The 41,510-nt window shown below is 71.6% G+C and carries 38 protein-coding genes (1 of these 38 running past the window's edge); 10 read left to right on the top strand and 28 right to left on the bottom strand.

Annotated features, from left to right (window positions below):
* The first annotated feature begins 280 nt into the window (after positions 1-280).
* Together pulA and ACIRU3_RS34505 are read left to right on the top strand one after the other, a co-directional pair.
* Positions 281-5,689 carry a pullulanase-type alpha-1,6-glucosidase gene (gene pulA / locus ACIRU3_RS34510; RefSeq protein ID WP_404064947.1) on the top strand — a complete coding sequence of 1,803 codons (5,409 nt, stop codon included), beginning with the start codon at positions 281-283 and terminating at the stop codon, positions 5,687-5,689.
* 32 nt (positions 5,690-5,721) lie between these two features.
* Positions 5,722-6,084: a 5-carboxymethyl-2-hydroxymuconate Delta-isomerase gene (locus tag ACIRU3_RS34505; RefSeq protein ID WP_404064944.1), complete on the top strand. Its 363-nt coding sequence runs from the start codon at positions 5,722-5,724 to the stop codon at positions 6,082-6,084.
* Positions 6,085-6,087: 3 nt separating this feature from the next.
* Here the strand turns inward: ACIRU3_RS34505 and ACIRU3_RS34500 are convergent, their stop codons facing one another.
* From ACIRU3_RS34500 to ACIRU3_RS34480, 5 genes are all read right to left on the bottom strand, one after another.
* Positions 6,088-6,777 (bottom strand): TetR/AcrR family transcriptional regulator, encoded by a 690-nt coding sequence (locus ACIRU3_RS34500; RefSeq protein WP_404064941.1) that lies wholly within the window; start codon positions 6,775-6,777, stop codon positions 6,088-6,090.
* Between the two features lie 68 nt (positions 6,778-6,845).
* Positions 6,846-7,895, bottom strand: a complete 1,050-nt coding sequence (locus ACIRU3_RS34495) for a PDR/VanB family oxidoreductase (RefSeq protein WP_404064938.1) — start codon at positions 7,893-7,895, stop codon at positions 6,846-6,848.
* Positions 7,895-8,791 carry a metal-dependent hydrolase gene (locus ACIRU3_RS34490; RefSeq protein WP_404064935.1) on the bottom strand — a complete coding sequence of 299 codons (897 nt, stop codon included), beginning with the start codon at positions 8,789-8,791 and terminating at the stop codon, positions 7,895-7,897. Before ACIRU3_RS34490 ends, ACIRU3_RS34495 begins: the two co-directional genes overlap by 1 nt.
* A gap of 69 nt (positions 8,792-8,860) precedes the next feature.
* A complete protein-coding gene (locus ACIRU3_RS34485) occupies positions 8,861-10,783 on the bottom strand; it encodes a hypothetical protein (protein ID WP_404064932.1) in 1,923 nt (640 codons plus the stop codon).
* 49 nt (positions 10,784-10,832) lie between these two features.
* A complete protein-coding gene (locus ACIRU3_RS34480; protein ID WP_404064930.1) occupies positions 10,833-11,360 on the bottom strand; it encodes a tetratricopeptide repeat protein in 528 nt (175 codons plus the stop codon).
* Between the two features lie 118 nt (positions 11,361-11,478).
* Between ACIRU3_RS34480 and ACIRU3_RS34475 the strand changes: the two genes are divergently transcribed.
* Positions 11,479-11,883 carry a hypothetical protein gene (locus tag ACIRU3_RS34475; protein ID WP_404064927.1) on the top strand — a complete coding sequence of 135 codons (405 nt, stop codon included), beginning with the start codon at positions 11,479-11,481 and terminating at the stop codon, positions 11,881-11,883.
* Between the two features lie 65 nt (positions 11,884-11,948).
* On the opposite strand, the gene ACIRU3_RS34470 is transcribed toward ACIRU3_RS34475, so the two are convergent.
* The 8 genes from ACIRU3_RS34470 to ACIRU3_RS34435 form a co-directional block, all read right to left on the bottom strand.
* Positions 11,949-13,517: a DUF1996 domain-containing protein gene (locus tag ACIRU3_RS34470; RefSeq protein ID WP_404064925.1), complete on the bottom strand. Its 1,569-nt coding sequence runs from the start codon at positions 13,515-13,517 to the stop codon at positions 11,949-11,951.
* Between the two features lie 174 nt (positions 13,518-13,691).
* A complete protein-coding gene (locus tag ACIRU3_RS34465) occupies positions 13,692-14,345 on the bottom strand; it encodes a LuxR C-terminal-related transcriptional regulator (RefSeq protein ID WP_404064923.1) in 654 nt (217 codons plus the stop codon).
* A complete protein-coding gene (locus tag ACIRU3_RS34460; protein ID WP_404064920.1) occupies positions 14,330-15,607 on the bottom strand; it encodes a sensor histidine kinase in 1,278 nt (425 codons plus the stop codon). Before ACIRU3_RS34460 ends, ACIRU3_RS34465 begins: the two co-directional genes overlap by 16 nt.
* Positions 15,608-15,659: 52 nt before the next feature.
* On the bottom strand, positions 15,660-16,685 hold the full coding sequence (locus ACIRU3_RS34455; RefSeq protein ID WP_404064918.1) for an SDR family oxidoreductase: 1,026 nt from the start codon (positions 16,683-16,685) through the stop codon (positions 15,660-15,662).
* Between the two features lie 66 nt (positions 16,686-16,751).
* A complete protein-coding gene (locus tag ACIRU3_RS34450; RefSeq protein ID WP_404064916.1) occupies positions 16,752-17,327 on the bottom strand; it encodes a winged helix-turn-helix domain-containing protein in 576 nt (191 codons plus the stop codon).
* 406 nt (positions 17,328-17,733) lie between these two features.
* Positions 17,734-18,765, bottom strand: a complete 1,032-nt coding sequence (glnII, locus tag ACIRU3_RS34445) for a glutamine synthetase (RefSeq protein WP_404064913.1) — start codon at positions 18,763-18,765, stop codon at positions 17,734-17,736.
* A 359-nt stretch (positions 18,766-19,124) separates the two neighbouring features.
* Positions 19,125-19,856, bottom strand: coding sequence for a hypothetical protein (locus tag ACIRU3_RS34440; RefSeq protein ID WP_404064911.1), 732 nt, complete (start codon positions 19,854-19,856; stop codon positions 19,125-19,127).
* 120 nt (positions 19,857-19,976) lie between these two features.
* Positions 19,977-20,345, bottom strand: a complete 369-nt coding sequence (locus tag ACIRU3_RS34435; protein ID WP_404064908.1) for an arsenate reductase family protein — start codon at positions 20,343-20,345, stop codon at positions 19,977-19,979.
* 165 nt (positions 20,346-20,510) lie between these two features.
* Between ACIRU3_RS34435 and ACIRU3_RS34430 the strand changes: the two genes are divergently transcribed.
* A complete protein-coding gene (locus ACIRU3_RS34430; RefSeq protein ID WP_404064905.1) occupies positions 20,511-20,825 on the top strand; it encodes a hypothetical protein in 315 nt (104 codons plus the stop codon).
* Between the two features lie 43 nt (positions 20,826-20,868).
* On the opposite strand, the gene ACIRU3_RS34425 is transcribed toward ACIRU3_RS34430, so the two are convergent.
* Entirely contained in the window at positions 20,869-22,050 is a 1,182-nt protein-coding gene (locus tag ACIRU3_RS34425) for a winged helix DNA-binding domain-containing protein (protein WP_404064903.1), read from the bottom strand.
* 168 nt (positions 22,051-22,218) lie between these two features.
* Between ACIRU3_RS34425 and ACIRU3_RS34420 the strand changes: the two genes are divergently transcribed.
* Positions 22,219-23,586, top strand: coding sequence for a DUF2252 domain-containing protein (locus tag ACIRU3_RS34420; protein WP_404064900.1), 1,368 nt, complete (start codon positions 22,219-22,221; stop codon positions 23,584-23,586).
* A 65-nt stretch (positions 23,587-23,651) separates the two neighbouring features.
* Here the strand turns inward: ACIRU3_RS34420 and ACIRU3_RS34415 are convergent, their stop codons facing one another.
* Positions 23,652-25,325, bottom strand: coding sequence for an alpha/beta fold hydrolase (locus tag ACIRU3_RS34415; protein ID WP_404064897.1), 1,674 nt, complete (start codon positions 25,323-25,325; stop codon positions 23,652-23,654).
* Positions 25,326-25,457: 132 nt separating this feature from the next.
* Here ACIRU3_RS34415 and ACIRU3_RS34410 point away from each other — a divergent pair, with 132 nt between their 5' ends.
* Complete coding sequence (locus ACIRU3_RS34410; RefSeq protein WP_404064894.1) at positions 25,458-25,730, top strand: hypothetical protein; 273 nt, start codon at positions 25,458-25,460, stop codon at positions 25,728-25,730.
* 17 nt (positions 25,731-25,747) lie between these two features.
* On the opposite strand, the gene ACIRU3_RS34405 is transcribed toward ACIRU3_RS34410, so the two are convergent.
* From ACIRU3_RS34405 to ACIRU3_RS34390, 4 genes are all read right to left on the bottom strand, one after another.
* Complete coding sequence (locus tag ACIRU3_RS34405; RefSeq protein ID WP_404064891.1) at positions 25,748-26,368, bottom strand: hypothetical protein; 621 nt, start codon at positions 26,366-26,368, stop codon at positions 25,748-25,750.
* A gap of 2 nt (positions 26,369-26,370) precedes the next feature.
* Complete coding sequence (htpX, locus tag ACIRU3_RS34400; protein WP_404064888.1) at positions 26,371-27,291, bottom strand: zinc metalloprotease HtpX; 921 nt, start codon at positions 27,289-27,291, stop codon at positions 26,371-26,373.
* Between the two features lie 117 nt (positions 27,292-27,408).
* Positions 27,409-28,803, bottom strand: coding sequence for a hypothetical protein (locus ACIRU3_RS34395; protein ID WP_404064885.1), 1,395 nt, complete (start codon positions 28,801-28,803; stop codon positions 27,409-27,411).
* Positions 28,804-28,813: 10 nt separating this feature from the next.
* Positions 28,814-29,071 (bottom strand): hypothetical protein, encoded by a 258-nt coding sequence (locus tag ACIRU3_RS34390; protein ID WP_404064883.1) that lies wholly within the window; start codon positions 29,069-29,071, stop codon positions 28,814-28,816.
* 307 nt (positions 29,072-29,378) lie between these two features.
* On the opposite strand from ACIRU3_RS34390, the gene ACIRU3_RS34385 reads away from it, so the two are divergent.
* Positions 29,379-29,648, top strand: a complete 270-nt coding sequence (locus tag ACIRU3_RS34385) for a hypothetical protein (protein WP_404064880.1) — start codon at positions 29,379-29,381, stop codon at positions 29,646-29,648.
* Positions 29,649-29,724: 76 nt separating this feature from the next.
* Here ACIRU3_RS34385 and ACIRU3_RS34380 read toward each other — a convergent pair whose 3' ends face one another.
* Together ACIRU3_RS34380 and glnA are read right to left on the bottom strand one after the other, a co-directional pair.
* The gene (locus ACIRU3_RS34380) at positions 29,725-31,017 is read right to left on the bottom strand and encodes a glycoside hydrolase family 3 N-terminal domain-containing protein (protein WP_404064877.1); all 1,293 of its coding nucleotides are present in this window, start codon (positions 31,015-31,017) and stop codon (positions 29,725-29,727) included.
* A 279-nt stretch (positions 31,018-31,296) separates the two neighbouring features.
* A complete protein-coding gene (gene glnA / locus ACIRU3_RS34375) occupies positions 31,297-32,706 on the bottom strand; it encodes a type I glutamate--ammonia ligase (protein WP_404064875.1) in 1,410 nt (469 codons plus the stop codon).
* Positions 32,707-32,915: 209 nt separating this feature from the next.
* Here glnA and ACIRU3_RS34370 point away from each other — a divergent pair, with 209 nt between their 5' ends.
* A complete protein-coding gene (locus ACIRU3_RS34370) occupies positions 32,916-33,383 on the top strand; it encodes an RDD family protein (RefSeq protein ID WP_404064873.1) in 468 nt (155 codons plus the stop codon).
* Between the two features lie 97 nt (positions 33,384-33,480).
* Here ACIRU3_RS34370 and ACIRU3_RS34365 read toward each other — a convergent pair whose 3' ends face one another.
* The 4 genes from ACIRU3_RS34365 to lipB all read right to left on the bottom strand — a co-directional run bounded on the left by ACIRU3_RS34365 (position 33,481) and on the right by lipB (position 36,634).
* Entirely contained in the window at positions 33,481-34,179 is a 699-nt protein-coding gene (locus ACIRU3_RS34365; protein ID WP_404064871.1) for a DUF4191 domain-containing protein, read from the bottom strand.
* Between the two features lie 66 nt (positions 34,180-34,245).
* Entirely contained in the window at positions 34,246-34,443 is a 198-nt protein-coding gene (locus ACIRU3_RS34360; protein WP_404064869.1) for a hypothetical protein, read from the bottom strand.
* A gap of 227 nt (positions 34,444-34,670) precedes the next feature.
* Positions 34,671-35,660 (bottom strand): lipoyl synthase, encoded by a 990-nt coding sequence (lipA, locus tag ACIRU3_RS34355; RefSeq protein ID WP_404064866.1) that lies wholly within the window; start codon positions 35,658-35,660, stop codon positions 34,671-34,673.
* A 173-nt stretch (positions 35,661-35,833) separates the two neighbouring features.
* Positions 35,834-36,634: a lipoyl(octanoyl) transferase LipB gene (lipB, locus tag ACIRU3_RS34350; RefSeq protein ID WP_404064863.1), complete on the bottom strand. Its 801-nt coding sequence runs from the start codon at positions 36,632-36,634 to the stop codon at positions 35,834-35,836.
* A gap of 240 nt (positions 36,635-36,874) precedes the next feature.
* Here lipB and ACIRU3_RS34345 point away from each other — a divergent pair, with 240 nt between their 5' ends.
* A complete protein-coding gene (locus ACIRU3_RS34345; protein ID WP_404064861.1) occupies positions 36,875-38,341 on the top strand; it encodes a regulator in 1,467 nt (488 codons plus the stop codon).
* Between the two features lie 49 nt (positions 38,342-38,390).
* Here ACIRU3_RS34345 and ACIRU3_RS34340 read toward each other — a convergent pair whose 3' ends face one another.
* Positions 38,391-39,755: an NAD(P)/FAD-dependent oxidoreductase gene (locus ACIRU3_RS34340; RefSeq protein ID WP_404064858.1), complete on the bottom strand. Its 1,365-nt coding sequence runs from the start codon at positions 39,753-39,755 to the stop codon at positions 38,391-38,393.
* A 193-nt stretch (positions 39,756-39,948) separates the two neighbouring features.
* Complete coding sequence (locus ACIRU3_RS34335) at positions 39,949-40,842, bottom strand: TIGR01777 family oxidoreductase (RefSeq protein ID WP_404064855.1); 894 nt, start codon at positions 40,840-40,842, stop codon at positions 39,949-39,951.
* Between the two features lie 38 nt (positions 40,843-40,880).
* Here ACIRU3_RS34335 and ACIRU3_RS34330 point away from each other — a divergent pair, with 38 nt between their 5' ends.
* Positions 40,881-41,369 (top strand): GNAT family N-acetyltransferase, encoded by a 489-nt coding sequence (locus ACIRU3_RS34330; protein WP_404064853.1) that lies wholly within the window; start codon positions 40,881-40,883, stop codon positions 41,367-41,369.
* Between the two features lie 18 nt (positions 41,370-41,387).
* On the opposite strand, the gene ACIRU3_RS34325 is transcribed toward ACIRU3_RS34330, so the two are convergent.
* Positions 41,388-41,510, bottom strand: partial view of a MarP family serine protease gene (locus ACIRU3_RS34325; RefSeq protein WP_404064851.1) — the 3' portion only. 1,071 nt of this gene lie beyond the right edge of the window; 123 of the gene's 1,194 nt are visible here — the last part of the coding sequence; its start codon lies beyond the right edge, outside the window — the gene reads right to left on this strand; the stop codon is at positions 41,388-41,390.

The raw sequence follows: 41,510 nt of genomic DNA, 5'->3' as shown, positions 1-41,510 counted from the left end.
TGTGGGTTACCTCCCGCGGCCTGTTCCCCCCCCCCCGCGGCCCGACCCCGGGGGGGGCTATCTCCGGGGGCATGGGGGGGGGGGGGGCGGGGGGGGGGCCCCCCCCCCCCCCCCCCGGGGGGGCGCACCACCGCGGTTGAAATTTCTTACCGATGCTTTCAAGCCTCTTGCTGTAAACCTTTCGTCAGCGATACGGTCGCGCGGGCGCCCGGCATCGGAGCCGAGCCGCGGCGCGCGGGGTCGGACCCAACAGAGCCGTAATCGCAAGGAGTTCCCGCCTGTGATACCGAGATGGCCGGCGCCCTCGACGCGCCGTACCGCCCATGCCAGACGGGTCGCGGCCGTCACCGTCGCCGCGCTCGCCGCAGCCCTCGTGCAGCCGCTCGCCGCCCGGGCCGCCACCCCTCCCGCACCCCCGTCGGACGCCAGGCTCGCCGCCCAGCCCGCCCGGCACGACGCCACCCGCGACCAGTTCTACTTCGTCATGCCGGATCGTTTCGCCAACGGGGACAGGTCCAACGACAAGGGCGGCCTGACCGGATCCCGTCTCAGCACCGGCTACGACCCCACCGACAAGGGCTTCTACCAGGGCGGCGACCTCAAGGGCCTGACCAAGCGCCTCGACTACATCAAGGGCCTCGGCACCACCGCCATCTGGATGGCGCCGATCTTCAGGAACCGGCCGGTGCAGGGCACGGGCAGCAACGCCTCGGCCGGCTACCACGGTTACTGGATCACCGACTTCACCCAGGTCGACCCGCACTTCGGGACCAACCAGGACCTCCGAACCCTGATCTCCGCGGCGCACGCCAAGGGCATGAAGGTCTTCTTCGACGTCATCACCAACCACACCGCCGACGTCGTGGACTACGACGAGAAGTCGTACGACTACCTGTCCAAGGGCGCCTTTCCGTACCTGACCAAGGACGGGCGGCCCTTCGACGACGCCGACTACGCGAACGGCAGCCGGAAGTTCCCGGCCGTGGACGCCGGCTCCTTCCCGCGCACACCGAGGGCCACGAGCGCCGGCAAGGTCCCGGCCTGGCTCAACGACCCGGCGATGTACCACAACCGCGGCGACTCGACGTACGCCGGCGAGTCCACGACCTACGGCGACTTCTCCGGCCTTGACGACCTGTGGACCGAGCGCCCCGAGGTCGTCGAGGGCATGGAGAAGATCTACGAGCGGTGGGTGCGGGACTTCGGCATCGACGGGTTCCGGATCGACACCGTCAAGCACGTCGACATGGAGTTCTGGACCCAGTGGGCCACCGCACTCGACACGTACGCGGCCGCGCACGGGCGGAAGAACTTCTTCATGTTCGGCGAGGTCTACTCAGCCGACACCTCGATCACGTCCCCGTACGTCACCCAGGGCCGCCTGGACGCCACCCTCGACTTCCCCTTCCAGGACGCGGCCCGCGCCTACGCCTCCCAGGGCGGCAGCGCGCGGCGGCTGGCGAGCCTCTTCGGTGACGACTACAAGTACACGACCGACAAGGCCAACGCGTACGAGCAGGTCACCTTCCTCGGCAACCACGACATGGGCCGCATCGGGTACTTCCTGAAGCAGGACGACCCGAAGGCCACCGACGCCGAGATCCTGAAGAAGGACAGGCTCGCCAACGAGCTGATGTTCCTCAGCCGCGGCAACCCGGTCGTCTACTACGGCGACGAGCAGGGCTTCACCGGCTCCGGCGGCGACAAGGACGCGCGCCAGACGATGTTCGCCTCCAAGGTCGCCGACTACCTGGACGACGACGAGATCGGCACCGGCCGCACCCACGCGAGCGACGCGTACGACACCGGCGCACCGCTGTACAAGGAGATCGCCGCCCTCTCCAGGCTCCGCAAGGCCAACCCGGCGCTGACGGACGGCGTCCAGACGGAGCGGTACGCGGCCGACGGCGCGGGCATCTACGCCTTCACCCGTACGGACGCGAAGACGGGCGCCGAGTACGTCGTCGCCTTCAACAACGCCGGCAGCGAGAAGTCCGCGACCTTCGCCACCGGCTCGGCCGGCATGTCCTACCAGGGCGTCTTCGGCACGCACGCGACGGCGAAGTCCGATGCCGATCACAGGCTCACCGTCAGCGTCCCGGCCGGCTCCGCCGTCGTCCTCAAGGCGACCGGCGCCCTCGCGAAGCCCGCCACCGAGCCGGCCCTCACGCTCGAGGCCCCGGCCGCCGGCGCCACCGGGACCGTGGAGATCACCGCCGGCGTCGGGGGAGGCGATCAGCTCAACCGTGTGGTCTTCGCGGCCCAGGTCGGCAACGGCCCATGGCGGACGCTCGGCTCCGCCGACCACGCCCCCTACAAGGTCACCCAGGTCATCGGCAAGGACGTACCCGCCGGCACCGCCCTGCGCTACAAGGCGGTCGTGACCGACACGGCCGGGCACACCGCGAGCGCCCTGGCGAGCAGCACCACGGGCACCCCGCCCGCGCCCGAGGTCCCCACGGCCTCCTCCCGGGACTACGCGATCGTCCACTACAAGCGCACCGACGGCGACTACGCCGACTGGGGCCTGTACGCCTGGGGCGATCTCGCCGACGGCGAGTCGACCACCTGGCCGGACAGCCACCCCTTCGTCGGCCGCGACGCGTACGGCGCCTTCGCCTACGTCAAGCTCAAGCCCGGCGCCTCGAACGTCGGCTTCCTGGTCATCGACAAGGACGGCACCAAGGACGTCTCCGCCGACCGGTCCATCGACGTCACCAAGGCCGGTGAGGTCTGGATCGAGCAGGGCAAGGCCGACGTACTGACCCAGCGGCCCGACTACCCGGCACAGGACAAGGCCAAGGCGGTCATCCACTACCACCGGGCCGACGGGAACTACGACGGCTGGGGTCTGCACGTCTGGACGGGCTCCGCGAACCCCACCGACTGGTCGAACCCGCTGAAGCCGGTGAAGACTGATGCCTATGGCGCGGTCTACGAGGTACCGCTCACCGAGGGTGCCGGCAGCCTCAGCTACATCATCCACAAGGGCGACGAGAAGGACCTCGCCACCGACCAGTCGCTCGACCTCAAGGCCGACGGCCACGAGGTGTGGCTGTTGAACGGCCAGGAGAAGCACCTGCTGCCGCAGCCCGCGGGCGGTGCGGCCGCCCTCGACCTGACCACGTCCAAGGCGATATGGATCGATCGGAACACCGTCGCCTGGAACGGCGTCGACGGCGCCGCCTCCACCCAGCTGCTGTCCTCCCCCGACGGCTCGATCACCGTCAAGGACGGGACGCTGACCAGCGACGACGAGCGCTGGCTGCGGCTGACCAAGACCACGCTCAGCGATGCCCAGAAGGCGAAGTTCCCGCACCTGAAGGACTACACCGCCTGGTCCGTCGACCCCCGCGACCGGGACCGGGTCCGTGAGGCGCTGGGGGGCCAGCTGGTCGCCTCGCAGCGGGCGGCCGACGGCGCCGTACTGGCCGCGACCGGTGTGCAGATCGCGGGCGTGCTCGACGACCTGTACCCGGGCGCGACGAAGGCCCGGCTGGGGCCGGCGTTCCACGACGGGAAGCCGACCCTCGCCGTTTGGGCACCCACGGCCCGGTCCGTCCACCTCGACCTCGACGGCCGCAGCGTCCCGATGCACCGGAACGCCACCACCGGCGTCTGGTCCGTCACCGGCCCGGCGTCCTGGAAGGGCAAGCCCTACCGGTACGTCGTGAAGGTCTGGGCGCCCAGCGTCCGCAAGATGGTCACCAACAAGGTCACCGACCCCTACTCGGTCGCGCTGACCGCGAACTCCGAGCGCAGCCTGGTCGTCGACCTGGACGACCGGTCCCTCGCCCCGAGCGGCTGGACGGGTCTGCGCAAGCCCAGGGCCGTTCCCCTGAAGGACGCGCAGATCCAGGAGCTGCACATCCGGGACTTCTCGGTCGCCGACAAGACCGTCCCGGCGAAGGACCAGGGCACCTACCTGGCCTTCACCGACAAGAACGGCGACGGCTCCAGGCACCTGCGACAGCTCGCGGCGTCGGGCACCTCGTATGTGCACCTGCTGCCCGCCTTCGACATCGCCACCATCCCGGAGAGGAAGGCCGACCAGGCCACCACCGACTGCGACCTGGCCTCCTACCCGGCCGACTCCGACAAGCAGCAGGAGTGCGTGGCGAAGATCGCCGCGAAGGACGCCTACAACTGGGGCTACGACCCGTATCACTACACGGTCCCCGAGGGCTCGTACGCCACCGACCCGGACGGCACCGCACGCACGGTCCAGTTCCGCAAGATGGTCCAGGCGCTCAACCAGGACGGCCTCAGGGTCGTCATGGACGTCGTCTACAACCACACGGCGGCGAGCGGCCAGGCGGACACCTCCGTCCTGGACCGGATCGTGCCCGGCTACTACCAGCGGCTCCTCGCCGACGGGAGCGTGGCCGACAGCACCTGCTGTGCCAACACCGCGACCGAGAACGCGATGATGGGCAAGCTGGTCGTGGACTCGATCGTCACCTGGGCCAAGGAGTACAAGGTCGACGGGTTCCGCTTCGACCTCATGGGCCACCACCCGAAGGCCAACATCCTGGCGGTCAGGAAGGCCCTCGACGCGCTGACCCTCGCCAAGGACGGCGTGGACGGCAAGAAGATCATCCTGTACGGCGAGGGCTGGAACTTCGGCGAGGTCGCGAACGACGCCCGGTTCGTGCAGGCCACGCAGGCGAACATGGCCGGCACCGGCATCGCCACCTTCTCCGACCGCGCCCGCGACGCCGTACGCGGCGGCGGCCCCTTCGACTCGGACCCCGGCGTCCAGGGCTTCGCGTCCGGGCTGTACACCGACCCCAACGCCTCGGCCGCCAACGGCACTCCGGCCGAGCAGAAGGCCCGGCTCCTGCACTACCAGGACCTGATCAAGGTCGGTCTGACCGGCAACCTCGCCACGTACCGCTTCACCGACACCGGCGGCAAGGAGATCACCGGCGCGGAGGTCGACTACAACGGCGCCCCCGCCGGTTACGCGGACGCGCCCGGCGACGCCCTCGCCTACGTGGACGCGCACGACAACGAGTCGCTGTTCGACGCCCTCGCCTTCAAGCTGCCCGCTTCCACCGGCGCCCTCGACCGTGCCCGTATGCAGGTGCTGGCGATGGCCACGGCGGCCCTCTCGCAGGGCCCGTCCCTCTCCCAGGCGGGCACCGACCTGCTGCGCTCGAAGTCGCTGGACCGCAACTCCTTCGACAGCGGCGACTGGTTCAACGCCGTCCACTGGAACTGCGCCGACGGCAACGGCTTCGGCCGGGGGCTGCCCATGGCGGCCGACAACCAGTCCAAGTGGAGCTACGCCAAGCCGCTGCTCGGTACGGTCACGGTGGGCTGCCCGCAGATCACCGGCGCCTCGGCCGCCTACCAGGACCTGCTGCGGATCCGTACGACGGAGCAGGCGTTCTCCCTCGGTACGGCCGCCAAGGTGCAGGACCGCCTGTCCTTCCCGCTGTCCGGCAAGGACGAGACGCCCGGCGTGATCACCATGCGCCTCGGTGACCTGGTCGTCGTCTTCAACGCCACCCCCGAGCGGCAGGAGCAGCGGATCGGCACCCTCGCCGGGACGCCGTACCGGCTGCACCCGGTGCAGGCCGACGGCACGGACGCGGTGGTGAAGACCTCCGCCTACGCGGCCGGCTCGGGCACGTTCACCGTGCCGGCGCGGACCGTGGCGGTGTTCACCCGGGCGGCGAAGTAGGGTCGGGCCGTTGCCGTAGAACAGGAGTGCCCATGCCGCAGATCACCGTCGACTACTCGCACACGATGGAGGCCGCCTTCGACCGCGCGGGTTTCGCTCGGGCGCTGCACGAGGCGACCGTCGAGATCGCGGCGGCCAAGCCGGAGGCCTGCAAGACACAGTTCCGGCCGGGCGCGTTCACGGCGTACGGGTACGAGGACCCGGCGGAGCACGGACACGCGATCGTGCACGTGACCATCGGGCTCCTCGCCGGCCGCAGCGACGAGACCAGGGCGAGGCTCGCGGAGACGGCGCTGGAGCTGCTTCGTGAGCACGTGGCGGAGAAGGGCTTCGCCCTGCACGCCTCCGCCGAGGTGCGCGACCTGGATCCCTCGTACCGGAAGTTCGACCGCTAGGGCCTAGAGAGTCAGGGACATCAGCCGGCCGACGAGCTCTGCGAAGGGCCCCTCGGCCGGCTCGTCCTTGACCATGGTGTGCAGCAGGGCGGCCATGTCCTCGTCGTGGGCCGCGCTGACCGCTGCCAGCGCGGCGAAGTCGTGCACGAGCTGCAGCTCCAGCTCGGCGCGCGGGATGCGCCGGCCGTCCAGCCAGATCAGCGCCGTCGACTCGGCGAGCGAGATCCAGGAGCGGACGACCAGCTCCATGCGCGGGGATGCCTCGGGGACGCCCAGATGCGCGAGGATGTGCTCGTAGGCGGCCTGGCGCACGGAGTCGATGAGCGCGTTGGTCGTCGAGGAGCCGACCGCCGGGCCGCCACGCATCAGCGCGGAGAAACCGGGCCCGTGCTCGTCCACGAAGTCGAAGAAGCGGCGCATCACACGCAGCAGCCTGGCCCCCAGCGAACCCTCGTGCGGCTCCGCGAAGCGGCCCGCCAGATCCTCCGAGGCGCGCTTCAACGCGGCTTCGTACAGGCTGAGTTTGCCGGGGAAGTAGTGGTAGACCAGCGGGCGCGAGATGCCCGCCGCCGACGCTATCTCGTCGATGGAGACCTCGTCGGGCGAACGTCGGCTGAACAGGTCGAGCGCGACACCGATCAGCTGCTGCCGCCGCTCCTCGACGCCCATCCTGCGGCGAACCCCGGTACTCATGCGAACACCTTACCGATCGAATCCGGCCTGGAACGGGCCGGACCGGCGTCGGTGTTCACATGATTCCGTCACAGGTCCAGCACGAGACGCTCACTTCTGGCTCGTGACACACAGATCAGCATCGAGTCGGCACGCTCCGCATCCGTCAGCAGCTCGTCCCGGTGGTCCACCTCACCCTCCAGCACCCGCTGTTGGCAGGTCCCGCAGAAGCCCTGCCGGCACGAGTAGGCGGTGTCGGGCAGCTCGCGGCGTACGGCGGCCAGCACGGTGGAGTCGGCGGGCACCGTCAACGTCCGCCCGGTGCGCCGGAGTTCGACCTCGAACGCGTGGTTCCCGTCGGCCGAGGTGCGCGGCGCGAACCGCTCCAGATGCAGCGTGGCACCCTCGGGCAGGCCCGCCTCCACCGCCTCCATCAGCCCTTCGGGACCGCAGCAGTACACGGCCGTCCCCTGCGGAACGTCCGCGAACAGCGCCGCCAGGTCCGGCCGGCCGTCCTCGTCCTCGGCGACCAGCGTGAGCCGGTCCCCGGCGACCTTGCGCACCTCCTCCAGGAACGGCATCGAGGCCCGCGTCCGCCCGCCGTACAGCAGCTGCCAGTCCGTGCGGTCCGGCAGGGCCCGCAGCATCGGCAGAATCGGCGTGATGCCGATACCGCCGGCGACGAAGACGTACGAGGGCGCCTCGACGAGCGGGAAACGGTTCCTGGGCCCGCGCACCTCCAGCTCCATGCCCTCGGCGAGCTGCTCGTGCACCTCCCGCGAGCCGCCCCGGCCGTCCTCGACCAGCCGGGTGGCCACCGTGTACGAGGAGGTGTCCGCCGGGTCCCCGCACAGCGAGTACTGCCGCACGAGCCCCGACGGCAGCACCAGATCGAGGTGCGCGCCGGGTTCCCAGCGCGGCAGCCCGCTGCCCTCCAGACGCAGTTGTACGACTCCTTCGGCGGCCGTCTCGTGCGCGGCGAGCAGCAGCCGCAGGGCCCGTGAGCGGGGGCGGCCGGAGACCGGCGGGTCGAGGGCGGGCAGCGGCCACAGCGGCGAGTCCTGGATGCGGTGGCGCAGGACCCGCCGGGTCAGCAGGGCGGCGCCCGCGACGAGCACGACGGTGCGCAGCTTCGGCATCACGACCCTGCCTTCTCCGCGGCGAGCGCGGCGGGGGAGGAGGCCAGATAGGCGACGGCCTGGGCGGTGGAGCCCTCGTGGGAGGGATGGTAGGAGTGGCTCAGATAGCGCGGGATCGACCTGAGCATGGCCCCGGTGGTGGGCAGGGTGCCGCGTCGGCCGCTCAGCCGGAAGTCCTTGAAGGAGGCCTTGCCGTCCACGAGGGTGGGGTCGTTCTCCATGAAGAAGCGGGCCCCGCGCTGCCACAGGAACACCAGCGCGCTGAAGGCCGTCGCCCAGGTGCGCACCCGGCGCCGGTAGCTGCCGTCCACGTGCAGGAAGAGGTCGAAGGCGACGGACCGGTGCTCGACCTCCTCGGCGCCGTGCCAGCGCAGCAGGTCCAGCATGGTCGGGTCGGCGCCGCGCCGGTCCAGCTCGGCGGCGTTGAGCACCCAGTCGCCGAGGAAGGCCGTGTAGTGCTCGATGGCCGCGATCAGTGCGACCCGCTCAAGCAGCCACCAGCGGCGCGGCCGGCCCGGCGGCAGGGTCCGGTCGCCGAGCAGCTTCTCGAAGAACCAGTCGACCTGCGCGGTGTACGGAGTCGGGTCGAGCCCCAGTTCCCTCAGATGCGGCAGGACTTCGTCGTGGGCCTGCGAGTGCATGGCCTCCTGTCCGATGAAGCCGACCACGTCCTCGCGGAGCCGGTCGTCGCGGATGAGCGGCAGCACCTGCTTGTAGACGTGCACGAACCACCGCTCGCCGGCGGGCAGCAGCAGGTGCAGCACGTTGATGGTGTGCGTGGTGAACGGGTCGCCGGGCACCCAGTGCAGCGGTGTGTCCTCCCAGGAGAAGGACACGTTGCGGGCCTTGAGCGGTATGCGCTCGGACTCCACCGGCCGGGCCTGCGTGTTAGACATGGCGTCAATGTACTGACGGGTAGGTCGTCTGAGAACCCCCGTGCCGCACCTTGTTGACGCCAGTGTCAGCTAGTGGAGCCCGTCGATCGGCCTACCGCCCGCCAGGGTGCCCTTCAGCTGCGCCTTCGCCCCCTGCTTGGCCCGTGCGGCGAGCAGCGGCCCCGGTCCGGTGGCGGTGACCTCTCCGTTGGTGCGGATCGACTCGGTGTCGGGGCCGCCCGCGGCCAGCAGGTACCAGATCCCGGTCTTGGACTTCCACAGCACCCCGGCCAGTACATGCGGGTCGCGCGGCCCGCAGGCCGGCACGTCCGTGCCCTTGGCCACGATCGCCCCGACCGGACCGCCCGGCGTCCGGAACTGGGCCAGCGCGGCCGTGCCGTCGCCGCGCCAGGTCTCCGCCCTGGTGCACGCCCACGCACCCGTGCCGCTGGCCTCGGGCAGCGGCTGCTCCGCGAATGCCCACGCGTTGACGCTGCGCACGCCTCCGGAGCGCTCGGTGGCCAGCGAGCAGGCGAACGGCGCCCAGGCGCGCAGCCCCTCCACGTTGGACACCTCGCCGGTGGCACCCGGGCGGCCGGCGGTGAGACGGGCCGGGACCAACTCGCCCAGATCCGTGGCGAGCCGGGTGCCCGAGGCGTCGGTCAGCTGGAGCACGTTCCACGAGGTGCAGCTGCCGGGCTGCAGGGCGGGGCTGGCCAGCGGTGTGGTGACGCCGTCGGTGACGGTGAGGTCCGTCGCTGCCGCGTCCGGCTTCATCAGGTCCCGCTCGGCCGCCTTCTTCACCCAGGGGGCGGTCAGGTAGCGGACGTTGCCGTCGGCGCGGCCGAGCACCAGCGCACTCGCCTCCGCTCCGGTCGCGCCGTCGACGCGCGCGAAGTCGAGGGCGGCGCCCTGGGTGCCGTCCTTGGGCTCGGCGTAGCGGACGATGCGCAGGCCGTCGTAGAGGATCACCACGCGCGCGTTGTCCACCGCGCCCGCGTACAGCAGCTGGGGCGGGCCGGCCGGGCCGCCGGTCTGGGTGCCGGGAGTGATCGAGACGCGGACCGTTTCCCCCGGGCGGGCCCAGACGGCGAGGGCACGGCGCAGCAGGGCCGTGTCGCCGGTGAGCGGCCCGCGCGCGGGCCACACGGAGAAATCGGTGCGGGCGGCGGACTCCCATGCTGTCGGGGGTACCCGGGTCAGCCGGCCCGGGTCCAGGGCGGCCTGGGCGGCCGGGTTCTCGGCATACAGGGGCGCGGCGGCGCCGTCGGGGCCCCAGCCGCCGGCGGGCAGGGCCACCAGTGCTCCGCACACCGCGAGCGCGGCCGCCGCGGCGAGCGCGGCCTTGGTGTGCTGGCGGCGGCGCATCAGGTCGGTGGGCCGGGCCTGCAGCGAGCAGGGGTCGAACTCGGGGGAGGAGAGCAGTGCGTCCTGCGCGGGCACCCCGTTGGCCTCCGTCAGCGCGGACTCGGGCTTGTCGACGCCGGCGGAATCGAGGATCTTGCGGATGTCGGCGTCGGGCAGCCGCTCCAGGCCGCGCAGCACATACGCGGCGCGGGCCGGGCCGGACAGGGCGGACAGCCGCTGGTCCAGGGACAGCTCGTCGGCTCCACCGGAGCGCGGGAACAGCCGAAGGCCCCACACCTGGGGGAGCAGCGGCGGCAGCGGTGAGAGCCTCGGCCGGCCCTTGCGGGGGCGGGCCGCCTCCAGCGCCGTACGCAGGACCCGGAGGCGGACGAAGGCGTACCCGGGGTCGGCGTCCCGGCCCGAGGCCTGGGCCGGGATCACGGACGTCTGCTTGCGGCCCCGGGGCAGGGCACGCTGGGCGAGGGCGTGTGCCGTCAGCACCCGGCGGCTGCGGCCGAGGCCCGGCGGCAGTACCAGGTAGGCGAGCCGGACCAGCCGGGGGTAGTGCTCGACGAGCGCGGCCTCGGCCTGCTCGATGTCGACGGCCGGGCCGGCGGCCCCGGCGGAGGCGGGTGCGTTACGCTGGGCTACATCCTGTGACTGCACGTCCGGGAAAACGAGCGAATCGTTGGTTGGTCACCGCCGAGTGGGTGACTCATTCCTCCGGCTCGACCAGCAGACGCGCGTAGTTGGCCATGGATCGCTGGTAGCGCGGCAGATGAGGGGCCAGGGCGCCGAGGGCGAGGGAGAGTCCCTCGCGGTCGCGGCCCAGACTGGACAGGCACAGGGCCAGGCAGGCCCGTATCGCGTCGTCCAACTCGTCCGACGGGGCCTCCAGTTCGGGGGTGAGCAGCCTGACGCCCTCCTCGGCCTGCCCGATGTTCCGCAGTGAGCTGGACAGCTGGATCGTGGCCCGGCGGCCCTTGTACCGGCTCACCTCGCTCAGGCCGCGCGCCAGCGCCTCCCGGTACAGCGGCACCGCCTTGTCCGAGTGCCCGGTGGAGTCCCAGGCGCAGGCCTGCTCGAACGGGGCCAGCGGGCTGCCCTCCGGCAGCTCGGCGACGAGCTTGTCGATCACCGCGCGGAACTCGGCCGCATCGTCTTCCGTATAGTCGTCGAAGGTCGCCCAGGCGGCGTCCACACGGTTTTCCCAGTCTCGGTTCACCGGATCACCCTCGCACATCTGTACCCGAGGGGGCGCTGGATTTGAGCGCACCGCGCCCCGCAGCCGTATCCGACGGGAGGGGTCCCGCGCCGGGGCTCTGCGCGGCATGCTTGGCCCACCAGGACCGGAGGAACAGATGAGGGTGACAAGGGCGCTGCTCGCCGTGACGGGCGCTGCCACGGCCGTACTGGCGCTCGCGGGCTGCGGCTCCGGCGGCGGCACGCAGAAGGTGCCGCCCACCGCCACGGGCAGTCTGGAGAGCCTGGCCGCCGAGGTGAAGTGCAAGCCGAACATGCAGACCGACGCCGACGAGATCCGCCAGGCCATCTGCCGGAACGCCGAGGGGAAGTTCATCCTCGCCACGTTCGCCACCGACCGCGGCCAGCGCGAGTGGATCAACGACGCCAAGGACTACGGCGGCTACTACCTCGTCGGCCGCAAGTGGGTCGCCGTCGGCGACAACGGGGTCGTCAAGGCGCTGCGCGGCACGCTCGGCGGCGATCTGGAGATCGGCACCAATCATCACGCCCACAGCGGCTGACGCCGGCGGCGCACACACGAGAGCGGGCGGTGGAATTCCCACCGCCCGCTTCCGCTAGGGGTACGTCACTGGCAGTTCTGACCGCGGTTGACGCAGTTGGCGATCTTGTTCGCCAGGCCGCCGGTCGTGACGCTGATGAAGTCGTCGTGGTCGGTGGCCGACTTGTGGAGCTGTTCCGGGAAGCCGTCGACCGCGTAGGCGTTCTTCACCTGGCCGTTCTGGACGGTCGGCGGGGCGATGTTGTACACCAGGCGCATCGTGAGCTGCGGAATCGCCTTGAAGCCGTTCTGGCAGTTGCCGTTGGCGTCGGCGAAGGCCACATGCGTGCGGTGGTTGGCGCTGTCGATGTTCTGCCCGTCCCAGCAGCTCTGGAAGGCGAACGTTCGCACCACCTTGCTGCCCTGCGGGCAGATCGGGTACTGCGTCGTCAGCTGGACCTTGTTCTCGAAGCCGGTGCAGCTCCAGTGCGCGTTGGCGTTCGCCAGACCGTTGGTGGTGGTCTTGGCGTCACCGGTGATGATGCGCAGGAACTGCGGCATCGCGGCGACCTTGCTCCGCGGGCTGCCGACGTACTTGATCTGCGCCTGCACCGGGTTCAGGATCTTGCCGACGTTGCCTTCCTTGCCACCGCCGTCCGCGTTCTGGTCGAAGTCCTGCGAGCCGTCCTGGACTCGGACCACCGGCCAGTAGTACGACGACAGGTCGTTCCGGTTCTGGCAGCTGGTGCCGCCCTGCAGGAACGTCTGGTTGCTGGAGAACGCGTTGACCTTCTGGTTGCCGACGTAGTCGTGCAGGTGGTGCGCGCCGTTGGCCACGCCGGGAGCCACGATCACGTTGTCGGTGTTGTGGTTCTTGTTGGCGTTCACTCCGCAGCGCGTGGTGAACGTACCGTTCGACGCGCTGCCGGACCTGCGCGGCTTCGCCTTCACGTTCGGCTGGACCTTGGTGATGTCGACGAAGTCGGCCGCGACCGGGCCGTTGCCGGCCTGCCCGCCGATGTTCTGCTGCTGGCCACCCTGTTGCTGACCGCCACCCTGTTGCTGGCCGCCCTGTTGCTGGCCGTTCTGCTGCTCTCCGCCCTGTTGCTGGCCGCCCTGCTGCTGGCCGCCCTGCTGCTGACCGCCGTTCTGCTGCTCACCACCGGCGTTGGTCTGGTTGGCGGGAGTGCCGGTACAGGTGGCGAGCGTGTCCAGATCGGTCGGCGCGGTGCCGCCCACCCGGGTGATCTCCAGCTTGATCCGGTCGAGGATCGCCTTCCGTCGGTCCTTGAGCGGCTGCAGGATGGAGTTCTGTACGAAACTCGCGTCGCCGGCCTGCGCGTTCCGCGTGGTCGCCAGACGCTGGTAGGCGTCGGTGATCTGACGGTCGAGGTTGGCCAGTTCCCCGGCGACCTCGTTTCGGGCCTGGTTCGGCACGTTCGTCAGCTTCTGGCCCACGTCCGGGCACGAGATCGTCGCGACCTGCGCCGTCGCGGCCTTGGTCTGGTTGCCTCCCCACGACTGGTTGTTCGACTCGTGCGCCGAGGCGTAGAAGTTCGCCCAGATCAGCCCGCCCCCACCGAGCGCTAGGGCCGCCGATGCGGCTATGGCCTTGGTGGCCAGCGGCGTACGGCGTTTTCGTGTGTTGCGTCCCATGGAACTCCTCTGACTTCCTTGCGGGGCAGCATCGAGGCGCCCGACAGGAGTGAAGCGGCGTCCTGTTATACGGACGCCGTCCCAGAGGTGTTCAGCCGTCTCACGAATCAGTCGGAGGATTACCCCGAGCGCTGGTCCCAAATGCCTTCTGAGCAGCGGATGTTGACATCAGTCTCAGCGGTCGCGGTCGAGGTGGGCGAGCACCGCCAGAACGCGGCGATTGTCATCGTCCGACACCTCCAGGCCCAGTTTGGTGAAGATGTTGGAGGTGTGTTTGGCGATGGCCCGTTCCGTCACCACCAGCTGTGCGGCGATCGCCGCGTTCGACCGGCCCTGCGCCATCAGCTCCAGCACCTCCAGCTCCCGGGGCGTGAGGTTGCCGAGCGGCCGGTCGTCGGCCGACCGCCGGGACAGCAGCTGCTGGATCACCTGCGGGTCCATCGCCGTACCGCCCGCGGCGACCCGCCGTACGGCCTCCACGAACTGGTCGGCGTCGAACACCCGGTCCTTGAGCAGATAGCCCACTCCGCCGCTGCCGTCGGCCAGCAGCTCCCGCGCGTACAGCTGCTCCACGTGCTGGGAGAGGACCAGCACCGGCAGCCCGGGCTGCTCCCGCCGGGCCTGCAGCGCGCACTGCAGCCCCTCGTCGGTGTGCGTGGGCGGCAGACGTACGTCGACCACGGCGACGTCCGGGTTCAACTCGGCCAGGGCACGCGTCAGTTCGGGTCCCGACTCGACGGCCGCAGCGATCTCGAAGCCGTAGGCCTCCAGCATCCGGACCAGCCCGTCGCGCAACAGGAAGAGGTCTTCGGCTAGGACAACGCGCACGGGATCTCCATCGTCACCAGGGTGGGACCGCCCGCGGGGCTGCTGACGGCCAGGACACCGTCGAATGTACCCAGTCGCCGCTCGACCCCGGCCAGCCCCGAGCCCGTGCCGGTCACCGCGCCGCCCCTGCCGTTGTCGGTGACCGTGATCCGCAGCATGCCGTCGGCGTGGTGCAGATCCACCCAGACCCGCTCGGCACCCGAGTGCTTGACGGCGTTGGTCAGCACCTCGCTGACCGCGAAGTAGGCGGCCGACTCGACGGGCGCCTCCGCACGGCCGGACAGCTCCACGCTCACCTCGCTCGGCAGCGGCAGCCGCAGCGCCAACGCCCGCACGGCGTCGCCGAGCCCGCGTTCGGCCAGTACCGGAGGGTGGATGCCACGGACCAGGTCGCGGAGTTCTCCCAGAGCGTCGGCGGAGTTCTGGCGGGCCTGCGCGAGAAGCTTCTTCGCCTGGTCCGGGTCCTTGTCGAGCAGCATCTCGATCGTGCCGAGGTCCATGCCCATGGCGACGAGACGGGCCTGTGCGCCGTCGTGCAGGTCCCGTTCGATGCGCCGCAGTTCGGCGGCGGAGGTGTCGACCGCGTCCCGCCGGGTCTCGGTCAACACCCTTACACGCTCGACGAGTTCACCCTCTTCTGCGTCGAGGACGGACCGGGTGAGCTGGAAGTGCGCGGTCAGCATGCGCGGGGTCAGGCGCCAGGCGGCGATCAGGATCACGGCACCCAGAGCGGCGGCGGCGAACGCGGTCGCCTGCCCGCTCACCGGCACGAAGCCGTACCAGTACGGCCCGTACGGGCCACCGGCCATCGCCCGCCACAGCCCGGCCGCCAGGGCGAACCCCTCGAAGGGGTAGAAGAGCAGAACGGCCGGCAGCAGCGCGGTGGCGAAGCCCGCCGTCATGTCCACCGGCAGCCACCGGACGTCCCGCCAGGTCTGCGGGTCACGGAGCATCCCGAAGGTGCGCGTCCAGGGGTTGGCACCTTCGGGAAGCGGCCGGTACGCCGTCCGGATCCGTATCCCGCACCACTCCGCAGCGAGTCTGCGTCGCGTGTCCGCCAGGGCTCGCACGCCGGTCAGGATCCACGGTGTCGTGACGATACCGACGCCGAGCGGGATCAGTGCGACGGAGACGAGCGTCAGGACGAGGAACAGCACCGAGAAGGGCAGCACCGCAAGGGCCAGCACGAGCCCCTGTACGGCGGCCAGCACCACTTCACGGGCACGGGTCCGGAAACCGTCGCTCTTCGCGTTCGTGTTCATGCCGTCAGTCTGGCCGACATCCCACGGCGGTTCACTGGGCCGAGGCCCCTGGTCAGGGGGTGGTGTCAGATACACCCCCGGCCAGCACCTTCGCCTCCACCCCGGGGTCCAGGCCCTTGGGCGTCCGGTCCGCGCGCTGCGGTGCCGTGCCGCCGATCTCCGTCAGCCACCGCCAGGTGTCGGCGACGGTCTCGCCCACCGGCCGGCACACCAGCCCCGTGGCCAGCGCCCGGGACACGTCCCCGCAGTGCACGGCGTCGTACAGCTCGCCGCCCGGCGGCACCCACACCGGCAGCTGGGTCCACGGCTCGATCCCGGCGTCCTCGATCACCTCCGGGTCGGTCCAGCGCAGCTCGGCGCCGCCGCCGGTGACCTCCGCACAGGCGCGGAGCAGCTCGCCCATGGTGGCGAGGCCGGGCGGACCCACCACGTCGTACGGCCCGCTCAACTCCCGCTCCACCGCACCGATGAGCCAGTCGGCCAGGTCGCGCACGTCGATGTACTGGATCCGCAGGTCCTGCGGGCCGGGCGCCAGGACCGGGCCGCCGCGGGCCATCCGGGTCAGCCACCAGGGCAGCCGGCCGACGTTCTCGTACCGGCCGAGAATCAGCCCCGCCCGGACCAGCACCGAGCCCTCCGCGCCGAAGGCCTCCACGGCGGCCAGCTCGCCACCCCGCTTGTCCTGCGGGTAGTCCGTCGCCTCGGCGCCGGCGTCGGCGCCCTCGACCAGCGGCCCGTCCTCGGCATGCCCGCCCGTGGAGGGCCAGGGCCAGGCGTACACGGACCGGCTGGAGATGTACACATAGCGTCCGGCACGGCCCCGCAGCAGCCGTGCCGCGTCCCGGACCGCGCGCGGCTCGGCCGACCAGGTGTCGACCACCGCGTCCCAGGTGCCGTGGTCCCCGGCGAGGGCGTCCAGGCCGTCGGGGGCGGTGCGGTCGCCGTGCAGCGACCGTACCCCCGCGGGAGGCTGATGCCGTCCCCGGTGGAAGACGGTCACCTCCCAGCCGCGCCCGAGCGCGGCCTCCACGACGACCCGCCCGACGAACTCCGTACCGCCCAGCACAAGAAGTCTCATGCCGCCGAGCGTGCCCGGTACGGGTCCGGGAGGGAAGGGGTGTCTGCCGTCGGCAGACACCCCGGGTCAGCGCCCGGTCGGCGGGGTGTACTTGTAGCCGACCCGGCGCACCGTCTGGATCGCCTGGCGGTGCTGGGCGCCCAGCTTGCGGCGCAGCCGGGCGATGTGGACGTCGACGGTGCGGCCGTCGCCCACATGGCCGTACCCCCACACCGTGGTGACCAGCTGGTCGCGGGTGTGCACCCGCTGCGGGTGCGCCACCAGGTGCGCGAGCAGCTCGAACTCCAGGTAGGTGAGGTCGAGGTCACGGCCGTCCACGCTCGCGGTGCGCTGCACGGAGTCGATCCGCACGAGCGGGTCACCGCCCGCCACGGCGGCCGCCTCCGGCGCGTCCGGCACCGCGACCGGCAGGAACGGCGGCCGCTGGTCGGCCGGGACCAGCACCAGGTACCCGACCATGGGCGGCTGCCCGGGGAGGGTGGGCAGGGTGTGCTGCGGCGCGGGCAGCCAGGTGGCGCCCGGCGGCAGGAAGTCCGCGACATCCACGACCTCGTCCCGGTCCACGGCCCGCAGCCGGTGGCGGGCGCCGCTCTGGGAGGGGGAGGTGAGGGTGGCGGTGGAGAGAGAACGAGTGGTCGCCATGACAGGTCAGCTCTTTCGCGCGAGGAGTTCGTCGGGCAGGGCGACGGCCGCGACTCGTGGTCGGGCGCGCCGGAGGACGTACGTCGTTCTCGCGCTGGCCGAAGGCCGGGGTGTACGGCTTTAGAGGGCCCGCGCGTTCATCGCGCGGCGACACACCCGGTCGAAGTCGTGGTGCTGACGGGAAGGCCAGAACGGCTCGAGGTCATGGCGACCCGTCGCGAGGTGGTTCTGGAAGCCGGCCATGTGCCCATTGAAGCAGACGCGGTCCCCGGGCAGGAGTCTCCTCTCACTGCTTGGACGTTTCCTTGGCGTGAAGTCGGCACGGTCTGTGTTCCGCAGGGGCGGCACGACACGCAGCAGGGGCGCCCGCCGTGTCGGCGGGCGCCCCTGCTGGCTGCGGAGCGGATCAGACCTGGCCGGCCTTCTCCAGGGCGCTGCAGCAGGTGTCCACCAGCAGGCGGGTCACCACGTACGGGTCGACGTTGGCGTTCGGGCGGCGGTCCTCGATGTAGCCCTTGCCGTCCTTCTCGACCTGCCACGGGATGCGGACCGAGGCGCCGCGGTCGGAGACGCCGTAGGAGTACTTGTCCCACGGAGCGGTCTCGTGCAGACCGGTCAGCCGGTCGTCGATGCCGGCGCCGTAGTTCTTGACGTGGTCGAGCGGCTTGGAGCCCTCACCCAGCGACTCGGCCGCCGTGATGATCGCCTCGTAGCCCTCGCGCATCGCCTTGGTGGAGAAGTTGGTGTGCGCACCGGCGCCGTTCCAGTCGCCCTTCACCGGCTTCGGGTCCAGCGTCGCGGACACGCCGAAGTCCTCGGCGGTGCGGTACAGCAGCCAGCGGGCCACCCAGAGGTGGTCGGAGACGTCCAGCGGGGAGACCGGGCCGACCTGGAACTCCCACTGGCCGGGCATGACCTCGGCGTTGATGCCGGAGATGGCGAGACCCGCCTTCAGGCAGTTCTCCAGGTGGGCCTCGACGATCTCGCGGCCGAAGATCTCGTCGGCGCCGACACCGCAGTAGTAGCCGCCCTGCGGGGCCGGGAAGCCGCCCTCGGGGAAGCCCAGCGGACGGGCGCCGTCGAAGAAGGTGTACTCCTGCTCGATGCCGAAGATCGGCTCCTGCGCGGCGAACTTCTGGGCGACCTCGGCCAGCTCGGCCCGCGTGTTGGACGGATGCGGGGTCATGTCCGTGTCCAGGACCTCGCACAGCACCAGGACGTCGTCGCCGCCGCGGATCGGGTCGGGACAGGTGAAGACCGGCTTGAGTACGCAGTCCGAGGAGTGCCCCTCGGCCTGGTTGGTGGAGGACCCGTCGAAGCCCCAGATCGGCAGCGACTCCGGACCGGCGAAGGCGCCCGTGACGATCTTCGTCTTGGAACGCAGCTTGGCCGTCGGCTGGGTGCCGTCGATCCAGATGTACTCAGCCTTGAAGGTCACGGGGCCACATCCTTAGGGGTGGGTCGGGTGCACTCGCGGGTGCCTGCGGCGCTGCGGCACTGGGGCGCCGCGTCGATCTGCCGGGCAGCTTGTCAACAGGCGATTTCCCGGTCATTGCTCGTTTGTGAACCCCGTGTTACCTGGTGGTTCTGTGCTGCGGCTCACCTGGTGAGCCGGGTTCCGGAAGGGGTACGGGCGCGGGGAGCCCGGCAGCGCGGCGCGCTGCCGGGCGGGTTGCGTACGACAATGCCGCAGGCCGACGACCGCCCCCCGTACGGTCGTCGGCCTGCGGCACGTCCTGCTGCTCGTGGCCGCGAACAGCAGGACCGATCACCGGTGTCCTGTCCGGCTGCCGAGCCTCACCCCACCTTCTCGATGACGGCGCGGCGGATGAGGAACTTGCCCGGCTCCCGGACCTGCTCGAAGGCCGCGTTGTTGAGCAGCACGCAGCTGCCGGAGACCGAGGTGACCTTCACGGTCGTGGACTTGTTGTTGTCCAGGTTGGTGACCTTCAGGGTGGTACCCGCCGGGAACTGGTTGCTGGACGCGGCCGGCGCACCGCCCTCGCCGGAGAGCGTGACCGTCGAGCCGTTGCACACCTGCTGGCCGGAGGCCGCGGCGCCACCGTTGTTCCCCGCGGCGCCGGTCTGCGCGGGCTGGGCGCCCTGCTGAGCGCCGCCGGCCTGCCCGTTGCCCTGCTGGCCCGCATTGCCTTGCTGGCCCGCGTTGCCCTGCTGGCCCGCGTTGCCCTGCGCCGCCTGGGAGCCCTGAGCCGACTCCCCAACGGTGCATCCGGCAGCCTTCTGCTGGACCTCGATCTGCTTGATGACCGCCTCGCGGTTGGCGATCCGGGCCGCCGACTGCGCGTCCGGCTTCGCCTTCTGGTCCGCGATGAACTTGTCGTTGTTGCCGTGGGCCGTGGCCAGCCCCTGGCAGACCGTCGAGTCACCGGCGGACAGCGTCTTGGCGTTCTGCGGGCTCGCGGCGTTCGAGGTGGACGCCAGCGCGAAGGCTCCGCCGCCCGCCACCGCCGCGGCGCTGACGAGCAGCGCGAGCTTCTTCTTCGTGCTGACAGTTCTCCTGCGCGACATGCGCGCCTCCTGAAGAGGTAGGGGAGCGTACGCCGCTATGTACGAGATCCCGAACGAGGTTACTCAGCGGTTGCAGGAGTTCGCCGAAGTAACCTGCGTCACAGCGGAGTTGAGCCTTGCTCAGCTCTTGTTCCGGGCGAGCGCCTCCTGCACGGCCTCCTCGCTGCGGGCCACCAGGGCGGTTCCGTCCTCGGCCGTGATGATCGGGCGCTGGATGAGTGCGGGGTGCTCGGCGAGGGCGGCGATCCACCGGTCCCGCGCCTCCTCGTCGCGCGCCCACTCCTTGAGCCCCAGCTCCTTGGCGGCGGCCTCCTGGGTGCGGGTGATGTCCCACGGTTCGAGCCCGAGCCGTTCGAGCACGGCCCTGATCTCGTCCTCGCTCGGCACGTCCTCCAGATAACGGCGAACGGTGTAGTCGGCTCCCTCGGCGTCGAGGAGGCTCAGGGCGCTGCGGCACTTGGAGCAGGCCGGGTTGATCCAGATTTCCATGCGGTCCACGCTACGCGAAAACCCGTCTTCCACCTGCGTCACGGCAGCCCCGGAAGCCCTTGTGGCCAGGGGCTTTTGTCAGTGGTGGGCCGTAGAATAGAAGCAGTGTTCGAGGACGTCGCCGGACTCTCCCGGTGGCGTCCTGACCGCGACAGGAGGATGCCCGTGCCCGCTGCCGCCCTGAAGAGCAAGCCGTTGCCGACCCAGTCCACCGCCAAGCGTTCCGTCGTGCTCGACTCGCCCTACGTGCCGGCGGAGAAGCGTCCGCTGCCGGCCGGGCGGCCGCGCGAGTGGTACGTCACACATAACCGGCGCCTGAAGGCCATGCGCCTCGCCATAGCCCTGCTCGACCTGGGGATCTACCTGCCGAACCAGGCCCGCAACGAGACGATCCGCAGCACGGCGGAGCGGATCGGTGTGCACCCGCCGTCGGACACGACGTGCCACATGGTGCGGGCGTTCATGCGCTACAGCCGGTGAGACCGGTGCCGGGTGCCCTGTGCCGGCGCAGGGCACCCGGTCCTCACGCCGACAACTCCCGCTCCAGCGGGGTCCGGAACCGTGGCGTGACCCTCGTCGTCCCCAGCCACGCCCCCAGTCGCTCCGCCTCCGCGGCCACCGCCGCCCCGGCCTCCCGGCCCACGCCCCGGTCCGCGATGCGCCAGACGATCTCCCCGTCCGGCCGCTGGGCCCAGCCACCCACCACCCGGCCGTTCCACCACACCGTCGGTCCCACGTTGCCGCTGCGGTCGAAGAGCTGTGTCCGCAGTTCGGGCGTGAGATACCAGTCGCGTTGCTGCCAGGCCATGGCCGTCGGGTCGAGGCCGGGCAGCAGGGCCGCCCAGGGTTCCCCGGGGGCCTCCACGGGGTCCGCGTCTCCGTCGCAGACATAACCGGTGCCCTCGTCCAGGGACACCTCCTGCGCGCCGATCGCGGACAGGGCGCGGCGGACCTCGGTGACCCGCCAGCCGGTCCACCACTTCAGGTCCGCCTCCGTCGCCGGGCCGCAGGCCCGCAGCGAGCGCTCCAGCAGGTCCGCCTGGGCCCGGGCCGCGTCCAGTTCGGGGTGCTCGGGTGCCGGCGCCCAGCGGAACTGACTGGACGTCCAGGAACCGAGCGGCCGGCCGCGGACCACCTTGCCCTCGACGCCGAGCACGCGCAGCAGGCGCGACGAGACGCTGTGGACGCCCTCGTAGCTCTTCCCGGCCGCGTACACGAACTGCTCGCGCAGGCGCGGCTCGTCCGCCGCCAGCTCCGCCGCCGTCGCCTGGCCGCGGCGCGCCAGCACGGCCAGCACGGACGCCTCGACCTCCGCCAGCCAGGCCGCGTCCGGGGCGCCCGCCTTGGCCATGTCCTTGAGCAGGGAGGCGCGTTCGCGAGCGGCCACCGTCAGGCCCGTCGAGGCGTGGACGACGGCGGTCAGCCCGGTCGGGAACACGAACACCGTGTGCCGCATGCCGTGCATCCGGACCAGTGTGCGGTCCTCGTACAGTGCCCGTTCCGTCTCCGGCACCGCCTTCGCCGGGTCGGCGAGCCGGGCCGCCACCGCCAGATACACCGTCGCCGGGTCCGTGCCGTGCAGGGCCACCAGCGAGGCCGCGACCTCCTCGGGGGCCGCCGCCCGCGCCGCACCCGCGAGGCGGTGCCGCAGGGCCAGCCGGGCCCGCCGCTCCGCCACATCGATGTGCCGCCGTCCGTCACTCATGCCGACCTCCCCGTCGTCCACCATGCCCTGCCTGCATGGTCGCCGACACCACTGACAGTCGGCCCCGTCACCCGTTCGCCGGACCCGGCATGCGCCCGACCGCCTCCGCGGCCTTCACTGCCCATACAGGAGGTGACAGGAACAAAGGACCTGCAGAGAGGCTGCCGTATGAGCATCCCCGAGGGCCGTGTCACGCGCTGCACCCCCGAGGACAGGGCCCGGCGCGGCAAAGAGGCCCGCAAGTACGTCCCCCGCTCCGAGCACGCCCTCTGGCTCCCGTCCGCCGACCGGCCCGACCCCGTCGCGGTACTGGAGCGGCAGGGCCGCGACCGGCTGCCCGAGCTGCTGCCGATCCGGTACGGGCGGATGGCCGCCTCGCCGCTGGCCTTCCTGCGCGGCGCCGCCGGGGTGATGGCCGCCGACCTCGCGCCGCAGCCGCACACCGGGCTCACCGTGCAGCTGTGCGGCGACGCCCAGCTGCTCAACTTCGGGCTCTACGCCTCTCCGGCACGGGCGCTGCTGTTCGACCTCAACGATTTCGACGAGACCTTCCCGGGGCCCTTCGAGTGGGACGTCAAACGGCTCGCCGCCAGTGCGGCCGTGGCCGCCCGGGAGAACGGGCACAGCGACGCCAAGGCGCAGGCCGCGGCCCAGGCGGCCGCCGCCGGGTACCGGACCGCCATGCGCCGGATGGCCGGCCTCGGGGAGCTGGCCGTCTGGTACGAACAGGTCGACGCCGACAGCCTGCTGCCCCTCGTCCGCTCCGCCCGTGGCAGGCGCCGTCCGGAGTCCTGCCTCACCCGGGCCCGGCGCCGCACCAGCCTCCAGGCCTTCGGCAAGCTGACGGAGCTGGTCGACGGCCGGCGCCGGATCGTCCACGACCCGCCGCTCCTCGAACCCGCCGGCGCGCCGGACATGGGCGCCCTGCGGAAAATCTTCAGCGACTACCGCTCCACCCTCAGCGAGGAGCGCCGTCACCTCCTCGACCGCTACCGGTTCGCCGACGCCGCCCGCAAGGTCGTCGGCGTCGGCAGCGTCGGCATGCGCTGCTTCATCGTGCTGCTCGCCGGCCGTGACGCGGACGACCCGCTGTTCCTGCAGATCAAGGAGGCGCGGACATCGGTGCTCGAGGAGCATCTGCCGAGCGGGCCGTACATCCATCCGGGGCACCGGGTGGTCGCCGGTCAGCGGCTGCTGCAGTCCGCCGCCGACATCTTCCTCGGCTGGATGAACGGGCCGCAGGGCCGTGCCTTCTACTGGCGCCAGCTGCGCGACACGAAGGGCTCCGTCGAGGTCGTCGGTATGGACCCGGCCGATCTGCTCGCCTACGCCCGCCTGTGCGGCGCCACCCTGGCCCGCGCCCACGCACGCTCCGGCGACCGCATCGCCATCGCCGCGTACCTCGGCACCGCCGACACCTTCGACCGGGCCGTCGCCGACTTCGCCCTGCTCTACGCCGACCGGACCGCCGCCGACCACGCCGCCCTCGGCGCGGCCATCGAGGCGGGCGTGGTGACGGCGAAGCCGGGCGTGTGAGGCCCGTACCGCCACACAGCCGCACCGCCCGGCCGCAGCGCCCGCCGCCCCAGCCGCACCGCCCCTCAGCCGTACCGCTCCAGCAGCCCGCGCACGTACGCCTCCAGCCGCTCGCCCAGCACCTTCGGCGTCAGATCCGTACGCCCCAGCTCACGCCACGGTCCGGCCAGCTTCTCCGCGTCGGGGGAGTAGGCCAGGGCGTCCAGCAGCCGCCAGTAGAGGTGGTCCGGTCCGTCCGCGAGGCCCTGGCCGCCCAGCGCCTCGTACCGGTCCCGGAAGGCCAGCCCCTGCGCCGGGCCGTGCAACAGGGCCAGCGCCGTCGAACAGTGGGCCACATCGAGGTCGGCCGGGCCCCACGAGGTCTCCACCCAGTCGACGACCCCGCTCACCCGCAGCTCCTCCCCGGCACCCGTGAACAGCACGTTCCCGGGGTGGTAGTCCCGATGCAGGAAGCGGCCGCGGTACGGCGGCGGGTCGCGGCGGATCGCGTCCACCGCCCGTTCCCACATCCCGCCCGCCGGGGTGCGCGCACGCTCGGGCGAGGTCCACGCCTGGTACGGGCGCGGACGCTCCTCGGGCACGACCGCGTGGATCCGGACCAGCCGGGCGGCGAGCAGGTCCGCCCGCCTGCCGACTGCCTCCGGGCCGTCCTCCTCGTCCACCCGCACCCGGCCCGGCAGCCGGGTCATCAACAGCGAGGGATGGTCGCAGTGTTCGCCGGTGGCGTCCACGGCGACCAGGGCCGGTGCCGGGATGCCCTCCTGCCCGGCGAGCAGGCCGAGCACGGACGCCTCCCTAGACAGCAGTGCCGGGGCGTGCCGCCGGAAGAACGGTTTCACGAACGTGCGCAGCACCAGCTCCTCCCCGTCGTCGAGGGTGAGCCCGCGCATCTGCGCGGACCACCCCCCGGACAGCGGCCGGGAGCCGGTGACCGTACGGCCCCGCGGAAGCCGCTCGGCCACCCAGCTCCGCGTCGCCGCCCAGCCCCGCTCCTCCAGCCCCCCGAGCAGGGCGGCGACGAACTCCCGCCGGTCCTCGGCGTGGTCACGGAACCAGAGCCCCAACCGGTGCTCGGCGTCCGGGAGTTCCAGGCGCGCGTACTGGGCGCGCGCCGACAGCGCGTCCTGCACGGCCTCGGTCACCTCCGGCGGGATGACCGCGTCCGTGCCCGGCACCGCCAGCACGGCCCGGCCCTCGTACCTCCGGAAGGCGGCGAGCGCGGGGGAGCTCCGCCAGCTGCCGGGCGTACGGATGATCTCGCTGAACCGGCCGCTGCCACCTCCGAACGGCACGTCCCACGCCTGCGGTGCGTACACGGCCGGTGCGCACAGGCCCACGGCGGACACCCGCCGCCCGTAGTGCCGTACGAGATCCGCCACCGTCTGCCCGCTCATGCTGAACCCCACCAGGACCAGCGGGTCGTCATCCGGGGCGTGCGCGTCGAGTACCGCCACCGCCTGCGCGAACCGCCGGCGCAGGCTCAACTCCGCGAGTGCGCCGGAACTTTCGCCGTGACCGGAGAAGTCGAGGGCCAGGGCGCGGCAGCCGTGCGCGGCGGCCTCGGCGAGCAGCGGCAGCAGCCGCTCCTTGCTGCCGTTGCCCGCCCCGTGCAGCAGGACGACGGTCGCCCGCCCGGGCGGACCGGCGCGCACCGCGCTGAGCAGTTCACCGTCGTACGCGTGCGTGAACGCGTCGTACGTGCGGTCGTACGCGCAAGGGAGCCCGGGGAGTTCGCTCATGCGGGCCATTCACTCACGGCCGCCGGGTCACGAGGAAAAGGGGATGCACGCATGGTGACGGCTTCCCTACGCTGAACAAACGTCGCGAAGCCGACACGTCCCCCATCCGCACTCACCCCACGGAGGTCCGTCATGACCGGCATCGTCGTCTCCGGGACGGTCGTCCTGGTGATGCTCGGATTCGCCGACCACACCTGGTGGCTCGCCGCCGCCGCGCTGGTCTATCTGTATGTGAAGTACGGCCGGGGCTCGCCCGGCGCCGCCCCGCCGGCCGGCTCGGGGGTGCTGCCCGACTCCTATCGGGCCTATCGCGAGCGCCGGGACCGCCAGGCCAGGTGGGAGCGTCGCTACCGCCGCGAGCGTCCCCTCCAGACCCGGCGGCAGGAGCGCCAGAAGAGCAGGTGAGCAGGGGGTGCCCCCGGTCAGAGGCCGGGGGCACCCCACACCGGGAACCAGCGGCTCAGGTCCTGCTCGATCCTGAGGTCGTCCGCCAGCGTCGCCTTCACCTGCAGCTCCAGTGCGCTGTCCCGGCGCTCGGCGGCACCGGGCAGCGGCGCGAACGGATAGAAGGTGCCGCGCTTGTAGAGGTAGACGAGGCCCAGGCGCCGGCCCCGCCCGTCCTCGAACGCGGCGAGCGAACACAGCAGCTGCGGACCGAACCCGTTGACCTCCATCGAGCTGTTCACGGCGTGCAGGTCGTTCACCAGCTGGGGCAGCTGGTCGGGGGCGCGCCGGGAGACCAGCCAGGAGTAGCCGTAGCCGTCCTGTGTCATTTCCACCGGGGAGCCCGCCCCGCTCTCGGCTCCGCCGGAGGGGCGGGACTCCCACCGGTCCGCGTCCGCGTCGAGCAGGGCCGTCACCTCCCGGTGGGTCTGCTCGAACGCAGCGCCCTCGACCGTGGCGAAGCACACCGCGCCCACCCCGGTCGGATCGAACCCCGCTGCCGCCTGGAGCGTGATCGCCGCCGAGGGCAGCGCGAACAGCTGATCCAGATCGGGCGCCACCGGCTTCGTACGGCCGAGCAGGATGTCCAGCAGGCCCATGCTCAGCCCGCCTTCCCGGGAGCGGCCGCCTCGCCCAGTTCCGCGGAGATCCGCCCCAGCTGGTCCAGCCGCTGCTCCAGGGTCGGGTGGGTGGAGAAGAAGCGCTCGATGCCGGGCTCCTTGCCGGTCGCCGGGGTGAAGTAGAAGGCGTTGAAGGCCTGGGCCGTGCGCAGGTCCTTGGTCGGGATCCGGGCGATGTCCCCGGAGACCTTGGTGAGCGCCGACGCCAGCGCCGAGGGCCGGCCGGTCAGATGCGCGGCCGCCCGGTCGGCCGCCAGTTCCCGGTACCGGGACAGGGCCCGGATCAGCAGGAAGCTGATCGCGTACACGGCCGCGGAGACGCCCAGCACGGCGGCGAAGACGACGGCCGTGTTCTGGTCCCTGCGGCCCCCGCCGAGGAGCTGCGAGTAGAAGGCGAACCGGACGATCAGTCCGGCGATCACCCCGAGGAAGGACGCGATCGTGATCACGGCGACGTCCTTGTGGGCCACGTGCGACAGCTCGTGGGCGAGCACGCCCTCCAGCTCCGCGGGCTCCAGCCGCCGCAGCAGCCCCGTGGTCACACAGACCACGGCGTGATCGGGATTGCGCCCGGTCGCGAACGCGTTCGGCATGTCCATCTCGGACACGGCGACCACCGGCTTGGGCATGTCCGCGATCGCGCACAGCCGGTCGACCACCGCGTGCAGCTCGGGATACTCCTCCCGCTCCACGACCCGCCCGTGCATGGCGAACATCGCGATCCGGTCGGAGAACCAGAACTGTGCCACGAACATCGCCCCGACCAGGACGACGACCATCAGCCAGGACTTGAGCAGCACGATCAACGCGGCGACGAAGGCCACGTACAGCAGCCCGAGCAGGAACATCGTGACCGTCATCCGCACGGTCAGCCGCCGATCGCTCCGGAAGCGGCTCTGCATCTTGCATCACCCCGCAGTCAGGCACTCGTCCCGCTGTCCAGTGTGCACCTGCGGATCGCCATGAGGAGGTCGCGAGCAGACCTAGGGGCAGCAAAGGCTTCCTGTGCACCGGGGGCCTCAGCCCAGGCGGGACCTCGCCTGCGCGAGCAGCTCCGTGACCTCGGCGTCCGCCCGGCTCGCCACCCCCCACCGCAGCTCCCGCCGCACGGTCAGCCCGGCCCGCGTCCGCAGCCGCTCGTCCCCGTCACCGAGCAGCGCCACGGCCGCCCGCAGCCGTACGACCCCGCCGTGCGCGTCCAGCAGCCGCAACGCCGACACCCGCACCCACCGCGGCCGCCCCGCAGCCAGCCGCTCCGCCAGCCACGCCGCGGGCAGCAGCCCGGCCGACGGGAGCAGGGCGCGGGTGGCCTCGCCCACGACCCCGGGTGCCGGATCGTCCAGCAGCCGCCGCATCCGCGGCACGTCCGTCACGTCCAGGGTGCGCAGCCCCGCCACCGCCCTGGCCCGTACGGCGGGCGCCGGGTGGTCCAGCAGCGGCCACAGCAGGCCGGCGTCGGCACGCGTCCCGCACTCCGCGAGCCCGATGGCCGCACCCGGCGGCAGCGCAGGGTCACCGGGGTCGGCGCACCGGTCCCGGTACCAGGGCAGTGGATCGGTCCCGTACTGCCGCACGACGTACCGCGCACAGGCCCGCACCAGCGCCGAGCGGTCCGCCAGGAACCCGACGGCCCGCTCGGGCCGCCGCAGCCGCCGCAGAGCGGTCACCCCGGCGGAGCGGGCCCGGGGGCTGCGGGCGCCGAGCAGCGCCCGCAGCACCTCGTCCGCGTCCTCGTCCCGCACGGCGGCCAGGGCGGTCTCCGCGCACAGGGTCTGGACGACGGCGTCGTCGTCCCCGGCGGCCGCGCGGGCCAGCTCGACGGCGGAGAGCCACCCCTCCTCGACGGCGAGGCCGTACGCGAACCGGCGCACGGGGCGGTCGGCGGAGGCGAGGAGCGGGGTCGCCCGTTCTGCCGACGCCCGCCGCAGCACCCCGCCCAGCAGGCCGAGGGCGAAGTCCCCGCGGTGGCGGTCGGCCAGGCGCCGCACCAGCGGGGCGAGAGCGGCCGCCGTCTCCCCGTCCAGGGCCTCGGCGAGCCGCTTCCGGGCCCGCTCGCGCACCTGCTCCACCCAGTCCGCGCACCGCACGGCCACCAGCGGCAGCAGCGCCGGGTGCCCGGCGACCCGCCCCAGCGCCTTGTGCCGGATCCGGCCGTCCCGGTGACACAGAGCGAGCGCGAGCTGAGCCTCGGTGAGCGGGCCGTCGCCGCGCAGCACGGCGGTCAGCGAGCGCCCGGCGCCCGTCTCCTCCCAGGCGGGTACGACGTACGGCGGGAAGGACCACTCGTCCGCCCGCACGCCCTCGTCCAGCGCCAGCCAGGCGGCGGGGTCACCGGTGTCCAGCACGTCCCGCAGCGCGGCGCCCGCCACGAGCTCCCGCGCGGCCGCCGCCCCCCGCCTGATCTCCTCCTGCACCGGCCTTCCCCTAGTAAGGGGAGCGCATCTGCGCGTACCCGAGCAGCACTATCACCGCGGCCACACAGCCGAGCACCACGACCGTCGACACCCACGACGACCGTCGCGGCGCCGTGTGCTCCGGGTCGGCGCGGAACGGCGCCGGGTCCGGCGGGTTCTCCTTCCAGCGGGCGGCGAGCATCCGGGCCCGAGCCGAGGGCTCCTTGTGCTCAGCAGAATTCGCCCACCTGTGATCGAACTCGTGCTCCCAGTCGTTCTGTTCGGTCATCCCCGTTCAACCTCTCTCGTCGGACAGAACCAGGAGGGATGATCCCCCGAGAGTAGGAAGCATGGGAAGTGCGGAAGGTTGCACGCGTATCGGCGGCTGCGCGGCCGATCTCGCCGGGATGCTGGGTGGTCGCCGGGCGGCTAGGATCTACAGATGAGAGCCGCACCGCAGGGTGCCCTACGTCGTCTGCCCTGCTTCTCATTCTCCTGCGGCCCCCCTACGACCGCGCCGGACTTTTCACTCCGAGTTCGCGGCCATCCGTCTCGTGCCCGGAAAGCCGCACGAGGGGTGGAAGGAAGGTGGATCCATGAATGCACACCGCGCTAGGCGCCTGGCCGCACTGTCCGCCATCGGCGTTCTGATGGCCGGCGGAGCCGCGATCGGCACGGCAGGCACCGCATCGGCAGCCACCCCGACCCAGGTCCCGACCAACCGTTGCTACAACGGCTGGGGCAACTGCTTCAACAACGGCTTCGGCTTCAACAACGGCTTCGGCTTCAACAACGGCTTCTACGGCGGCTTCAACAACGGCTTCAACTACGGCAACGTCCCCGTCGTAGTGGTCGTCGTGGGCTGACCGCGGCGGGAGGCAACACAGCCGAGGGCCGCCACCCGGGAGCGTTCCCGGGTGGCGGCCCTCGGTGTTCTCGCGCTCAGGAGCAGAGATTCACATGCCGGACGGCCAGGACGTGCCCCGCGGCGTCGATCAGACGGCTTCGGGAGAGGTGTCCGCCGGCCACCGCATTCGTGATCGCCGCGGCGATCGAGGACGTCTGGGAGCCGACGTCGCCCTTCAGGTCGAACATGACCATGTCGGCGCCGGAGCGCAGGGCCTGGACGGCGGCCGCCGGGACGCTGAAGCCTGCGGCGGAGATCGCCTTGGCACTGAGCGAGTCGGTGAGCACCAGCCCTTTGAAGCCCAGCTTGCCGCGCAGCTCGGAGCTGATGGCCGTGGGGGACAGGCTCGCCGGATTGGTGCCGAGGCCCGGCACGATGTTGTTCGAGACCATGATGGCCGGGGCACCGGCCTTGATGGCCGCGGTGAACGGCGGGATGCCCACCTTCTGCAGGGTGGACCAGGGCAGGGTGCGGGCGGGGCCGAAGTCGGAGTTGTAGGTGGAGCCGCCGAGGCCCGGGAAGTGCTTGACGACGGGTATCACGCCTCCGGCGCGCAGCCCGTTCATGTACGCGACACCGGCCTTGGAGACCACCGAGGTGTTGCCGCTGAAGGACCGCCATCCGTCCGGGTTGGTCTTGCCGGGTGCCACGTTCCTGCCGTCGACGTCGACCACCGGCGCGAGATCCATGTTCACCTGGGCGGCCGCCATCCTGGTGGCGACCTTCGTGACGTTCTGCTGGATCTGGGCCGGGGTCCAGTGCGTGCCCATGTACGCGGGCCAGGGCAGGGATCCGACGAGGTTCGCCATGCGCTGGATGCCGCCGCCCTCCTCGTCGGTCATCACCAACAGGCCCAGGTGGCCGGGGACATGCGACTTCAGGGCGGTCAGCCGGGAGCCGAGGTCGGACGGCGCCTTGCTGCCGAACAGCAGCACACCACCCGCACCGGCGCTCACCTCGGAAGTGGCGTCGGACACGGAGGTCTCCGACACCGGGACGGCGATGGTCAGCATGGCCAGTCGGCGGTTCGACCACCCGGCCAGCTTCGTGCTGTTGGTGCACGCGGTGGCGGTGGCGGTGGTGGCGGTGCGGTCCGGAGCGAAGGGCGAGGGGGAGGACGACGGGGAGCGGGAGGGTGCGGCCGGCGGGGCGAGTGACACGCCGGGGCCACCGGTGTGCGGGTCGGCCTTGGGGGTGCCCGTGCCACAGCCCGCCAGGAACACCGCCGCCACGGCGGCGGCACTCAGTCTGCGGGCGGTCGTGGCGCGGCCGGGGAGCCGCGGCGGTGCTGTCGTGTTTCTGCGGTCACAGAACGACGGGAGATCCATCGCCCGGCCTCCTTCCGGAAGGCGCGACGGTACCCGTCGCGCTGAGGGCCGTATGAGCGTGAGATGGGCTTCACCGGGTGGGATGCGCACCCGCCCGCATGTGTTCGGGGGTCCGCGGCCGGCGTACCACCAGGATCTCGCGTCTTCGAGCCGGCCGGAAACCCGGAGCCGTCCGCAGCCATGAGAAAGCCGTCGGCCGGCTCTCCTGAAGGTGGAGAGCCGGCCGACGGCCCAAACGCTGCCCAGGGACGCGGTTACCCGCCCTGACCTGGGGCTATGTCACACGTCGAAGTACAGCTCGAACTCGTGCGGGTGCGGACGCAGTTGCAGCGGCGCGATCTCGTTGGTGCGCTTGAAGTCGATCCACGTCTCGATCAGGTCCGGCGTGAAGACGTCGCCCTGGAGGAGGAACTCGTGGTCGGCCTCGAGCGAGTCGAGGACGGCCGGCAGGGAGGTCGGGACCTGGGCCACGTTCGCGTGCTCCTCGGGAGCCAGCTCGTAGAGGTCCTTGTCGATCGGCTCGGCCGGCTCGATCTTGTTCTTGATGCCGTCCAGGCCCGCGAGGAGCAGGGCGGAGAAGGCCAGGTACGGGTTGCCGGAGGAGTCCGGGGCGCGGAACTCGACGCGCTTGGCCTTCGGGTTGGAGCCGGTGATCGGGATACGCATGGCCGCGGAGCGGTTGCGCTGCGAGTACACCAGGTTGATCGGCGCCTCGAAGCCCGGGACCAGACGGTGGTAGGAGTTCACCGTCGGGTTGGTGAAGGCCAGCAGCGACGGGGCGTGCCTGAGGATGCCGCCGATGTAGTAGCGGGCGGTGTCCGACAGGCCCGCGTAACCGGCCTCGTCGTAGAACAGCGGGTCGCCGTTGGTCCACAGCGACTGGTGCACGTGCATGCCCGAGCCGTTGTCACCGAAGATCGGCTTCGGCATGAAGGTCGCCGTCTTGCCGTTGCGCCAGGCGACGTTCTTCACGATGTACTTGAACAGCTGCAGGTCGTCGGCGGCGGCGAGCAGCGTGTTGAACTTGTAGTTGATCTCGGCCTGGCCGGCGGTGCCCACCTCGTGGTGCTGGCGCTCGACCTTCAGGCCGTTCTTCTCCAGCTCCAGGGAGATCTCGGCGCGCAGGTCGGCGAAGTGGTCGACCGGCGGGACCGGGAAGTAGCCGCCCTTGTAGCGGACCTTGTAACCACGGTTGTCCTCCAGGGCGCCGGTGTTCCAGGCACCCGCCTCGGAGTCGATGTGGTAGAAGGACTCGTTCGCGCTGGTCGCGAAGCGCACGGAGTCGAAGACGTAGAACTCGGCTTCGGGACCGAAGTACGCGGTGTCCGCGATACCGGTCGAGGCGAGGTAGGCCTCGGCCTTCTTCGCCACGTTGCGCGGGTCACGGGAGTACTGCTCGCCCGTGATCGGGTCGTGGATGAAGAAGTTGATGTTGAGGGTCTTGTCACGGCGGAACGGGTCCACACGAGCCGTCGAGAGGTCGGCGCGCAGGGCCATGTCGGACTCGTGGATGGCCTGGAAACCACGGATCGACGACCCGTCGAAGGCCAGCTCCTCGTCCGGGTCGAACGCCTCGACGGGCACCGTGAAGTGCTGCATGACGCCCGGCAGGTCGCAGAAGCGGACGTCGATGAACTTGACGTCCTCGTCCGCCATGAACTTCTTGGCCTCGTCAGCGTTCTGGAACATCCAGCTCCTCCTACTCCCGACCGTCCCGCCGGGGTGGTAGATCGTTCGTGCGGCCAGTGCGGTGGCACACGCTGTCCTCGACCCTAGGGACGGGTGATTTCTCGGGCGTGACCCATTTGTTTCGCAGAAGTTAACCGGCCACGGTTCCACCGTAGCCCCGACACACCCCTCCGCGCTGTGTCCGAATCCGGTCGCAGTACCGTGGTCGGGTGGACAACAGGCAAGCAATCGGATCGTGGCTTTCGGGGCCGCGCGCGGCCATGGAAGATGCCGGTGCCGACTTCGGATACCGGGGCGAGCAGCTCGGTCTCCCGGAGGAGGGGCCGAACTCGATCGCACGACCCGGCAGGCGCCTCGGTGCCCTGGCCGTGGACTGGGGTCTGTGCGTGTTGATCGCATACGGCCTGATAACCAAGGGCCACAGCCCGGCCACCAGCAACTGGGCCCTGCTCGTCTTCTTCGTGATGAGCGCCCTCACGGTCGGCACGCTCGGCTACACCCCGGGCAAGCGCCTCTTCGGCGTCCGGGTCGTGGACCTGCGGACCGGCACGGTCAACCCGCTGCGGTCCCTGCTGCGCACGGTTCTGCTGTGTCTCGCGATCCCCGCCCTGATCTGGGACCGGGACGGCCGCGGTCTGCACGACCGGCTCGCGCAGACCGTCGAGGTCCGCATCTAGCCCGCGTACGACGAAGTCCGCGTACGACGAAGTCCGCGTACGACGAAGGGGGCGCCCGGGATTGATCCCGGGCGCCCCCTTTCTCGTACGAGGAGGACTAGCGGTTCGGGCCGCCCCTGGGCATCCGCATGCCCTTCGGCATCGGACCCTTCGGCAGCGGCATGTTGCTCATCAGGTCGCCCATGGCGCGCAGCCGGTCGTTGGTGGTGGTCACCTGGGGGCCGGTCAGCACGCGCGGGAGCTTCAGCATGGTCGTGCGCAGCTTCTTCAGCTCGACCTGGCCCTCGCCCGTGCCCACGATCACATCGTGCACCGGCACATCCGCCACGATGCGGTTCATCTTCTTCTTCTCGGCGGCCAGCAGGCTCTTCACACGGTTCGGGTTGCCCTCGGCGACCAGGACGATGCCGGCCTTGCCGACCGCGCGGTGCACCACGTCCTGGCTGCGGTTCATCGCCACCGCCGGAGTCGTCGTCCAGCCCCGGCCGATGTTGTCCAGGACGGCCGCCGCTGCGCCCGGCTGGCCCTCCATCTGCCCGAAGGCTGCCCGCTCCGCCCGGCGGCCGAACACGATCGCCGCCGCCAGCAGGCCGAGCAGCAGGCCCAGGACGCCCAGATAGTACTGGTGGCCGATCAAGAAGCCGATCGCGAGGAAGACACCGAAGGTGCCGATGCCGACGGCCGCGAGTACAAGACCGATCTTCTTGTCGGCCTTGCGGGTCATCTTGTAAGTGAGAGCGATCTGCTTCAGTCGCCCTGCGTTCGCGGCGTCCGCCGCGGATTCCTTCCTCGCCATGCCACGAAGTCTACGTGTCCCCGGGAGTGCCCACGACGGCAGTGCCCGGCCGGGGAGGGGAGGGGTTCAGGAGCGGGTGGCGGCCTGGTCGAGCACGCGCTGTGCCTCGACCCGGTCCTTGGCGCGGCGGCGGTCCTCCAGCACGGAGGTCCAGGCGTTACGGCGGGCGGTGCGCTGGCCGCTGCTCATCAGCAGGGACTCGACGGCGCGGAGCGCGTCGGTGAAGGTCGGGATGGCGGTGGCGCGTACGGGCGCGGCCTGCATGGTCGAGGTCCCCCCTCGGTCCGGGTGTACGTGGCGTGATACCAGAGTCACTGATTGGTGTTACCAGGGCGTGACCGGCCGGTCAAACACCAATGAAGCCTTGATACAGAGCCCCCGAACGCTGACGCGGCCCTGACGGTCGCCCTCATCAGCGAGGACGGTCAGGACCGCGTCGACTCGGCCATTACTGGCCGGTAGTTACTTGTGCGCGAATTCACACAGTCTGCTCACACCGCCTGGGCGGCGATGTGCGAACCGCCCGGCTGCGGAGCTGCCGACTCGCGCTGTTCGATCGCCATCCGGTACAGGCGCCCGGCGCGGTAGGAGGACCGCACGAGGGGGCCGGACATCACGCCGGAGAAGCCGATCTGCTCGGCCTCCTCCTGCAGCTCCACGAACTCCTGCGGCTTCACCCAGCGCTCCACCGGGTGGTGACGCACGGAGGGGCGCAGGTACTGGGTGATGGTGACCAGCTCGCAGCCCGCGTCGTGCAGCTGCTTGAGCGCCTCGCTGACCTCCTCGCGGGTCTCACCCATGCCGAGGATCAGGTTGGACTTGGTGACCAGGCCGTAGTCGCGGGCCTCGGTGATGACCTTCAGCGAGCGCTCGTAGCGGAACCCGGGGCGGATCCGCTTGAAGATCCGGGGCACGGTCTCGACGTTGTGCGCGAAGACCTCGGGGCGGGCGGAGAAGACCTCCGCGAGCTGCTCGGGGACCGCGTTGAAGTCCGGAGCCAGCAGCTCCACCTTCGTCCGGCCGCCCTCGCGCTCCGCGGTCTGCTGGTGGATCTGGCGCACGGTCTCGGCGTACAGCCAGGCGCCGCCGTCCTCCAGGTCGTCGCGGGCGACGCCGGTGATGGTGGCGTAGTTCAGGTCCATCGTGACCACGGACTCGCCGACGCGGCGCGGCTCGTCACGGTCCAGGGCCTCGGGCTTGCCGGTGTCGATCTGGCAGAAGTCGCAGCGCCGGGTGCACTGGTCGCCGCCGATGAGGAAGGTCGCCTCGCGGTCCTCCCAGCACTCGTAGATGTTCGGGCAGCCGGCTTCCTGGCAGACCGTGTGCAGGCCCTCGCTCTTCACGAGGTTCTGCATCTTCGTGTACTCGGGACCCATTTTCGCCCGGGTCTTGATCCACTCGGGCTTGCGCTCGATGGGGGTCTGGCTGTTGCGGACCTCCAGGCGCAGCATCTTGCGTCCGTCGGGTGCGACTGCGGACACGACCGGCTCCCTAGCGATTGATTCTTCGGCGTTCTTCAGGGTACGCCCGTTGATTCGGTGGTCCGGCGTCGGTGCTGGACCACTGGGGGCTGCCGCCCCCGGACCCCCGCTCCGGTCCGAGCGGCCTCGTCCTCGAACCCCGGACGGCGCTGTTCCCGTGCCGTCCGGTGCCGTCATGCGGCCGGTGTCTTCTCGATCACCCGCGGCTTCGGCTCCGCGTTCTCCAGCACGTCCTGCAGGTGCCGCTCGACGACCGGCAGGACCTCCTCGATCGTGATCCCCCGGCCCAGCTCGCCGGCCAGGGAGGCCACCCCCGCGTCCCGGATGCCGCACGGGATGATCCGGTCGAACCACCGGTTGTCCGGGTTCACGTTGAAGGAGAAGCCGTGCATCGTGACGCCCTTGGCGACACGGATGCCGATCGCGGCGATCTTGCGGTCCTCGCGGCGCTGGCCGGCGTTGGAGGGCGCGTACTCCGGGCCGTTGAGACGGGGGTCGAACTCCTCGTCGGCGAGCCGCGGGTCGAAGTCGAGGGAGAGCCCGCCGAGCGGCGGCCGCTGCTCGACCGGGTCGCCGAGCACCCATACGCCGCTGCGGCCCTCGACCCGGGTGGTCTCCAGGCCGTACTCGGCGCAGGTGCGGATGAGTGCCTCTTCGAGACGGCGCACATGGGCGACCACGTCCACCGGCCGGGGCAGCTTCTGGATCGGGTAGCCGACCAGCTGGCCTGGGCCGTGCCAGGTGATCTTGCCGCCGCGGTCCACGTCGATGACCGGGGTGCCGTCGAGCGGGCGCTCGCTGTCCGCGGTGCGGCGGCCGGCCGTATACACCGGGGGGTGTTCCAGAAGCAGCACGGTGTCGGCGATCTCGTCGGCGAACCGGGCCGCGTGCACCCGGCGCTGCTCGTCCCACGCCTCCTGGTAATCGACGGCATCCGCGCCGAACCCCATACGGACGAACCGCAACTCACTCACGGCAAGCGCCTCCCTCAGCGAACCGGTGTGTCAGGCCTGTAACGCGCCCACGCCACTGTACGTCCGACCGGCGCGCGTCAGCCCTGCGGGCAATCCTCACACGATCGGATGAATGTACGGGGAAGTGTGTGATTGACTGCTCACTCTCCGCTACATTCGCGCCGTTCGTGAGGCCAAAAGGGCTGCTCACAGGCAATCCCGGCACCTCAGAGGCATGGAAGGCAGGAGACCGCACCGCAGATGACGGACCGACCCGCGCAGCGCACCCCCAACCGCCAGCTCGCCGCGCTCATCGCAGAGGCGGGGTTCTCCAACGCGGGTCTGGCTCGTCGCGTCGACCAGCTCGGCCTGGAGCACGGGCTGGACCTCAGATACGACAAGACCTCGGTCACCCGCTGGCTGCGCGGGCAGCAGCCCCGCGGTACGACGCCCGCCCTGATCGCCGAGGTGTTCACCCGCCGGCTCGGACGCCGGCTCACGGCCCAGGACCTCGGTCTGGACGCCTGTGCGCCGGTGTACGCCGGGCTCGAGTTCGCTGCCACCCCCGAGGAGGCCGTCGACATCGTCAGCGGCCTGTGGCGCAAGGACTCCGGCAGCCACGCCGAACTGCGCAAGATCGCCTTCACCCCGGCGGGGCTCGTCGTGCCCAGCCGGGACTGGCTGATCGGCAAGGCCGACGACAAGGTGGCCCGTGAGCCGGTGCCCCGGGTGCCGGCCCAGATCCGCCCCGGTGCCGCCAGGGACCGTGCGGAGGCCCTGCAGGCTCCGCCCCGGCCCCGCGGGCACGCCGCCCGCGCCCCGGGGCACAAGGTCACCGGCGGCGACATCGCCGCGCTGCGCTCGGTCGGCGAGCTGTTCCGCACCCTCGACGACGCCTACGGCGGCGGTCACGCGCGGCAGGCCCTCGTGCGCTACCTGGAGCACGAGTGCGAGCCGATGCTGCGCGGCACCTACGACGAGCAGACCGGCCGCCGCCTGTTCGCCGCGGCCGCCGACCTCACCCGGCTCGCGGGCTGGACGTCGTACGACATCGCCGCGCACGGACTCGCCCAGCGCTACTTCGTGCAGGCGCTGCGCCTCGCCCAGGCGGCCGGCGACCGGGCCTACGGCTCCTATGTGCTGGTCACCATGAGCCGCCAGGCCGTGTACCTCGGGCACGGCAGGGAGGCGGTGCAGCTGGCGCGGGTGGCGCAGCAGGGAGTGGGCACCGGCGCGCCGCCGGTTGTGCAGGCCCTGCTGCACGCCTCCGAGGCCCGCGCGCACGGGGTCCTGGGCGAGGTGCGGGCGTGCACCGGGGCGCTGGTGCGGGCCGAGCGTGCCCTGGAGGCGGCCCGGCCCGGGGACGAGGTGCCGTACTGGGCCCGGTTCTTCGACGAGGCACAGCTCGCCGACGAGTTCGGGCACTGCCACCGCGATCTGCAGCAGTTCCGGGCCGCCGCCCAGCATGCCGAGCGCTCCCTGCAGCTGCGCGCCCCTTCGTACGCCCGCAGCCGGCTGTTCTGCCGGGTCGTCCTCGCGACCGCCCGGCTGGGCCTCGGCGAACTCGACCAGGCCTGCACGCTGGCCGCCGAGGCGGCCGGCCAGGCGGCGGAGATGCGCTCGGTCCGCGCGATCGAGTACGTCAGGGACTTCGAACGGCGCCTGGAGCCGTACAAGGACGCGGCGCCGGTGCGCGGATACCGGGAGAAGGTGGCCGCGTTGAACTGAGCCGGGTACGGCGGTCCGGCACCGCCGGGTACCGCCGTACCCCGGCGGCTCAGGCGGCTCGTGGCAGCATCGCGGCCGGGGCCGCCTTGTGCATCGAACCGGCCGCGCCCAGGTCCGCCAGGATCGCCGCAGCCGCGCGGTGGGACGAGTGCAGGGCGCCCTGGACGGTGCTGGTGTCGCGGTGGTCGCCGCAGACGTACAGGCCCGCCAGCAGGCGCACCGGGCGGCGCAGGTCGTGCGGGGGGCGCATCGCCGGTACCGCCTCCGGGGTGTGGTGCACGGCGAGCGTCTCCCAGCGGCGCGTCGAGGTGCCGTAGAGCCGCGAGAGGTGGATGCGGACCGCGGTGTCGATCCCGTCGGGCGGGGTGCCCAGCACCGTCGACGAGATCAGCACCCGGCCGGCCGGCGCGCGGCTCGGGTCGACGTTGCTGAGCACCGCCGTGTGCGCGACCGGCCCGCCGCGGTCGGCGTCCAGCAGCAGCGACGTGCCCGTCGCGAAGGCGGCGGCCTGGTCGTCCGTGGTGTGGTGCACGACCGTCACCGGGTGGAAGTCCGGCACCCGCAGGCCCGGCAGCAGCTCGGCCGCGGCCCGGGCGTCGGTCGCCAGCAGCACGGCACGGCAGCGGATCTCACCGTGGTCGGCCGTGGTCACCGACGTCGTGGACACCGAGGTGACCCGCACTCCGGTGTGCACGGTGCCGGGCGGCAGCGCGCGGGCCAGCAGCTCGGGCAGCACGTCCGCGCCGCCCTCCGGCACGCACAGCCGGCCGCTCGCGAAGGAGTGCAGCGCCAGGTCGGCGCACCGGCTGGACGTGGTCAGCTCCGGGTCGCACAGCAGTGCGGCGAGCAGCGGGCGGAGAAAGCCGTCGATGGTCCGGGCGGGCACCCCGCGGGCCGCGAGGGCCTGTGCGGCGGGCAGTTCGGGCCGGGACAGCAGGCGTTCGAGGGGGGTGGCGGCGATCCGGCCCAGGGCGGTGCCGAGGCGGGCCTGGTCGACCGCGCCGCCCACCGGGGCACCGGCCCGGCCCGGCGCGGCCGACGAGCCCCTGGGGGCGCTTGCCAGGGCGCGCACCACATGGAGTGCGCCCCTTGCGCTCCCTCCGGTCGCCGGAGCGCCGGCGCGGTGCGTGTGCCCGTCGCGGTGCAGCAGGACGCCCGGCGCGAACCGGCGCAGGGCGAGTGAGCCGAGCCCCGGGGTGAGACGGAGTTCGGGGTAGGACGTGGACAGCATCTGCCCGATGCGGTCGAGCCGGAAGCCGTCGACCTTCTCGGTCGACATGCGGCCGCCCACGTAGGGGGCGGCCTCCAGGACTGCGGTCGTTACTCCTGCGCTGGTGAGCCGATGGGCCGCCGAGAGTCCGGCGATCCCGGCTCCCACGATGACGACGTCCACCTGGTACGCGGGCTCAAGCACGAGGCCCCTCCTGTGGTTGCGCGGCCGGTGGAGACGTCATGCCCCCAACAGGCTTCAGGGATACCCGAGTTCGGGTCGAGGTTAGGGCCTTGATCGGTCAAGAACAGTCGCGCATCAACAGAGCACGGGCGCACGCCGGTCGCATACGGTCACAAGAGGTCGCAGGAGATTTCAGGAGCTTCCTGATGTCCAGTCAGGCCGCGCGGATCGCGTCCTCGATGCCCGGGAACGCAAAGGTGAACCCCGACTCCAGGAGCCGCTTCGGCACCACCCGCGCGCTGCCCAGCACCTCCCCGGCCATCTCGCCCAGCACCGCCCGCAGCACGGGCGCCGGCACCGTGAACGGCGTCGGCCGGTGCAGTACCCGCCCCATCGCCTCCGTCACCTCACGGTTCGTCAGCGGCCGGGGCGCGGTCAGGTTGAACGGCCCGGACAGCGTGTCGTGGTCGATGAGATACCGGATCGCCGCGACCTCGTCGTGCAGCGCGATGTACGACCAGTACTGCCGTCCGTCGCCCATGCGCCCCCCGAGCCCCGCCCTGAACAGCGGGAACAGCCGGCCCCAGGCCCCTCCGCCGCGCGCGACCACCAGCCCCGTGCGCACGAACACCGTGCGCACGCCCGCCTCCTGCACGGGGGCCGCGGCCTCCTCCCACTCCACGCACAACGACGGCAGAAACCCGTCCCCGGGCGGTGCGTCCTCGTCCACGGCCCGGTCGCCCGTGTCGCCGTAGAAGCCCATCGCGCTGCCGTTCACGAAGACCCGCGGCGGGGTGTCCAGCGAGGCCACCGCCTCGGCCAGCGCCGCCGTGCCGAGCACCCGGCTGTCCCGGACCAGCCGCTTGTACTCCGGCGTCCAGCGCCGGTCGCCGATCCCCGCCCCCGCGAGGTTGACCACCGCGTCACAGCCGGCCAGTCCGGCCGCGTTCACCTGCTGCCGCTCGGGGTCCCAGCGGACCTCGTTCCCGTCCCGGGGCGCACGGCGGACCAGACGCACCACCTCGTGCCCGTCCGCGGTCAGGGACCGCACCAGGGCGCTGCCGATGAGACCGGACGCACCGGCCACCGCGATTCGCGAACGTTCCATGCGCCCCATCCTTCCCCGTCGGCCTTAAGGTGACCGTCATGCCGGAGCCGTCCATACGCACAGCGCTGCCCGCCGACGAGCAGGAGCTGGCCCTCCTCGACCGGGGAGCCTGGTCCCCGCTGCATGCCGTCCTGCCCGCGCCACAGCCGCCGTACCCGCCCTTCTTCGACGAGCGCCACATGCCGCAGGACTACCTCGTCGCCGCCCTCGACGGGCGCATCGTCGGCTACCTCCGGCTCGTCCGTCCGAGTGCGCTGCCCGCGCACGCGCACGTCCGCCAGATCCAGGGCCTGGCCGTCTCCGACGCCGCCCGCGGCAGGGGCGTCGGGCGCGCGCTGATCCGGGCCGCGGTCGAGGAGGCGCGCAGGCGCGGCGCGCGCCGCATCACCCTGCGCGTGCTCGGGCACAACACCCCGGCCCGCAGGCTCTACGAAGCCGAGGGCTTCGTGGTCGAGGGAGTGCTGCCCGAGGAGTTCCTGATCGAGGGGAAGTACGTCGACGACGTGCTCATGGGTCGCCCCCTCTGAATCCCCGGACCGCGGGCCCTACGACGTGACCAGCTGCCCCGTGTCCACCCGCGCAGTCGCCGTGGCCGCGCGCCCGGCATCGCTCTCCACCTCGTCCGCGGTCAGCACGTACCCCGTCTCGGCGTCCGAGGTGGAGCGGGC

This window comes from Streptomyces sp. NPDC101151 (genome assembly GCF_044768335.1).
In the GTDB taxonomy this organism is placed as follows: domain Bacteria; phylum Actinomycetota; class Actinomycetes; order Streptomycetales; family Streptomycetaceae; genus Streptomyces.
Note: the sequence above shows the minus strand (reverse complement) of the source record. Positions and strands in the feature narration are given on the sequence as shown.

Bases quoted from the DNA above. Each gene is read 5' to 3' on its own strand.
- ACIRU3_RS34505 (WP_404064944.1), top strand. From the start codon at position 5,722: ATGCCGCAGATCACCGTCGACTACTCGCACACGATGGAGGCCGCCTTC.
- ACIRU3_RS34500 (WP_404064941.1), bottom strand. From the start codon at position 6,777: ATGAGTACCGGGGTTCGCCGCAGGATGGGCGTCGAGGAGCGGCGGCAG.
- ACIRU3_RS34495 (WP_404064938.1), bottom strand. From the start codon at position 7,895: ATGCCGAAGCTGCGCACCGTCGTGCTCGTCGCGGGCGCCGCCCTGCTG.
- ACIRU3_RS34490 (WP_404064935.1), bottom strand. From the start codon at position 8,791: ATGTCTAACACGCAGGCCCGGCCGGTGGAGTCCGAGCGCATACCGCTC.
- ACIRU3_RS34480 (WP_404064930.1), bottom strand. From the start codon at position 11,360: ATGTGCGAGGGTGATCCGGTGAACCGAGACTGGGAAAACCGTGTGGAC.
- ACIRU3_RS34475 (WP_404064927.1), top strand. From the start codon at position 11,479: ATGAGGGTGACAAGGGCGCTGCTCGCCGTGACGGGCGCTGCCACGGCC.
- ACIRU3_RS34470 (WP_404064925.1), bottom strand. From the start codon at position 13,517: ATGGGACGCAACACACGAAAACGCCGTACGCCGCTGGCCACCAAGGCC.
- ACIRU3_RS34460 (WP_404064920.1), bottom strand. From the start codon at position 15,607: ATGAACACGAACGCGAAGAGCGACGGTTTCCGGACCCGTGCCCGTGAA.
- ACIRU3_RS34455 (WP_404064918.1), bottom strand. From the start codon at position 16,685: ATGAGACTTCTTGTGCTGGGCGGTACGGAGTTCGTCGGGCGGGTCGTC.
- ACIRU3_RS34450 (WP_404064916.1), bottom strand. From the start codon at position 17,327: ATGGCGACCACTCGTTCTCTCTCCACCGCCACCCTCACCTCCCCCTCC.
- ACIRU3_RS34440 (WP_404064911.1), bottom strand. From the start codon at position 19,856: ATGTCGCGCAGGAGAACTGTCAGCACGAAGAAGAAGCTCGCGCTGCTC.
- ACIRU3_RS34435 (WP_404064908.1), bottom strand. From the start codon at position 20,345: ATGGAAATCTGGATCAACCCGGCCTGCTCCAAGTGCCGCAGCGCCCTG.
- ACIRU3_RS34425 (WP_404064903.1), bottom strand. From the start codon at position 22,050: ATGAGTGACGGACGGCGGCACATCGATGTGGCGGAGCGGCGGGCCCGG.
- ACIRU3_RS34420 (WP_404064900.1), top strand. From the start codon at position 22,219: ATGAGCATCCCCGAGGGCCGTGTCACGCGCTGCACCCCCGAGGACAGG.
- ACIRU3_RS34415 (WP_404064897.1), bottom strand. From the start codon at position 25,325: ATGAGCGAACTCCCCGGGCTCCCTTGCGCGTACGACCGCACGTACGAC.
- ACIRU3_RS34410 (WP_404064894.1), top strand. From the start codon at position 25,458: ATGACCGGCATCGTCGTCTCCGGGACGGTCGTCCTGGTGATGCTCGGA.
- ACIRU3_RS34405 (WP_404064891.1), bottom strand. From the start codon at position 26,368: ATGGGCCTGCTGGACATCCTGCTCGGCCGTACGAAGCCGGTGGCGCCC.
- htpX (WP_404064888.1), bottom strand. From the start codon at position 27,291: ATGCAGAGCCGCTTCCGGAGCGATCGGCGGCTGACCGTGCGGATGACG.
- ACIRU3_RS34390 (WP_404064883.1), bottom strand. From the start codon at position 29,071: ATGACCGAACAGAACGACTGGGAGCACGAGTTCGATCACAGGTGGGCG.
- ACIRU3_RS34385 (WP_404064880.1), top strand. From the start codon at position 29,379: ATGAATGCACACCGCGCTAGGCGCCTGGCCGCACTGTCCGCCATCGGC.
- ACIRU3_RS34380 (WP_404064877.1), bottom strand. From the start codon at position 31,017: ATGGATCTCCCGTCGTTCTGTGACCGCAGAAACACGACAGCACCGCCG.
- glnA (WP_404064875.1), bottom strand. From the start codon at position 32,706: ATGTTCCAGAACGCTGACGAGGCCAAGAAGTTCATGGCGGACGAGGAC.
- ACIRU3_RS34365 (WP_404064871.1), bottom strand. From the start codon at position 34,179: ATGGCGAGGAAGGAATCCGCGGCGGACGCCGCGAACGCAGGGCGACTG.
- ACIRU3_RS34360 (WP_404064869.1), bottom strand. From the start codon at position 34,443: ATGCAGGCCGCGCCCGTACGCGCCACCGCCATCCCGACCTTCACCGAC.
- ACIRU3_RS34345 (WP_404064861.1), top strand. From the start codon at position 36,875: ATGACGGACCGACCCGCGCAGCGCACCCCCAACCGCCAGCTCGCCGCG.
- ACIRU3_RS34335 (WP_404064855.1), bottom strand. From the start codon at position 40,842: ATGGAACGTTCGCGAATCGCGGTGGCCGGTGCGTCCGGTCTCATCGGC.
- ACIRU3_RS34330 (WP_404064853.1), top strand. From the start codon at position 40,881: ATGCCGGAGCCGTCCATACGCACAGCGCTGCCCGCCGACGAGCAGGAG.